56 protein-coding genes and 1 tRNA gene (2 of these 57 only partly in view) are annotated in these 57,671 nt (G+C 47.3%); 49 read left to right on the top strand and 8 right to left on the bottom strand.

All coding sequences use genetic code 11. The annotated features are described in order from the left end of the window. The 12 genes from pnpS to N179_RS08175 form a co-directional block, all read left to right on the top strand. On the top strand, nucleotides 1–184 hold the end of the coding sequence (pnpS, locus tag N179_RS08230; protein ID WP_023469029.1) for a two-component system histidine kinase PnpS. It extends 1,550 nt beyond the left edge of the window; 184 of the gene's 1,734 nt are visible here — the last part of the coding sequence; the start codon falls outside the window, past its left edge; it ends in the stop codon at nucleotides 182–184. Between the two features lie 212 nt (nucleotides 185–396). Further along, a complete protein-coding gene (gene polA, locus N179_RS08225; protein ID WP_075642609.1) occupies nucleotides 397–2,994 on the top strand; it encodes a DNA polymerase I in 2,598 nt (865 codons plus the stop codon). A gap of 16 nt (nucleotides 2,995–3,010) precedes the next feature. Beyond that, on the top strand, nucleotides 3,011–3,841 hold the full coding sequence (mutM, locus tag N179_RS08220; RefSeq protein ID WP_035396555.1) for a DNA-formamidopyrimidine glycosylase: 831 nt from the start codon (nucleotides 3,011–3,013) through the stop codon (nucleotides 3,839–3,841). Further along, a complete protein-coding gene (gene coaE / locus N179_RS08215; RefSeq protein ID WP_075642608.1) occupies nucleotides 3,838–4,443 on the top strand; it encodes a dephospho-CoA kinase in 606 nt (201 codons plus the stop codon). The genes mutM and coaE overlap by 4 nt, the downstream gene beginning before the upstream one ends. A 132-nt stretch (nucleotides 4,444–4,575) precedes the next feature. Then, nucleotides 4,576–5,619 carry a glyceraldehyde-3-phosphate dehydrogenase gene (locus tag N179_RS08210; RefSeq protein WP_023469025.1) on the top strand — a complete coding sequence of 348 codons (1,044 nt, stop codon included), beginning with the start codon at nucleotides 4,576–4,578 and terminating at the stop codon, nucleotides 5,617–5,619. A gap of 258 nt (nucleotides 5,620–5,877) precedes the next feature. Beyond that, nucleotides 5,878–6,264 carry an adenosylmethionine decarboxylase gene (gene speD, locus N179_RS08205; RefSeq protein ID WP_023469024.1) on the top strand — a complete coding sequence of 129 codons (387 nt, stop codon included), beginning with the start codon at nucleotides 5,878–5,880 and terminating at the stop codon, nucleotides 6,262–6,264. A gap of 107 nt (nucleotides 6,265–6,371) precedes the next feature. Continuing rightward, nucleotides 6,372–6,740 (top strand): hypothetical protein, encoded by a 369-nt coding sequence (locus N179_RS08200; RefSeq protein WP_023469023.1) that lies wholly within the window; start codon nucleotides 6,372–6,374, stop codon nucleotides 6,738–6,740. A gap of 13 nt (nucleotides 6,741–6,753) precedes the next feature. Beyond that, nucleotides 6,754–7,236 (top strand): transcriptional regulator NrdR, encoded by a 483-nt coding sequence (gene nrdR / locus N179_RS08195; protein WP_053454023.1) that lies wholly within the window; start codon nucleotides 6,754–6,756, stop codon nucleotides 7,234–7,236. A gap of 66 nt (nucleotides 7,237–7,302) precedes the next feature. Beyond that, a complete protein-coding gene (locus N179_RS08190; protein ID WP_023469021.1) occupies nucleotides 7,303–8,664 on the top strand; it encodes a replication initiation and membrane attachment family protein in 1,362 nt (453 codons plus the stop codon). Between the two features lie 12 nt (nucleotides 8,665–8,676). After that, the gene (gene dnaI, locus N179_RS08185) at nucleotides 8,677–9,594 is read left to right on the top strand and encodes a primosomal protein DnaI (protein WP_075642607.1); all 918 of its coding nucleotides are present in this window, start codon (nucleotides 8,677–8,679) and stop codon (nucleotides 9,592–9,594) included. 311 nt (nucleotides 9,595–9,905) lie between these two features. Then, complete coding sequence (thrS, locus tag N179_RS08180) at nucleotides 9,906–11,846, top strand: threonine--tRNA ligase (protein WP_035396562.1); 1,941 nt, start codon at nucleotides 9,906–9,908, stop codon at nucleotides 11,844–11,846. 192 nt (nucleotides 11,847–12,038) lie between these two features. Continuing rightward, entirely contained in the window at nucleotides 12,039–13,250 is a 1,212-nt protein-coding gene (locus N179_RS08175) for a glycoside hydrolase family protein (RefSeq protein WP_075642606.1), read from the top strand. A gap of 47 nt (nucleotides 13,251–13,297) precedes the next feature. Here the strand turns inward: N179_RS08175 and N179_RS08170 are convergent, their stop codons facing one another. Then, nucleotides 13,298–14,767 (bottom strand): catalase, encoded by a 1,470-nt coding sequence (locus tag N179_RS08170; RefSeq protein ID WP_023469017.1) that lies wholly within the window; start codon nucleotides 14,765–14,767, stop codon nucleotides 13,298–13,300. Nucleotides 14,768–15,200: 433 nt separating this feature from the next. Here N179_RS08170 and infC point away from each other — a divergent pair, with 433 nt between their 5' ends. The 8 genes from infC to pheT all read left to right on the top strand — a co-directional run bounded on the left by infC (nucleotide 15,201) and on the right by pheT (nucleotide 22,546). Next, complete coding sequence (gene infC / locus N179_RS08165; protein ID WP_029342318.1) at nucleotides 15,201–15,731, top strand: translation initiation factor IF-3; 531 nt, start codon at nucleotides 15,201–15,203, stop codon at nucleotides 15,729–15,731. A gap of 27 nt (nucleotides 15,732–15,758) precedes the next feature. Continuing rightward, nucleotides 15,759–15,953 (top strand): 50S ribosomal protein L35, encoded by a 195-nt coding sequence (rpmI, locus tag N179_RS08160; RefSeq protein ID WP_023469015.1) that lies wholly within the window; start codon nucleotides 15,759–15,761, stop codon nucleotides 15,951–15,953. 37 nt (nucleotides 15,954–15,990) lie between these two features. Then, nucleotides 15,991–16,350 carry a 50S ribosomal protein L20 gene (gene rplT, locus N179_RS08155; protein ID WP_012371057.1) on the top strand — a complete coding sequence of 120 codons (360 nt, stop codon included), beginning with the start codon at nucleotides 15,991–15,993 and terminating at the stop codon, nucleotides 16,348–16,350. A gap of 118 nt (nucleotides 16,351–16,468) precedes the next feature. Then, nucleotides 16,469–16,951 (top strand): dUTP diphosphatase, encoded by a 483-nt coding sequence (locus N179_RS08150; protein WP_023469014.1) that lies wholly within the window; start codon nucleotides 16,469–16,471, stop codon nucleotides 16,949–16,951. Nucleotides 16,952–16,963: 12 nt separating this feature from the next. Next, nucleotides 16,964–18,046 (top strand): M42 family metallopeptidase, encoded by a 1,083-nt coding sequence (locus tag N179_RS08145; protein WP_029342316.1) that lies wholly within the window; start codon nucleotides 16,964–16,966, stop codon nucleotides 18,044–18,046. Beyond that, nucleotides 18,021–18,806 (top strand): TrmH family RNA methyltransferase, encoded by a 786-nt coding sequence (locus N179_RS08140; protein WP_371811222.1) that lies wholly within the window; start codon nucleotides 18,021–18,023, stop codon nucleotides 18,804–18,806. The genes N179_RS08145 and N179_RS08140 overlap by 26 nt, the downstream gene beginning before the upstream one ends. Before the next feature lie 308 nt (nucleotides 18,807–19,114). After that, nucleotides 19,115–20,137 (top strand): phenylalanine--tRNA ligase subunit alpha, encoded by a 1,023-nt coding sequence (pheS, locus tag N179_RS08135; RefSeq protein ID WP_035396564.1) that lies wholly within the window; start codon nucleotides 19,115–19,117, stop codon nucleotides 20,135–20,137. Between the two features lie 12 nt (nucleotides 20,138–20,149). After that, nucleotides 20,150–22,546 carry a phenylalanine--tRNA ligase subunit beta gene (gene pheT, locus N179_RS08130; RefSeq protein ID WP_075642605.1) on the top strand — a complete coding sequence of 799 codons (2,397 nt, stop codon included), beginning with the start codon at nucleotides 20,150–20,152 and terminating at the stop codon, nucleotides 22,544–22,546. 64 nt (nucleotides 22,547–22,610) lie between these two features. Here pheT and N179_RS08125 read toward each other — a convergent pair whose 3' ends face one another. Next, nucleotides 22,611–23,798 (bottom strand): MFS transporter, encoded by a 1,188-nt coding sequence (locus tag N179_RS08125; protein WP_075642604.1) that lies wholly within the window; start codon nucleotides 23,796–23,798, stop codon nucleotides 22,611–22,613. Then, complete coding sequence (locus N179_RS08120) at nucleotides 23,795–24,223, bottom strand: MarR family winged helix-turn-helix transcriptional regulator (RefSeq protein ID WP_023469008.1); 429 nt, start codon at nucleotides 24,221–24,223, stop codon at nucleotides 23,795–23,797. The genes N179_RS08125 and N179_RS08120 overlap by 4 nt, the downstream gene beginning before the upstream one ends. Nucleotides 24,224–24,480: 257 nt before the next feature. Here N179_RS08120 and N179_RS08115 point away from each other — a divergent pair, with 257 nt between their 5' ends. Continuing rightward, the gene (locus N179_RS08115) at nucleotides 24,481–25,947 is read left to right on the top strand and encodes a UDP-N-acetylmuramoyl-L-alanyl-D-glutamate--2,6-diaminopimelate ligase (protein ID WP_075642603.1); all 1,467 of its coding nucleotides are present in this window, start codon (nucleotides 24,481–24,483) and stop codon (nucleotides 25,945–25,947) included. Nucleotides 25,948–25,969: 22 nt separating this feature from the next. On the opposite strand, the gene rnhC is transcribed toward N179_RS08115, so the two are convergent. Continuing rightward, the gene (gene rnhC, locus N179_RS08110; RefSeq protein WP_023469006.1) at nucleotides 25,970–26,890 is read right to left on the bottom strand and encodes a ribonuclease HIII; all 921 of its coding nucleotides are present in this window, start codon (nucleotides 26,888–26,890) and stop codon (nucleotides 25,970–25,972) included. A 120-nt stretch (nucleotides 26,891–27,010) separates the two neighbouring features. On the opposite strand from rnhC, the gene zapA reads away from it, so the two are divergent. The 11 genes from zapA to trxA all read left to right on the top strand — a co-directional run bounded on the left by zapA (nucleotide 27,011) and on the right by trxA (nucleotide 38,246). Further along, nucleotides 27,011–27,247, top strand: coding sequence for a cell division protein ZapA (gene zapA / locus N179_RS08105; RefSeq protein ID WP_029342308.1), 237 nt, complete (start codon nucleotides 27,011–27,013; stop codon nucleotides 27,245–27,247). 3 nt (nucleotides 27,248–27,250) lie between these two features. Continuing rightward, a complete protein-coding gene (locus tag N179_RS08100; RefSeq protein ID WP_075642602.1) occupies nucleotides 27,251–27,799 on the top strand; it encodes a CvpA family protein in 549 nt (182 codons plus the stop codon). Nucleotides 27,800–27,845: 46 nt separating this feature from the next. Continuing rightward, nucleotides 27,846–29,561 carry a DNA polymerase/3'-5' exonuclease PolX gene (gene polX / locus N179_RS08095; protein ID WP_075642601.1) on the top strand — a complete coding sequence of 572 codons (1,716 nt, stop codon included), beginning with the start codon at nucleotides 27,846–27,848 and terminating at the stop codon, nucleotides 29,559–29,561. Continuing rightward, nucleotides 29,562–31,928: an endonuclease MutS2 gene (locus tag N179_RS08090; RefSeq protein ID WP_075642600.1), complete on the top strand. Its 2,367-nt coding sequence runs from the start codon at nucleotides 29,562–29,564 to the stop codon at nucleotides 31,926–31,928. Nucleotides 31,929–31,938: 10 nt separating this feature from the next. Beyond that, the gene (locus N179_RS08085; RefSeq protein WP_023469001.1) at nucleotides 31,939–32,346 is read left to right on the top strand and encodes a DUF350 domain-containing protein; all 408 of its coding nucleotides are present in this window, start codon (nucleotides 31,939–31,941) and stop codon (nucleotides 32,344–32,346) included. Nucleotides 32,347–32,531: 185 nt separating this feature from the next. Next, a complete protein-coding gene (locus N179_RS08080; protein ID WP_023469000.1) occupies nucleotides 32,532–33,425 on the top strand; it encodes a YitT family protein in 894 nt (297 codons plus the stop codon). Between the two features lie 197 nt (nucleotides 33,426–33,622). After that, complete coding sequence (locus N179_RS08075; RefSeq protein ID WP_075642599.1) at nucleotides 33,623–35,296, top strand: AMP-binding protein; 1,674 nt, start codon at nucleotides 33,623–33,625, stop codon at nucleotides 35,294–35,296. A 71-nt stretch (nucleotides 35,297–35,367) separates the two neighbouring features. After that, entirely contained in the window at nucleotides 35,368–35,946 is a 579-nt protein-coding gene (locus N179_RS08070; protein WP_023468997.1) for a TetR/AcrR family transcriptional regulator, read from the top strand. Nucleotides 35,947–36,020: 74 nt separating this feature from the next. Then, nucleotides 36,021–36,794: an electron transfer flavoprotein subunit beta/FixA family protein gene (locus N179_RS08065; protein ID WP_023468996.1), complete on the top strand. Its 774-nt coding sequence runs from the start codon at nucleotides 36,021–36,023 to the stop codon at nucleotides 36,792–36,794. 13 nt (nucleotides 36,795–36,807) lie between these two features. Continuing rightward, the gene (locus N179_RS08060; protein ID WP_035396582.1) at nucleotides 36,808–37,773 is read left to right on the top strand and encodes an electron transfer flavoprotein subunit alpha/FixB family protein; all 966 of its coding nucleotides are present in this window, start codon (nucleotides 36,808–36,810) and stop codon (nucleotides 37,771–37,773) included. 161 nt (nucleotides 37,774–37,934) lie between these two features. Next, entirely contained in the window at nucleotides 37,935–38,246 is a 312-nt protein-coding gene (gene trxA / locus N179_RS08055) for a thioredoxin (protein WP_023468994.1), read from the top strand. Between the two features lie 60 nt (nucleotides 38,247–38,306). Here trxA and N179_RS08050 read toward each other — a convergent pair whose 3' ends face one another. Continuing rightward, complete coding sequence (locus tag N179_RS08050) at nucleotides 38,307–38,684, bottom strand: VOC family protein (RefSeq protein ID WP_075642598.1); 378 nt, start codon at nucleotides 38,682–38,684, stop codon at nucleotides 38,307–38,309. A 14-nt stretch (nucleotides 38,685–38,698) separates the two neighbouring features. Continuing rightward, nucleotides 38,699–40,021, bottom strand: coding sequence for a dihydrolipoyl dehydrogenase family protein (locus N179_RS08045; RefSeq protein WP_075642597.1), 1,323 nt, complete (start codon nucleotides 40,019–40,021; stop codon nucleotides 38,699–38,701). Between the two features lie 82 nt (nucleotides 40,022–40,103). Between N179_RS08045 and uvrC the strand changes: the two genes are divergently transcribed. Continuing rightward, nucleotides 40,104–41,888, top strand: coding sequence for an excinuclease ABC subunit UvrC (uvrC, locus tag N179_RS08040; RefSeq protein WP_023468991.1), 1,785 nt, complete (start codon nucleotides 40,104–40,106; stop codon nucleotides 41,886–41,888). A gap of 39 nt (nucleotides 41,889–41,927) precedes the next feature. Here uvrC and N179_RS08035 read toward each other — a convergent pair whose 3' ends face one another. Further along, nucleotides 41,928–42,542 carry a PH domain-containing protein gene (locus tag N179_RS08035; protein ID WP_023468990.1) on the bottom strand — a complete coding sequence of 205 codons (615 nt, stop codon included), beginning with the start codon at nucleotides 42,540–42,542 and terminating at the stop codon, nucleotides 41,928–41,930. Between the two features lie 117 nt (nucleotides 42,543–42,659). Beyond that, the gene (locus tag N179_RS08030; protein WP_235147587.1) at nucleotides 42,660–43,082 is read right to left on the bottom strand and encodes a YslB family protein; all 423 of its coding nucleotides are present in this window, start codon (nucleotides 43,080–43,082) and stop codon (nucleotides 42,660–42,662) included. Nucleotides 43,083–43,292: 210 nt separating this feature from the next. On the opposite strand from N179_RS08030, the gene N179_RS08025 reads away from it, so the two are divergent. The 16 genes from N179_RS08025 to yihA form a co-directional block, all read left to right on the top strand. Then, entirely contained in the window at nucleotides 43,293–43,910 is a 618-nt protein-coding gene (locus N179_RS08025; protein ID WP_029342294.1) for a succinate dehydrogenase cytochrome b558 subunit, read from the top strand. A gap of 19 nt (nucleotides 43,911–43,929) precedes the next feature. After that, nucleotides 43,930–45,693: a succinate dehydrogenase flavoprotein subunit gene (gene sdhA / locus N179_RS08020; protein ID WP_023468987.1), complete on the top strand. Its 1,764-nt coding sequence runs from the start codon at nucleotides 43,930–43,932 to the stop codon at nucleotides 45,691–45,693. Further along, a complete protein-coding gene (gene sdhB, locus N179_RS08015; protein ID WP_023468986.1) occupies nucleotides 45,693–46,499 on the top strand; it encodes a succinate dehydrogenase iron-sulfur subunit in 807 nt (268 codons plus the stop codon). The genes sdhA and sdhB overlap by 1 nt, the downstream gene beginning before the upstream one ends. A gap of 56 nt (nucleotides 46,500–46,555) precedes the next feature. Continuing rightward, nucleotides 46,556–47,011 carry an acyl-CoA thioesterase gene (locus N179_RS08010; protein WP_023468985.1) on the top strand — a complete coding sequence of 152 codons (456 nt, stop codon included), beginning with the start codon at nucleotides 46,556–46,558 and terminating at the stop codon, nucleotides 47,009–47,011. Nucleotides 47,012–47,076: 65 nt separating this feature from the next. Then, nucleotides 47,077–47,340 carry a phosphocarrier protein HPr gene (locus N179_RS08005; RefSeq protein ID WP_012371023.1) on the top strand — a complete coding sequence of 88 codons (264 nt, stop codon included), beginning with the start codon at nucleotides 47,077–47,079 and terminating at the stop codon, nucleotides 47,338–47,340. Between the two features lie 86 nt (nucleotides 47,341–47,426). Next, nucleotides 47,427–48,233 (top strand): glutamate racemase, encoded by an 807-nt coding sequence (gene racE / locus N179_RS08000; protein WP_023468984.1) that lies wholly within the window; start codon nucleotides 47,427–47,429, stop codon nucleotides 48,231–48,233. Continuing rightward, the gene (gene rph, locus N179_RS07995) at nucleotides 48,234–48,989 is read left to right on the top strand and encodes a ribonuclease PH (protein WP_023468983.1); all 756 of its coding nucleotides are present in this window, start codon (nucleotides 48,234–48,236) and stop codon (nucleotides 48,987–48,989) included. Beyond that, on the top strand, nucleotides 48,986–49,579 hold the full coding sequence (locus N179_RS07990; RefSeq protein ID WP_075642596.1) for an XTP/dITP diphosphatase: 594 nt from the start codon (nucleotides 48,986–48,988) through the stop codon (nucleotides 49,577–49,579). The genes rph and N179_RS07990 overlap by 4 nt, the downstream gene beginning before the upstream one ends. 5 nt (nucleotides 49,580–49,584) lie before the next feature. Continuing rightward, nucleotides 49,585–50,094: a metallophosphoesterase family protein gene (locus N179_RS07985; protein WP_075642595.1), complete on the top strand. Its 510-nt coding sequence runs from the start codon at nucleotides 49,585–49,587 to the stop codon at nucleotides 50,092–50,094. 73 nt (nucleotides 50,095–50,167) lie between these two features. Next, nucleotides 50,168–50,241: transfer RNA gene (locus N179_RS07980), tRNA-Arg, on the top strand. Nucleotides 50,242–50,342: 101 nt separating this feature from the next. After that, nucleotides 50,343–50,867, top strand: coding sequence for a hypothetical protein (locus N179_RS07975; protein WP_244150217.1), 525 nt, complete (start codon nucleotides 50,343–50,345; stop codon nucleotides 50,865–50,867). 28 nt (nucleotides 50,868–50,895) lie between these two features. Continuing rightward, nucleotides 50,896–51,879, top strand: coding sequence for a hypothetical protein (locus tag N179_RS07970; protein ID WP_075642593.1), 984 nt, complete (start codon nucleotides 50,896–50,898; stop codon nucleotides 51,877–51,879). Between the two features lie 110 nt (nucleotides 51,880–51,989). Continuing rightward, nucleotides 51,990–53,282 carry a trigger factor gene (gene tig / locus N179_RS07965; protein ID WP_023468978.1) on the top strand — a complete coding sequence of 431 codons (1,293 nt, stop codon included), beginning with the start codon at nucleotides 51,990–51,992 and terminating at the stop codon, nucleotides 53,280–53,282. Between the two features lie 234 nt (nucleotides 53,283–53,516). Then, nucleotides 53,517–54,782, top strand: coding sequence for an ATP-dependent protease ATP-binding subunit ClpX (clpX, locus tag N179_RS07960; protein ID WP_023468977.1), 1,266 nt, complete (start codon nucleotides 53,517–53,519; stop codon nucleotides 54,780–54,782). Nucleotides 54,783–54,851: 69 nt separating this feature from the next. Then, nucleotides 54,852–57,161 (top strand): endopeptidase La, encoded by a 2,310-nt coding sequence (gene lon, locus N179_RS07955; protein WP_023468976.1) that lies wholly within the window; start codon nucleotides 54,852–54,854, stop codon nucleotides 57,159–57,161. Nucleotide 57,162: 1 nt separating this feature from the next. Beyond that, nucleotides 57,163–57,671, top strand: the 5' portion of a protein-coding gene (gene yihA, locus N179_RS07950; protein WP_023468975.1) for a ribosome biogenesis GTP-binding protein YihA/YsxC. 73 nt of this gene lie beyond the right edge of the window; the window shows 509 of its 582 coding nt (coding positions 1–509); it begins with the start codon at nucleotides 57,163–57,165; its stop codon lies off the right edge, out of view.

The following is a 57,671-nucleotide window of genomic DNA, read 5'->3' as shown; positions in this document are numbered from 1 at the left end:
AACCCAACGAATCTTCGAACGTTTCTATCGTGTCGATAAGGCACGAAGCCGTAATTCTGGGGGAACGGGTCTTGGACTAGCCATCGTCAAACACATTGTCGACCTCCATCACGGTGAGATCGAAATCGCATCGGAAGAGCACAAAGGCACGACATTTACGATTCGTTTACCAAAACATGGCTGAATTTCACAGTGGATTCACATTTCCTTAATAGATGTATCTTATGATGAAAGTACCTTCTTCATCATCTGTATGGCGACTGGATCAGCTCCCATGTCGTCATGCCCTTGGCGGTTGACTCTCCGTGAGTCAATCGTCTTTTTTTGGTCATTTTTAGCGAACAAATGTGTGTAGAGTGATACAATAGGAACAGAAAATCGATTAAAGGGGCGTAGATGATGGAAAATAAATTGCTATTGATTGATGGGAACTCGTTGACCTATCGGGCGTTTTTCGCCTTACCACCAATGACGGATGCGCAAGGACGAAATACGAACGCAGCTTATGGCTTTACGATGATGTTATTGAAGTTGCTCGAGGAAGAACAACCGACACATATGCTCGTTGCCTTCGATGCTTCGAGTGAAACGTTCCGTCATGATGTATATCAGGAGTATAAGGGAAGTCGGGAAAAGACACCGTCCGAACTACGTGAGCAATTCCCGATCGTCCGGGATATCTGTGAAGCGCTCGGTATTCAAATGATGGAACTCCATCGCTATGAGGCAGATGATTTGATTGGTACGCTCGCACGAACGATGTCGACGGATCGGACGCGGATCGTCACAGGTGATAAAGATTTACTTCAACTTGTCACAGATAAGATCGAAGTCTTGATCACGAAGCGTGGGATCACGGACGTCCAGTGCATGACGGAGGAACTGTTCGCTGAGACGTATGGTGGTCTAAAGCCGATTCAAATGATTGACCTGAAGGGGTTAATGGGGGATAAGTCGGATAACATTCCAGGGATTCCTGGGATTGGTGAAAAGACGGCGGTAAAATTGATTTCGGCATACGGTTCTGTCGAAGGACTGTATGAACATGTTGAAGACTTAAAAGGGAAGCAGAAGGAAAAAGTCATCGCGAACGAAGAACTCGCACGACTATCGAAAGAACTTGCGACGATTAAAGTTGATGTCCCGCTCGAGACGACGCTAGAGGATTTGCAAATTCGCGACGTTGATACCCAAGTGCCGTATTCGTTGTTCCAGTCGCTTGGCTTCAAGTCGTTGACGAATCGATTTGCTCCTGTCGTCAAAGAAGAGGATAAAGAGCAGTTGAACGTCGTGACGATCACTTCACTTCCTGAAGACGTCACCGATGCGGTGTTGCTTGCTGAACAGCTACGAGAGGATTACATGGAAGAAGACATCATCGGGTTTGCGATCGCGACGCCTGACACGATCTATGTTGCTGCCCCAACGCTCGTCGAGGATCCGGCATTCCGCCAATGGATCGAGTCGGAACATCGGAAGATTTGTCTCGATGCCAAACAAGTCGCATTCGCGTTGCGTAAGCACGGCTTAACCTTAAACGGTTATGAGGATTTGTTATTAGCGGGTTACTTATTGAATTTAAGTGGCGGCACGACGCTCGCTTCAATTGCTGGTCATTATGCATTGATGGCACCGAACGAAGAAGCAGTCCTCGGTAAGGGAGCCAAACGTCTAGCTCCAGCGGATGACGTATTACACCCTTATCTTGCAGAGAAAGCACGGATGATCGAATTATTGTTCCCGAAAGTCCGGGAAGAGTTGAAGGCGAATCAGCAATATGAGCTGTATGAAACACTAGAGCGTCCATTGTCAGGTGTCCTCGCTGAGATGGAGTGGACCGGGATTCGTGTTGACGTCGCGACGCTCCAATCGATGCAAGCAGATCTTGCCGGACGTTTAACGGAACTTGAGACGTTGGTCTTTGAAGCGGCAGGTGAGTCGTTCAATATCAATTCACCGAAACAACTTGGTGTGATTCTGTTTGAAAAACTCGAACTGCCCGCCTTCAAGAAAACAAAGACCGGCTATTCGACTGCCGCGGACGTCCTTGAAAAACTGCGTCCGTTGCATCCGGTCATCGATCACATCATGTTATACCGGGAGCTCCAAAAATTACAGTCGACGTATGTCGAAGGCTTACAAAAAGTCATCAAGGAAGACGGAAAGATTCATACCCGTTTTGCTCAGACGATTGCCCAGACAGGCCGTTTAAGTTCGGTCAATCCGAACCTTCAGAATATCCCGATTCGGATTGAAGAAGGACGGAAGATTCGAAAAGCCTTCGTTCCAAGTGAAGCAGGCTGGTCACTGTACGCTGCCGATTATTCACAAATCGAATTACGTGTCATGGCCGATATGTCGCAGGATCAGACGCTTGTCGATGCGTTCTTACATGATGAGGATATCCATACTCAAACGGCAAGTAGTGTCTTTGGTGTTGAACCGGAGGATGTCACAGGAAATATGCGGCGTCAGGCGAAAGCTGTCAACTTCGGCATCATTTATGGAATCAGCGATTATGGACTGTCACAAAACTTGAACATCACGCGGAAGGAAGCACAATCGTTCATCGATCGTTATTTCGAGCTGTTCCCGCAAATCAAACAGTTCATGGACACGGCAATCGAGACGGCACGAGCGAATGGATTCGTCGAAACGTTGATGAACCGGCGCCGTAACATCCCGGATATCAATTCGAAAAACTTCAACTTACGTGGTTTTGCGGAACGTACGGCAATCAATACGCCGATTCAAGGTTCCGCTGCGGATATCATAAAAAAAGCGATGCTTGATGTCCATGCTGCTTTACAGGCATCTGATCTGAAAGCGCGTTTGTTATTACAAGTACACGATGAGTTGATTTTTGAAGCACCAGACGAGGAACTCGACGCTTTACAAGCGCTTGTCAAACAAGCGATGGAGCAGACCGTCGAATTATCCGTACCGCTACGCGTTGATGGGGGCGCAGGACATACGTGGTACGAAACGAAGTAAGCAAGGAGGAATAGACGTGCCTGAATTACCTGAAGTCGAGACCGTTCGTCGCAGTTTAGAACGTTCGGTCTCTGGAAAAACAGTCTCTTCCGTCAAAGTCTACCACCCGAAAATGATTCGGGGGATGGAAGTGGCACCATTTGCAGATGCCTTACATCAAGAACGGATCGAACGCGTCGAACGTCGCGGTAAGTTCCTACTCTTTGATTTTGATCGTTTTTATCTCGTCAGCCATTTGCGGATGGAAGGGAAGTACTTCCCGTATCCGCAACCGGTCGAGCGGGATAAACATACTCATGTCGTCTTCCGTTTCACGGATGGTTCGGAGCTGCATTACAATGACGTTCGGAAGTTCGGAACGATGGAATTACGTGATAAGGAAACAGCGATGCAAACTGCTCCACTGGCACAGCTGGAGCGTGAACCATTTGATCCAGAGTTCACAGCAGAAGTGTTAGCGGAGAATTTAATTCGTAAAAAAAGAAGTCCAATCAAAACGGCATTGCTCGACCAATCGATCTTCCTTGGTCTCGGTAACATCTATGTCGATGAGACCCTTCATGCGGCACGTGTCCATCCGTTGACGAAGGCTGGTGCCTTGACGCTTGATGATATCTCACGCATCCATCAAGCCGGTGTCGACGTCTTACGACAAGCGGTAGAAGCAGGGGGAAGTACGATCCGAAGTTATGTCTCACCTTCCGGAAAAGGTGAGTTCCAGCTTCAACTCGCGGTATACGGTCAAAAGGGCGAACCATGTCCCCGTTGCGGCACTGCCATTGAAAAAATCAAAGTCGGTGGACGAGGAACGCACTTCTGTCCGACGTGCCAACAGGTCGCCTTATGAGGGTTGGTCTGACGGGCAGTATCGCCACCGGTAAAAGTACGGTCTCTAGCTATCTGAAGCAAAAAGGAATAGCGGTCATCGATGCGGATCTTGTTGCGCGAGAAGTCATTGAACCAGGAGGGCGAGCCTATGATGGGGTCAAGATGGCTTTCCCGGAAGCATTCGAGGAAGGACGTCTCGTTCGTCCAAAACTTGGACAAATCATTTTTCAGGATAGCGAAAAACGACAACAGCTGAATCAGTTGATGCACCCAAGTATTCGACGACAGATGCTTGATGAAGCAGATGCCTATGAACGTTCAGGACATTCGCTCGTCGTATTTGATATTCCGTTGTTACTTGAAGGCGATTGGCGGACGCTGTTCGACCGTGTCGTAGTCGTGTATTGTCCGGAAAACATGCAGTTAAGACGATTGATGCAACGTAATGACCTATCGGAAGAAGAAGCATATGCACGTATTCATTCGCAACTTAGCATTGAACAGAAAAAAGAGCTTGCGGATGATGTGTTCTTCAATGATGGGAGTCTTGATTCGTTATATCAACAAATCGATAAATGGTTAGTATTATATGACACCGGTAAGCATGAGAGTGGTACATGAAAAGTGCGAAGTGAGAGAAGTTTCCATCTTCTCTCACTTTTTTTAGAGAACATAATGAAATCGCTTACATTTCATGATATAGTTCTATCTGTAAACGGAGCTACATCCGTCACATTGAAGGGGGATCCGCACATGGGAGTCAAGGTGGCAGTCAATGGTTTTGGTCGAATTGGTCGAATGGTCTTTCGACGTCTGATCGCTGAGGGGAAAAGCGAAGTCGTAGCAATCAATGCAAGCTATCCAGTCGAAACACTCGCACATTTAATCAAGTACGACACGGTACATGGGAAATTCAATTATCCGGTCGACATCATCGATGGGGCGTTGATGGTTGACGGAAGACAAATTCAAATTGTCAGTGAACGCAATCCTGAACTATTGCCGTGGGGGGAACTCGGCATCGATATCGTCGTCGAAGCGACAGGAAAGTTCAACTCAGATACGGGTGCTGCGAAGCATTTAGTGGCAGGCGCAAAAAAGGTCGTCATCACGGCACCTGCTAAAGGGGATGTCCGGACGATCGTCATGGGTGTCAATGACGACATGTATGATCATGAAACAGATGCTATCGTCTCGAACGCATCGTGTACGACGAACTGTCTCGCACCTGTCGTGCAAGTCATCGACCGGGCATTCGGAATCGAATCGGGTCTCGTGACGACGGTTCACGCGTTTACGAACGATCAAAATAATATTGATAATCCACATAAGGATTTACGACGCGCCCGTGCATGTGGCTCATCCATCATTCCAACATCGACAGGTGCGGCAAAAGCGATTTCTCTAGTCTTGCCACACTTGGAAGGAAAATTGAATGGACTCGCGCTTCGTGTTCCGACACCAAACGTCTCACTCGTCGATCTTGTCGTTGAGGTCAGTCGTGATACGACAGTTGCCGAAGTGAACGAAGCGTTCACGAAAGCAGCGGATGGTGCGCTCGAAGGCATTCTCGGAATGACGATGGAACCGCTCGTCTCAATCGACTTTAACGGAGAAGAACGTTCGACGGTCGTCGACGGACTCTCGACGATGGTCATGGGTGGTCGTCAGGTCAAGGTCCTCGCTTGGTACGATAATGAGTGGGGTTACTCCTGCCGCGTCGTCGACCTCGTACACCTCGTATCTGCACACTTAGAGGCGATGGGAACGGTTGAAAAAGAACTTGAATTGAATTAATGACAACGGGCAAATCCCAGCAATGACGGGATTTGTCCCGTTTTTTTTCTAGAAATGTATTAATTTTTGAAATTTATCCTTGTGTATCTTTTTGATACTCGCTATAATTCAAATCGTGAACTTCAATCGGTCTGGCAATCGCAGCTTAAAGGGTTAGGACCTCTCTGGACTAACTTTCCCCCGTGGGTGCGAACGACTCAGGCGCAAAGTAAGTGATCAACTACTTTGAAGACCATTGAATGTAGGGGGGATCCACAAATGGATACTATGGGAAGACACATTATTGCAGAACTTTGGGATTGTAATCCTGAAAAATTGAACGACATGGAATTCGTTGAACGACTTTTCGTTGATGCAGCACTTCAAGCAGGTGCAGAAGTACGAGAAGTAGCATTCCACAAGTTTGCACCACACGGCGTCAGTGGCGTCGTCATTATCTCTGAATCGCACTTGACGATTCATAGTTTCCCAGAGCACGGGTATGCATCGGTTGATGTCTTTACTTGTGGGGATCGGATCGATCCAGCCATCGCAGCGAACTACATTGCTGAAAAGCTCGATGCGAAAATCCGTGAAAATGTCGAAATTCCACGTGGTATGGGACCTGTTCAAGTTCCAGCGGCTACTGTCCAGCACGTCAACTGACAACACACACGAATTCGTCAAGCTCTCGTCGTTCAGACGAGGGCTTTTTAATATGTCTGACGTCTGTTATTCTTAATAGTAGAAGAAACAAAGAAAAGAGGATGACCATGGGACTGAAGGAACGCTTGCAAAAACAGCTAGAGACATCCGATACACATAAAAACGAAAATTTACGCACACACTACTATGCGGCAACGGTTGAAATGTTGTTTGCTGGTTTAGAAAATATCTTAAAGCAAGAGGGTGGAACGGTGCGTCGTGTTGACGCGGAACGTGGAGAACTCGCTTTTACATTAAAAGAAGTCGACGGACTCGCGACCGTCATCATGGTGGCGGGCGGACGTACGGCCGTCGATCTATTCTTACATCGCGAAAGTCTTCTCGGACCTGATCTCGAAAAACACATTGAGCGCATCTATGCATCACTTGATGCGGGATACCGATTAAAAATGATTGGAACAAAAGAAATCACGTGAACGGAGGTACGGCATGCGCTGTCCAGCCTGTAATTTTAACGGAACAAAAGTACTGGACTCAAGACCAGTCCAGGATTTCGGTTCGATTCGGAGGAGACGTGAATGTGAGTCTTGCGGCTATCGCTTTACGACTTTCGAAATGGTCGAACAGACCCCTTTAATCATCGTAAAGAAAGACGGAACGCGCGACGAGTTCAATCGCGAGAAAATTCTACGCGGACTAGTGCGTGCCTGTGAAAAGCGTCCGATTTCGATTGAACAGTTGGAAACAGTCGTCAGTCGGGTCGAAAAGGCATTACGGGCGACGGCTCAGCATGAGATTCCAAGTGAGCAGGTCGGGCGTCTCGTGTTAAATGAACTAGCATCCGTCGACGAAGTGGCATACGTCCGCTTTGCGAGTGTCTATAAACAATTCAAGGACATCAATGTCTTTTTCCAAGAGCTCTCTGAACTGATGGAGCGACATCAGGAAAATGACCGTGAGAATTTAACGTGATATAAGAGAGGTCGTCTGTCCGGTCAGCGCACCTCTCTTTTTCTCCCTAAGGAAAGGACGAGTCAGATGGTAGAACGTGAACTTTCCGGTACCGATCTTTGCTTAGTCATGAGCAATGGTGTCGTCGACCGTGAAGCCTATCAATCTTTATATTATCTATACCAACCGATCATCGGTGTCAAAGCGCTTGGACTCTATCAAACGTTTTGGAGTGAGATGATTCCAGGGAAAACAAAATCCCAATATATCTCCCATGCGGAACTTGGAACGTTACTCGGTTTTTCCGTCGATGAGTTCAAGGAAGAGTTATTCAAGTTAGAAGGCATCGGGTTGATCCGGACGTTCGAAGCGCGCCAAGCCGCCTATCGCTATATTTATCAAATCCGGGTTCCGCTCGCACCGAACACTTTCTTGAATGATGGAGTGTTATCGAGTCTGCTATTCTACCGTGTCGGTGAAATCCGATTCCGGTCGTTGCAGCATCGTTTCCGGACAGAACCGCTTCCGAAGAATATCGTTGATCGGACGGTCAGGTTTGATCAAGTGTTCGATGTGAAAGCTGGTCTTGCTTCCGCGCATCAGCCGAAGGCCTATGCGAAACAGGAACGAGCGGTATATGAATTCGATTATTCGTTTGATTTAGAAGAGATGAAACGTCAAACCGATCGCTTTTTGCCACGAACATTTTATTCGAAGGCGATCGATCATCTGCTCGTAAAGCTTGCGTATGTCACGCAGTCGAACGAAGCATTGATGGCGGAACTGTTGAATGCCCGTTTCCGTCACGAAGCATATTTGCCGATGACCGATGCTGAGAAACAAGAACGTTGTAAACAAATGATGTTGTCAGCGAAACAAAAACTCAGCCGCGAGAAAAAAGCAAAGGTCGCCTCACTCGACACGATCGAGGTCGGAGACGTCGAAGCGACGGAGACGATGGAAAGCACCCATCCGAAGCACTACGTCGCAAAGTTGCGGAAGGTCAAAGCATTGTCTGAACGAGATGAAGAGTTGATTCAGCAATTGATCATCGATTATGAAATGTCATCCGGGATCGTCAATGCTGCCTACTACTATGCGCTCGTCGTCAAAAAAGACAACCGCTTCAGTAAAAACTTCCTCTTATCCATCGTCGATGATTGGAAACAGAAAGGGTACGTGACAGCATCCGAGGCACTGGCGAAGACGCAGGAGCAGGATGATTTGATCGCGAAGAAGCAGGAGCAAAAACAAGAACGCGCGCGTCAGACCGTTGGTGGACGTCGGGGACGGACAAGCAATACGAACGGTGGTCCGAATCCGAAGTGGTTGCAAGAAGAGAAGGCGAAACAGCAACAGTACGAAGCCTCTAAAAAAGCGAGTTTCGAAGCAGATGTTCCGGACGATGAAGAGATGGAACGGATCTTACGGGAACTGAAGGGGAATTAAAGGAGTCGGGACATGGAACATATCCAATCATCTATCGAAAAAATATTAAGTCGACCGGACGTCGCTGAATCGGTTCGAGCGATTCAGCAACGGGTCTTGTCTCATCCAGGAGTCGTCATGTTCTTGCGGACACATCCCGAGATTGATCAACGGATGATCGAACGGGGCATGCTCAAACTGAATGAATACGCGGAACAGATGGACGGCAATCGACTGATTGAAAATAAAGCCGTCATCGAAGGCTATCAGCCAATCCTGCACGTCGAAAAAGGACAAATCGTCGTCTCGTATGAGAAGTCGCAAGCGTTAAAGGACCGAGAGGATGAACGCGCGCTTGAGAAGAAATTCAAGAGCTTGTTCCTGCCGGACGAAGTGCGTGATGCGAACTTCAGTGATTTTGATTTATCGACGACGGACCGGAAGCTTGCCTTGCGTGCGGCGTCTCAGTTCCTAAATCATTTGCGCTCGAAGGAGACCGTAAAGGGATTGTATCTCCACGGTAGCTTTGGTGTCGGGAAAACATATCTATTGGCTGCGATCGGGAATGCCTTGAAAAAAGAACGGATTGCTACGATTCTTGTCCATGCTCCGGGATTCGTCGCTGAAGCAAAACGTCGGATCCGGTCGGACTCGTTTGATACGTTCCTCGAAGGATTCCAAACGATTCCGGTCTTGTTAATTGACGATATTGGTGCGGAATCGATTAGTCCGTGGGTACGGGATGAATTGTTCGGGATCATTTTGCAGTATCGGATGATGCATCGTCTGCCGACATTATTCAGCTCGAACTTATCCTATGATGAACTCGAGCTCCATTTTGGGATTACGAACGATCAAGGTGATAAGTTAAAGGCCGCACGACTGATGGAGCGGATCCGGACGACGACACAACCGATTGAGTTCCTCGGCGAAAATCGACGTCGCTACTAATTTTCCTTGTCAAGGAAGCGGCGAATTCGTTATACTAATGACACGTCAATAGACGATGCAACGATTGAGGATATGAAGTATGAAATGAACCAAACTAGCGAGAGAAGAACGGTGGAAGCTTCTCATGGAATCATTCATGTCTTTACTCCCTCATAGCACGAACGGGGCTAATCCGTTTGCGCCTCACGCCCGTTAACGCGTGTTCGAGCCGAACCAGTACATGGTCCGGGAACGAGGGTGGTACCACGAGATTAAGACTCGTCCCTTTTTAGGGATGAGTCTTTTTTATTTTGTTAAAGGGGGAAACAGTCATGTCAAACATCGCACTTACATTTCCAGATGGCGCTGTAAAGGAATTCGCAGCCGGCACGACAGCTGAAGAGGTTGCGGCTTCAATCAGCCCAGGACTTCGTAAAAAAGCATTTGCTGCAAAACTAAACGGACACGCAATCGATTACCGTCGTCCAATCGAAGAGGATGGCACAATCGAATTGATCATGCCGGATTCAGAAGAAGGTCTCGACTTGATTCGTCACTCATCGGCTCACTTGATGGCACAAGCGATCAAACGCCTGTACCCAGATGAAACGATTCATCTCGGGATCGGACCGACAATCGAGAATGGTTTCTACTACGATATCGATATGGAACGTCGTCTGACAGAAGAGGACCTTCCGGAAATCGAGAAGATGATGAACAAAATCGCCGGTGAGAACTTGCCGATCGAACGAGAAGTCGTCTCGCGTGACGAAGCACTCGCGATTTATAAAGAACTCAATGATCCGTTGAAAGTTGAATTGATCGAATCGATTCCTGCTGATCAGGATTTGACGATTTACCGTCAAGGCGAATTCTTCGATCTCTGCCGTGGACCACACGTTCCAGCTACAGCGAAGCTACAAGTCTTTAAATTGATGAGCATTGCTGGTGCTTACTGGCGTGGCGATTCAAAAAATAAGATGTTGCAACGGATTTACGGTACAGCATGGGCGACAAAAGATCAGTTGAAACAACATCTCCACTTCCTTGCTGAAGCGAAAGAGCGGGATCACCGTAAACTCGGGAAGGAACTTGGCTTGTTCTTCACTTCTCAAGAAGTCGGTCAAGGACTCCCGATGTGGCTACCAAAAGGAGCAGCGATCCGTCGGACGGTCGAACGTTATATCGTCGATAAAGAACTCGAACTTGGATATGAGCACGTCTATACACCGGTTCTCGGTTCAGTCGATCTATACAAGACATCGGGTCACTGGGATCACTATCAAGATGACATGTTCCCGAAAATGGAGATGGACAATGAAGAACTCGTTCTTCGTCCGATGAACTGTCCACACCACATGATGGTCTACAAGAACGAACCGCGTTCATACCGTGATTTACCGCTTCGTGTCGCGGAGCTTGGTGGCATGCACCGTTACGAGATGTCTGGTGCCTTAACTGGTCTTCAGCGCGTTCGTTACATGGTCCTCAACGATGGGCATACGTTCGTTCGTCCTGACCAAATGAAAGATGAATTTAAGGCTATCGTTCACCTCATTCAAGAAGTCTATGCTGACTTCGGGATCACAGATTACAAATTCCGTCTTTCATACCGTGACCCAGCGGATAAAGAGAAGTACTTCGATAACGATGCGATTTGGGAAATGGCGCAACGTGAGTTGAAAGAAACAATGGATGAGCTCGAACTTGAATACTTCGAAGCAGAAGGCGAAGCTGCCTTCTACGGACCGAAGCTTGACGTGCAAGTTCGGACAGCACTTGGTAAAGATGAGACGCTTTCGACAGTCCAACTCGACTTCCTCTTACCAGAGCGATTCGAATTGACGTACAAAGGAAATGACGGACAAGATCACCGTCCGGTCGTCTTACACCGAGGTGTCGTTTCGACGATGGAACGATTCGTTGCATACTTGATCGAAGAATACAAAGGTGCGTTCCCAACATGGCTTGCACCGGTTCAGGTGAAATTGATTCCGGTTTCTAAAGTGCATGAAGACTATGCTCGTGAAATCAAAGCGATCTTGCTGAAAAAAGGAATTCGTGTCGAAACAGATTTCCGTGACGAAAAACTCGGATACCGGATTCGTGAAGCACAAGTCAACAAAGTACCAGTCATGCTCGTTTTAGGTGATAAAGAAGTCGAATCACGCGAAGTCAACATTCGTCGCTACGGCTCAAAAGACTCAAGCAATGCATCACTTGAACAATTCGTATCCGATTTAGAAACAGAAATCGCGAACCGTTCAAAATAATGGCGTATTACCGATTGTTCCGTTTTACGGGATGATCGGTTTTTTTGTATATCCTTTAAAACAAATGAAGTAGATCCGATAAACAAGAGAGTTGGTTTTGAAAAAATAAGCTGGAAATATTTATTTTTATTTGGAAAAGGATTAGAATGTAATGGGAAATGGATAAAATTGTTTTATGAGTAGAAAGGACGTATGACATTGAAACGAACACTGACAGTAACGCTTGCTGCCTCCCTCTTGTTCATAGGAACTTCAGCTGAACAGCCAAAAGCAGCGACAACTAAAAAGACATATCACATCACACCAAAAACAGAAGCAATCGATCCCTTGATTCGAAAATATACGACCTACAATGCGAAAACACGAAATCATTATACGATGCGTTCTTATTTAGAAAGACTTGAAAAAGAGGGTGGGGGTACACTAGTTTTAACAAAAGGAACATATTTATCTCCACTGCGTGTCGGAATTCCATCGAACACGACGGTCATTTTAGAAGACGGAGTCATCATCAAAAAGACATCTGAAACAGGGACGTCGAAAATCAGTGCGACGACGAGTGTCTTTGATTTAGTAGCACCGTCTGTGTTACGTCTGAATAAAAAAATGTCGAAATACAACGGTACGAAAAACGCACGGATCATCGGAAAAGGAAACGCACAAATCGACTTAAACGGCTTTTCGCGAGGATCTGCCTTTGCGATTGCACACAACCAAAATTTATATATCGGTGGCATCACAGTGCGTAATCAAAAAGGATCACATGCGATGGAGTTAGACGCGACGAAAAACGCGACGATTGAAAATATGAAGTTCGTGGATGCGACAATGATAGCGAATACAGGACCAAACGAATCGATTAACTTAGATACACCGGATCCAATCACGAAAGGTTTTCCGTGGAAGTGGTCTGCTCAAGATGGTACACCAAATTCGGATATCACGATTCGAAACAACGTCTTTTCTAACATCAACGTTGCTATTGGCACACATCAATATACAGAGAATCGTTTACACACGAATATCCGGATTGAAAATAACTTGATCGATAAGACGAAGGACTATGCCATTTCGATGATGAACTGGAAAAATCCGACCGTCATCAACAATACGATTCGGAATGTACACCGGGCAGACGGAAAAGCAATGACGATTTTAGGGCGAGGCATCATCGGTGGGACGATTCGCCATAATACATTCGAAAACGCCGATCGTGCGATTCAAATGCAACCGTTTCAAAGCGATGGATATGCACCAATTTATAACTCATTTACGGAAACAGAAAAACAGTACATGCAACAAAATACTGCCAAAGATGTTCAATTAAATAGAATCGTCTTATTTACGAAACTAAACGAATATACGTATGCAACAGCTGAACGATATGATTTTGTTCCGTACTAAACCAAGCAAAAGCACCCAAGACTAGCGTCGAGGGTGCTTGTTTTACGTTATGAACGCATTTGTTGCAAGAACGGTTCGATATCGACTTGAAGCGCTTCTGATAGTTTCTGACCGAGTGAAGCATCAGCACGGTAGAAGTTACAGATTGCGAGCAAGACCGTGTTCTCATGACGAACCTGCTCGAGATCATTGACAAGGTTTTTCAGAAGAGCTGCTTGCTCGTCTTCTGTCAGACGACGGTATACTTCGCCGGCTTGACCGAAGTTGTTCGTCTTCTCGATTTCGAGACGGCCGTGTTTATCATCAAGCAACGGTTGGTTTTCTTCCGTATACTCTGGTGTTTCTTTTGGTTCTTCTTGATAACGGTTTGGTTCGTAGTTCACCGGACTCGTTTGCTGACCGACTGGCATTGCACCATCACGCTGGTAGTTGTTCACTTGTGCGAACGGACAGTTGATCGGAAGTTGTTGGTAGTTCGTTCCGATACGGTAACGTTGTGTGTCCGAGTAAGAGAACAAGCGACCTTGTAACAGCTTATCTTCAGATGGTAACATCCCCGGAATCAAGACACCTGGGTTGAACCCGACTGATTCTGTTTCAGCAAAATAGTTGTCGACGTTTTTGTTCAGTGTCATCGTACCAACGTGTTGGAACGGGATGACATCTTCAAACCAATCCTTTGTTGCGTCGAGAGGATCGAAATCGAACTGATCGACGTCAGCCGGATCGAGCACCTGTACGAACAGATCCCATTCCGGATAATCTCCGTCTTCAATCGCTTGGAACGTATCGTTTGAAGCGTGGTTGAAGTCTTTTCCTTGAATCTCTGTCGCTTCTTCTGCTGAGAGATTATGAATGCCAGCTTTCGGTACCCAGCGTAGTTTGACGTAAACCGTATTGCCATGAGCGTTCACCCATTTGAATGAATGGACGGAAGAACCACGCATTTTACGGTAACTTGCAGGAATCCCTTCATCCGTAAAGAGATGCATGAGCATGTTCGTCGATTCCGGACGAAGTGTCATGAAGTCCCAGTAACGGTCGGGATCTTGAATATTCGTGCGTGGATCTGGTTTAAGTGAATGGACCATATCCGGGAACTTCATAGCGTCACGAATGAAGAAGACAGGAAGGTTGTTCCCGACGAAATCCCAGTTTCCTTCTTCTGTATAGAACTTGACAGAGAATCCACGTGGATCGCGGAGTGTCTCTGGAGAATGCGTGCCGTGAATAACAGTCGAGAAACGGGCGAAAACAGGAACTTCTGTCCCTTCTTCTTGTAAAAACGCAGCTTTCGTGTACTTTTTCATTGAGTTTTTGACAGTGAAGACACCGTGAGCACCGAATCCGCGAGCGTGTACGACACGCTCAGGTACACGTTCCCGGTCGAAATGGGCCATCTTTTCAATTAATTGATAGTCTTCTAATAACGTTGGTCCGCGACGTCCAGCCGTACGTGAATTCTGGTTGTCTCCGATTGGTACACCTTGATTGGTCGTTAATCGTTTTTCAGTCATCTGTTATTCTCCCCCTTATGTAAGATTAAATTGATTATAAAACAATAATCATTCTAAATAAACAATTTTGCTTGCGAATGTTCTGAATCTTTTTTCCATGTTGAGAGTGTACCCGTGAAAAACAGGTTAGAAACTTCTTGCTTATCCGTCAAAGGATTGCTATTATAATCAAGTATGTGAGCAACGTTCTGTAAGAACATAGAAAGCGGCTTGACATCACGGGAAAACAAGTGCTATGATAGCAAAGTGAAATGACAACAAAGCAGAAGCATCCCGCTTCTCACCATGTATGACGACTCGTACTGGTTCATCATGAAGATACGCAATGTGTAGCGACTGCTATGCTTTGACGTTCCTTATGAGTGTGGGCGGGAAGAACTGCCGACGCTTTTTTTATAGCGTTTTCTATCATTCATTTTTCGTGCATTGCACGATGGAGGTGCTAACCATTAGCAAAGATCTGTTAATCAATGAAAGCATCCGTGCCCGGGAAGTTCGTCTTATCGGAGCGGATGGTGCTCAACTAGGTGTCCAATCACGCAACGAAGCGCTACGTCTCGCAGAGGAAGCGGAACTTGACCTCGTCATGGTCGCTCCACAAGCGACGCCGCCAGTTTGTAAGATCATGGACTACGGTAAATACCGTTTCGAGATGCAAAAGAAGGACAAAGAAACTCGGAAGAATCAAAAAGTGATTCAGATGAAAGAAGTTCGTCTTAGCCCGACGATCGAGGAGAACGACTTCCAAACGAAATTCCGTAATGCGAAGAAATTCTTGGAGAATGGTAACAAAGTGAAAGCGAGCATTCGTTTCCGCGGTCGTGCCATCACTCACTCGGAAATCGGTAAACGCGTTCTCGAACGCCTCGCAACGGATTTAAGTGAGTTCGGTGTTGTGGAACAGAGACCGAAGATGGAAGGACGCAGCATGTTCCTCGTGCTTGCTCCTAAGAAAGAAGACTAATCGAATCGAAGTAGGAGGGAATCTCTCATGCCTAAAATGAAATCGCACCGCGGTGCTTCTAAACGTTTCAAACGTACTGCTTCTGGCAAATTGAAACGTGGTCGTGCTTACACAAGCCACTTGTTCGGTAACAAATCAACAAAAGCGAAACGTAAATTACGTAAAGCTAGCATGGTATCTACGGGTGACTTCAAACGCATCCGTCACATGATCGCGAAGTAATTTATCCAATCGTATACAGATTTAGGAGGGAATTTATATGCCACGCGTAAAAGGCGGATATACGACTCGTCAACGTCGTAAAAAACAACTCAAATTAGCTAAGGGCTACTACGGCTCGAAACATACACTCTTCAAGGTTGCGAAACAGCAAGTCATGAAATCTCTCATGTACGCTTATCGTGACCGTCGTCAAAAGAAACGTGACTTCCGTCGCCTCTGGATCACTCGGATCAATGCGGCAGCACGTATCAACGGTCTTTCTTACAGCCGCATGATGCATGGTCTTAAATTAGCAGGTATCGACGTTAACCGTAAGATGCTCGCTGACCTCGCAGTTACAGATGCAACTGCATTTGCTTCACTTGCTGATACAGCAAAAGCAAAATTGAACGCTTAAGTTCTACAATTCGTCGGGGAATTTAATTCTCCGACGTTTTTTTCGATTTAATGATAAAATAAGAAGGCACGTCGATGAGACGGTCATATGATTTTTTTAGATAGAAGGAGAATTAAAGATGGATTGGTTGACACTTTTTGAGATGCAAGAACAGTTGGATAAACGGATTCAGTCAGAACATCAATTGACAGGCAATCAATTCGACGAGCGTCTGCTCGCCTTATTGGTCGAACTCGGTGAACTTGCGAACGAGACACGTTGCTTTAAGTTCTGGTCGAAGAAGGGACCATCCGCTCAAGTCACAATTCTTGAGGAATATGTCGATGGCGTCCATTTTCTACTCTCACTAGGTTTAGCACTTGATTACAAGAAAAGTCATTTTACAGAAGGTGACTTCTATTTGACAGCAACAGATGCTTTTTTAGACGTCTATAACAAAACGAACGTCTTTGCGATTTCGCGGACGGAACAAAGTTATGATGTTCTAATTGGTGCATACCTTGCATTAGGTGCTACACTAGGCTTTACACAGGATATGATTTTCAAGGCTTACATTTCTAAAAATGAAGCAAACCATGTGCGACAAGACAACGGTTACTAAGGAGGAAATCAGATGAACGAACAATTACATATGCTAAAACGTCTCACGGACGCAACAGGTGTACCGGGAAACGAAAAAGAAGTCCGGAGCCTCATGCGTGAATATCTAGAACCTCATGCAGAAGCATTCCACCAGGATGGTCTCGGTAGTCTCTTTGCTGAACATAAAGGCGCAGGCGAAGATGCACCACGTGTATTGATTGCGGGTCACATGGATGAAGTCGGATTCATGGTCACGAAGATTGATGAAAAAGGATTCCTCCGTTTCCAACCACTCGGCGGTTGGTGGGGTCAGGTCCTCTTGGCACAGCGTATGAATATTGTGACGTCATCTGGTGAAGTCATTCCAGGTGTAATCGGTGCAAAACCACCTCATGTTTTACCACCGGAAGCGCGCAATAAGCCGGTCGACATTAAAGACATGTTCATCGATATCGGTGCTTCATCAAAAGAAGAAGTCGACGGCTGGGGAATTCGTCCGGGTGATACGGTCGTTCCACATTGCGAATTTACTGTGATGAAAAATGAGAACTTCTTGATGGCAAAAGCGTGGGACAACCGGATTGGTTGTGCCATCGCAATCGAAGCAATCAAACGCTTAAAAGCAGACGGTCATCCGAACACGATTTTCGCAGGAGCGACTGTTCAAGAAGAAGTCGGATTACGTGGGGCTCAAACTGTCGCACACCTGCTGAAACCATCAATCGCCTTTGCTGTCGATACAGGTATCCCGGGTGACACGCCAGGAATGACCGATCGTGAAGCATTGTCGAAATTAGGTGAAGGCGTTCAAGTCATCATGTTCGATGCAACGATGATCGCACATCGTGGATTGATCGATTTCGTGACGAAAGTCGCAACAGAAGAAAATATCAAGTATCAACTGGACTTAACACCAGGTGGCGGAACGGATGCAGCGAAATTCCATTTGTCTAATACAGGTGTTCCATCACTTGCATTGACTGTACCGATCCGTTACCTGCATACGAACGTCTCAATCATGCATAAAGCCGATTTCGAAGCAGCCGTCGATTTAGTCGTTGCTGTCACAAAACGTCTTGATGCGGAGACTGTCCAAGCGATCTACGAGGGGTAATAAAATAATGAAGCACATCGCATCAGCAAAGAACGAAATCGTTAAACAATGGAAAAAACTCTTAACGAAAAAAGGACGTCTGCAGACGAACCGTTTCTTGATCGAAGGAGAACATCTGATTGAAGAAGCTGTTCGCGCTGGAATCGTCAAGGAATTGATCGTGCGTGAATCGTACCAAGTACCAGGTTCTTGGAAACGAAATGCCGATGTCTTTACGATCGATGAAGCCGTCATCAAAGTACTGGCTGAGACGGAAACGTCGCAAGGTATCTTCGCTGTCTGTGAGATGAAACAAGCTTCGGCACAATTAGAACGAGGACGCTATTTGTTACTCGATCGTCTACAAGATCCAGGGAACGTCGGGACAATGATTCGGACAGCTGACGCAGCTGGATTCGATGGTGTCGTCGTCGGACCGGGAACAGTTGACGTCTATAACGGAAAAGTCATCCGTGCGACGCAAGGATCGCTGTTCCATCTACCTGTCATCTCCATGCCGCTCGAAGAGGCAGTCAATGCCCTGCACGAGCAAGGAATTGCGGTAATCGGCACGGCGTTAGAAGGAGCGACGTCTTATCAAACGATCGCACCGATGGATGCACTCGGTTTAATCATCGGGAACGAAGCACAAGGCGTTGCGCCAGAATTGCTCTCTTATTGTGATGAGCGTGCCTACATCCCGATCCGCGGTAAAGCGGAGTCGTTGAATGCGGCAGTAGCGGCTGGTATTTTACTCTATCATTTTGCAAGCGTGGATTGAAACCGACAAGCGTTCATGCTAAAGTGAACATCAGGAATACATCATGGACGTTGATGGAACAGAGTACGTTAGGGAACGATTCAATCAGGGAGAAGCGGTCGTAGACTGAAAACTGCTTCATGAATCTGCTAACCGAATTCACTCCGGAGTCGCACGAGAGATCGTGACGGGATGCGCCCGTTATCGCGCAATTGGAGGACTTTTCGATTGAAAAGTCAAACAAGGGTGGTACCACGGTGTTTACATCGTCCCTTCGGCATTTGCCGGAGGGACGTTTTTTTATATCTTCAACTAAAGGAGTGGGAAAGATGCGCGAGCAATTAGAAGCATTACGCGATGAAGCGTTGACATTAGTCGATCAGGCAACAACACAAAAAGATCTCAATGACGTCCGAGTCAAGTATCTCGGGAAAAAGGGACCAATCACAGAAGTATTACGAGGAATGGGAAAGTTATCAGCGGAAGAACGACCAGTTGTCGGTGAGATCGCAAATACGGTTCGTCAAGCGATCCAGGAGCAATTGGAACAACGTCTGACAGCTGTCAAACAACAAGAAATGGATGCAAAACTGGCAGCGGAAGCAATTGACGTCACGTTACCAGGACGTCCGAAAAAGGTCGGTCATGCGCATCTCTTGCAACAGGTGACGGATGAGATCGAAGACATCTTCGTCGGACTCGGTTATACGATTGCGGAAGGTCCCGAAGTCGAGCAAGATCTGTTCAACTTCGAGATGTTGAATTTACCGAAGGATCACCCGGCACGTGATATGCAAGACTCGTTCTACATCACGGAAGAAATTTTGATGCGAACGCATACGTCACCGGTCCAAGCACGGACGATGCTCGCTTCTAAAGGTGAACCGATCCGCATTCTCTGCCCGGGTAAAGTCTATCGTCGAGACGAAGATGATGCGACACATTCGCACCAATTCATGCAAGTCGAAGGACTCGTCGTCGGAGAATCGATTTCGATGGCAGACTTAAAAGGAACGCTTGAAGCCTTCGCGAAGCAGATGTTCGGTGAAGCACGTGAAGTCCGCTTACGTCCAAGTTTCTTCCCGTTCACGGAGCCGTCCGTCGAAGTCGACGTCTCGTGCTTCAAATGTGGCGGTAAAGGATGTAACATCTGTAAACAGACGGGATGGATTGAAATTCTGGGCGCTGGAATGGTTCACCCTCACGTGCTCGAAATGGCCGAATATGATAGCACGAAAATGTCAGGTTTCGCATTCGGGATGGGTATCGAACGGATTGCCATGTTGAAATACGGTGTCGATGATATTCGCCACTTCTATACGAATGACGTTCGCTTCAGCGAACAGTTTTAAGGGGGAACGCAGATGTTAGTCTCAAAACAATGGTTGAACGAATATGTGGATGTTAGTCACACATCAGGACAAGATTTGGCTGATTTGATTACAAAGAGCGGAATCGAAGTCGAAGGCGTAGATGTCCGGGATGAAGCGTTGAACAACATCGTCGTCGGACGTGTATTAACGAAAGAAAAACATCCAGAAGCAGATAAATTGAATGTCACGACGGTCGACATCGGGCAAGACGAACCGGTCCAAATCGTGTGTGGTGCACCGAACGTCGAAGTCGGACAAGATGTCATCGTCGCACGCGTCGGAGCTCGCCTGCCAGGTATTAAAATCAAACGTGCTAAATTACGAGGTGTCGTCTCGGAAGGGATGATCTGTTCACTCGAAGAACTCGGATTCGAAAAGAAATATATCCGAGAAGATGAGCAGGACGGAATCCATACGTTCCGTGAACCAGTCACACCAGGACAAGACGTTTTGGAGTTACTCGGTCTACGTGATGAAATCCTCGAACTTGGATTAACGCCGAACCGGTCGGACTGCCTCAGCATGTATGGTGTCGCATACGAAGTGGCGGCGCTTTACGATACGACACCGACTTTCCCGGTCGTTGAAGTCAACGAAGCAGAAACTGCGACGGCAGTCGACGTGACGCTTGATTCAGAGGACTGCCCGTTCTACGCGGCACGAGAAATTCAAGGCGTCACGATTCAAGAATCACCGACTTGGTTAAAAAACCGCTTGATCGCGAACGGCATTCGTCCGATCAACAACGTCGTCGACGTTACGAACTTCGTCTTACTCGAGACAGGTCAACCGCTTCATTCATTTGATGCTGAAAAACTCGGAAAACGGATCGTCGTGCGTCAAGCGCACGCAGGAGAGTCGTTTACGACGCTCGACGAAGTAGAGCGGACGCTCGATTCTTCGATGCTCGTCATCACTGACGGTGAACACCCGGTCGCGCTTGCTGGTGTCATGGGTGGAGCGAATACCGAAGTCGATGAAAATACGACATCGATCATTTTAGAATCAGCTTACTTCGCACCGATTTCCGTCCGGAAGACGAGCCGTGTTCTTGGACTTCGCTCGGACTCGAGTGCTCGTTTCGAAAAGGGCGTTGATCCACGTCGTGTCTTGTTAGCACTCGATCGGGCTGCAACTTTGATTGCTGAACTCTCGGGTGGAACGGTTCAGGCTGGTGTCGCTCAAGCAGGAACGCTCGAGCTTAACGATCACTTGATTGAAGCGAGTGTCTCGTACATCAATCACCGTCTTGGTATGGAGATTGAAGGAACGGTCATGCAAACGTTACTCGAACGTCTTGGTCTCGGTGTTGAATTATCGGGTGATGCCTTGACAGTTAGCGTACCAACTCGCCGCCAAGACTTGAAAATTCCAGCTGATTTAGCGGAAGAAGTCGCTCGTCTCTACGGATATGATGCACTGACTTCAAGCTTACCGTCTGAAGCGAGCCGTGGTTTCTTACCAAAACGGAACATCCATCGTCGTCATTTACGCCGGACATTGCAGGGAGCGGGTCTTTCGCAAGCCATTACGTATTCATTGACGAGTGAACAACGCGCGATGCAATTCAATGAACGGGAAGATTTGCATCCGGTCAAACTGGCGATGCCAATCAGTGAAGCACGTTCGACACTGCGGACGTCCCTCATTCCAGGACTTCTTGAAGTCGCGCAGCATAACGTCGCACGACAGCATGCCGATGTCGCGTTTTATGAACTCGGCAGTGTTTATCTGCAACGGGATGCGTCACTTGAGACACTTCCGATCGAACAAGAAATGATCGGTGGAGTCGCAGTCGGTGTGTCAGAACAACACCGTGCGCACGGAACGCTCGTCAAAACAGATTTCTTCGTCATGAAAGGAATCGTCGAGACACTCGCTTCTGCAGTTGGTGTTACGTTGACGTTCGAGGCAGCGAGCATTCCATCGATGCACCCAGGACGGACGGCGCGCATTTTGCTTGACGGAGAAGCGATCGGATTCGTCGGTCAAGTGCATCCTGGTCTGTCAAAAGAACAGTATGGTCTAAAAGAAGTGTATGTCTTTGAATTAGAGGCGATGGCACTACGTTCGAAAGAAGAGCAGGTCTACTCGGAAATCTCACGTTTCCCATCAATGACACGCGATTTAGCAATCGTCGTCGAGCGATCAGTGACGGCGCAATCCATCGTCGATGTCATGACGGAAGCAGCCGGTCCACTTCTTCAGACGATCGAATTGTTCGATGTCTACACGGGTGAGAACGTTGGAGAGAATGAAAAATCATTCGCTTTCTCCCTCCGTTATCAAAACAAAGAACGCACGTTAGTCGATGAAGAAATCACGACAGCACAACAGCGAGTCGTAGATGCAGTGAAAGAAACGTTCAATGCGGAACTTCGCGCATAATCAGGATAAACAAACAGCCGCTTTCCTTTCAGAGGAAGGCGGCTGTTTTCGTTTGACGACAGATTCAAGAAGCAAGTTCTTCTGTTTCAGATGACACAGCTTGTCGTTTCGTAAAGGTGAAATACAGTAGACCACTTACGAGAACGATCAGACTACAGGACAAGAACATATTGGAATAGCCGATACCGCTTGCGACAGAAGCAAGAATCAAGGCACCGATTCCAAAACCTGTGTCGTAAGCAAGGAAAAAGGTCGAAATGGCTTTCCCTTTCTGTGCAAGCGGCGCGAAGTTCAAAAGGACAGTTTGAAGTCCCGGGAAGATGGAAGCAGAACCGACTCCAATAATGACGGCTGCAAGCAATAAACCAACCAATGAAGGATACATGCCGAGAATGACAAAGCCTATCATATAAAGAACATACGATGGCAACAACACGAATGCAGCTCCTCGCTGATCAAACAATTTTCCGGCAATCGGTCGAATCCCGACCATCCCGAGAGCGACTAATGCATAAAAATAAGAAGCATATGCGACATGTCCGATCGAGTCCGTATACAGTGAGATAAACGCTGATGTACTAGAAATCGCAACGCCTGCCAACAGAGTTGCTATCAACAAAAGCGGACGTGATAAGAAGAGGGACTGACTTAAACGAAACGCGGAAGTACTTGGAATATGTTGACTCGTCAGCGGTAGACGCATCATTAACAACAAGGCGATGACTGCTAGGGCAGCAACTGTCACGAAGTACAGGACGAATGCTTTTTCTTGAATAAAGGCAAGACCAATGACAGGACCAAGGACGGATGCCAAGTTCATCGATAGGACGAAATAGCCCATCCCTTCGCCTTGACGTGTTTTTGGAATCAATGTCGTGACGGCGAGGCTGATTGAAGAAGATAACATCCCGAAACTAAATCCGTGGATGATACGGATGATGATTAGATAAAAAAATGATTCCAAAGGTAGGACGAGCATGTAGCAGATACTCATGACTGTAAAGAGACTTGCAGAGATCATCAAGACGCGCTTTAAGTCGTAACGATCTAACCAGTGACCAATCAATGGACGAGAACAGACGGTTGCCAGGATGAAACTCGTCACGATCCACCCGAGTGCTGAAGCGGAGACTGGAAACTGTTTAGCAGCGAGTAAAGGAAGTGAGGCATTGAGTAGATAAAACGTGATGAAGAGCAATAGGTTAATGATCAGCGTCATGATGTAATGACGCGAGAATAACCGAGCGGTCATGAAGATTCCTCCTGTCGATGTAGAGTAAGTAGGTGCGTCATCCATTCACCAAGCTGTTGCTGATCGGTGAGGGAGAAGGAGGCGAGTAAGCGTTGGTGGGTCTCTTGGACCGCAGCATCGATTTGGTCGAACCGTTCGATGGCTAAAGGTGTCAACGAGACAAAGTGTGTTCGTCCTTCTTTTATCCGAGTGATGAAACCAAGCGTCTCAAGACGTGAGACGGTTTTCGTCACAGCTGGTTTTTCAATGATTAAATAATCGGCCAGTTGGACTTGTGAAACAGGTTGTAGTAATGCGACTGCTTTTATTAGTGCCCATTGACCCGTATGTAACGAGTAGGGAAGCAAGGTAGCATCAATTTCTCGTTTAACGAGACGTGAGACTTTTGATAGTTGTCCGAGTACATCTTCTTGTGTGTAGAGCATCCTATTTCTCCTTTTAGTTAACTAGTTAACTTTAAGAGTGTATCAAAGCTGATTAAGAGGTGCAAGGGAAGAAACGCTCATTTCGAGCATTGAAGAGAATAATTTTCTAGCATGATAAAAGATTAAGCAGGTCTTAAAGCGGGTATGTTCCGTAAAAGAGTATTTGATTTACTTGAAACAATGGATACGACTGTTTATGTGATTGGTTCACTAATTCATCTTGACATAGAGAAGAGACAAGAAGGGAAGAGTACATCATGAATCGACTAGCGAAGCTTCTGAATGAACTATTACCACTCACTATAAAGGAAGCAATCAATCCACTCATTACGAATATCGCAACCGATTCGCGACAAATCACACCTGGCGGATTATTCATCTGTATCAACGGCTACACGGTTGATGGTCACGATTATATCAATCAGGCAATCGAGAACGGGGCTGTGGCGATTTTAGCTGAACGATCGTTTCCGGATTGCCCGATTCCCGTCGTTACCGTGCCGGATACGAAACGACTTGCGGGTCAAGTCGCGAATCGCTTTTACGATCAACCGAGTCAAAAGATGCGTGTCTACGGTGTAACCGGAACAAACGGAAAAACGACGACGACGAAATTGGCGTATGATCTCTTTCGAGCAACAGGTGTGAAAGCCGGCATGATCAGCACGGTCGGTGCACGAATTGACGAGGAACTCATTGAGACGCCGAATACGACGCCTGAAGCCATCATCTTACATCGACTGTTGTATGAAATGGTTGAAAAAGGCGTGACGGATTGCATCATTGAAGTGTCTTCTCACGCATTAGCCGAAGGTCGAGTCGAGGGAGTCTCCTTCCACTCGGCAGCATTTACGAACCTGACGCATGATCATCTGGATTATCATCATTCAATGGAGGATTACGCCAAGACGAAAGCTTTGTTGTTTCAACAAGTCGCTGCGTCAAATGGTCGGACCATCGTCTTGAATCGAGAAGATGGTTGGAGTCGCGTCATGCGAGAAGCTGCGCCTCTACAACCCGTCATCTGGTATACGACGCAACCACACCGGACGTCACAGATCGCGGTCGAGTGGTTGACGGACACCGTCAATGTGCGGATCGACGAGACGACGACACGTGTGCCGACAGCTTTACTAGGTGAGTTCAATGCAGCGAATTTAGCGGCGGCGATGGGATTGTTGCGGGCAGGCGATGCCAACCTCTATACGTTGATTCGTCATATTCCAGAACTGGAATTGCCGAAAGGACGACTCGAACGACTGGACTGGGCACCTTGTGAGATTTATATCGATTATGCCCATACACCGGATGGTCTAGAAAAATGTTTGCAGGCACTCACTTCTTCCGGAGAGTCGCTATCGGTCGTCTTAAGTGCAGCTGGAGAGCGTGATCGAACGAAACGAGCGGAGATGGGGCGAATCGCAAGTAAATATTGTGAACACATCATCGCAACGGTCCATGATGCGAGGACAGAGAATCCGGATCGAATCATCGAAGAGTTAATCGTCGATATTCCACGTGAACATTTAGTAGGGTGTCATACATCCCGTCACGAAGCGCTCGTACAAGCAGCGCATCTGGCGCACGAAGGGAAACGCATCGTCATCGTCGGGAAAGGTCATGACGAGGTAGAACGAATCGGTACAAAAACGATTCCTTTTAATGAAAAACACATACTGCTTGCGGAATTAGAACGACTGTCTGAAGGGAAGTCCGTCATTTAAAAAACCGACCATTCCGTTAAGGTCATGGTCGGTTTCGTTTCGCAGCTAGTTGTTGTGCCTTTTTCGTATTCGCAAAATGGGCTTTCGTCCAGTCACGAAGTTTGTCAGCTCCATAACGTAAAATCAGTGAGGCAGCGACTTGATCCACTTTAGCACCAGCACCTTTCGGAATGACGACACCTGTTGTTTCACTCAACTTGTCCATCTCCTTCAAAAAGATGGCGCGAGCAATGATCGAGGAGGCAGCGACGGCGACATGGAGTTGTTCCGCCTTGGTCGAGAAGTAGACATTTTCTCGAACGGGATTGATGACACCAGACAAGTGTTTATAGTAAACGGTCTTTTCAGCAAACTGATCTATCAAGATCGCTTCTGGTTTCGTCTCCAGTTTGTCAAGAAGTCGCTGCAGGACATCATTATGCATCAGGGCAGTCATCTTTCCTTGTGTCATCGTGCGTTGCATTTGATTGTATTCTGGATTGTGTAGGATACGATATGTGTACGGAATGACGGCATGAAGATCACGGGCGATCTTTCGAATCTCCGTGTCATTCAAGTGCTTGGAGTCACGTACACCCAGTTCTCGAAGGAGTGCAATCTGCTTTCGATCAACGAAGGAAGCGACGACGACGAGTGGACCGAAGAAATCGCCTTTTCCAACTTCGTCACTGCCAGCGACGGACCATTCTGCAAAACCATTTGGTAACGTTGAAACAAGTGGTTCCTTCGATTTAGTCGGTGTAGCCGTGCCGAAGCGTGAAGCGATCGTTTCGGCTTCGGTTCCTTGAAACATCACTTTTCCAGAATTGTAAATCGTGATGACACATCCGGGTACTTTAGCGGCGAAACGAGCATACGGTGGACTCTTCGTCTGTCCTTGTTTAAACTCTTGTATGACGAGATCTTGCTTTTCTTTAGATAAGCGTAAAACGATAGTTCCCACGAGATAACCTCCCTTTCCGGGATTAAGCATACCATCCTTAAGACCGATGGGGGACTTCTTTTCCTAAAACGAAAATGATGGTACTATATGAAAGAAGCAAAGTATGAGGAGGACAGAAAAATGGCTGATTCAGAAGGGTTGAACCGGACGACGATTCATATCGCAGGCAATGATTATACGATTGTCGGAACGGAGTCGCCAGAACACGTACGCGAAGTGGGTCTCCTCGTCGATACGAAAATTCGAGAAATCCGAGAACAAGCACCACAACTCGACGTTCGTCAAATCGCCGTCCTAGCGGCGCTTAATATTGGTAGTGATTACGTAAAAATAAAAAAGAATTTGGGTGAACTATAAACTATGATTTCTTTCGTTATCTTATTACTTCTCGCCTTAGGCATCATGACAGGTGTCCGACGGGGAGTCGTATTGCAGGCCGGGCATTTGCTCAGCCTGATCATTTCCTTCATCGTCGCCTTGTCGTTCTATGAGGAACTGGCGACGAAATTCCGTTTGTGGGTTCCATATCCGTCGACGCTGGATGATGCGGGAATCGATTTGACGATGTTCGCAATTCCAAGTTCAGCACGACTCGATGAAGTGTTCTATAAAGCCTTTTGGTTCGTCGTCCTGTTCTTCGGTACAAAAATCATCTTAGCGATCTTATTGTCGATGTTTGATTCGTTGACGAATGTCCCGATCTTAAAACAAGTCAAAGGATTATTAGGTGGCGTCTTCGGCTTCATCGAGATGTATATCTTCATCTTCTTGCTCTTGTTCTTAGCGGCATTCGTTCCGATTCAGTCGATACAGGATGCGATCGCAGACTCGAGTTTGGCAAGCTTCATCATCCAACATACACCGCTCCTTGCGAATTGGCTGATGGATCAAGTTGGATTGATAAAATAAACATGCTCCCGTTAAATGGGAGCTTTTTTTGAGGGGAGAATTGCACATGCGTACAATTCAAGATGCAATGCGTCACTTGGAACGAATCTCAGTCTATCTAGAGGTGAAAGGGGAAAATCCGTTTAAGATCAATGCTTTCCGAAAAGCAGCAAGTATCCTCGAGGCATCGGATGCTGACTTCATGGCAATCGAGGATTTCACGGCGATGAAGGGGATTGGTAAAGGAACGGCTGCTGTTCTTGAGGAGTACCGGGAAACAGGAACGAGTACGACACTTACGGAACTCGAACAAGAAGTACCAGAAGGCCTGATTGCTTTACTGAAGATCCCGGGTCTTGGTGGGAAGAAACTTGCTAAATTACATGAAGTCGGCGTCATTGATGCGGATTCCTTTGCAGAGAAATTAGCGGATGGTACAGTCGAAGCGATGCCTGGATTCGGTAAGAAGACGGTCGAAAAGTACGTCAAAGCGCTCGAAACGTTTGAAACACGACCGGAACGATTACCGTATGGTGTCATGCGGAAGGTCGTTGCGGAATTAAATCAGACCCTTGCGTCGTTCGATGAAATCATTCGCTTCGAAGTTGGTGGAAGCTTCCGCCGAGCAGAAGAGACGTGCAAGGATCTTGATTTCATCCTCTCGACGAACGAACCGGAACGGATCAAGGAGCAACTCTTGGAACTGTCGCTCATCGATGAAGTCATCGCTGCCGGCAGCACGAAAGTATCACTCGTCTTAAAACGAGACGTCCATTATATCGCGGTTGATTTCCGAATCGTCGATGACGCTTCGTACGCATCCACATTACATCACTTCACGGGTTCGAAGGATCACAATGTGCGGATGCGTCAGCTCGCCAAAGAACGAGGAGAGAGCATTTCTGAATATGGCGTTGAGACCGAGCAAGGATTAGTGCAGCCGAAGACGGAAGAAGAATTGTTTGCGCGGTACGACTTACCGTTCATCGCACCTGAATTACGAGCAGGTCGTCAAGAGTTCGAACAGGATTTGTCACGCCTTTTGACGGAACAGGATATTCAAGCAGATGTACACATGCATACGACATGGTCAGATGGCACGTTATCTGTTGAAGAACTGGTCGATGCGTGTGCTGCACGAGGGTATACATGGATGGCGATCACCGACCATAGTAAGTATATGAAGTTCGTCAATGGATTGACGGAAGAACGTCTACGTGCGCAACGGGTCGAAATCGAAGCAGCACGCAAGAAACATCCCGAGATGACGATTTTATGTGGCGTCGAGATGGATATCTTGCCTGATGGGTCGCTCGATTATGCAGATGATTTCTTAAAAGAGATGGATTACGTCATTGCCTCGATTCACTCGAAATTCGATCAGACGGAAGAAGAAATCATGCAACGGCTTGAGAATGCGTGTCGTAATCCTTACGTTTCTCTGATTGCCCATCCGACAGGACGAATCATCGGTAGACGAGAGGGCTATGCCGTTAACGTCGATCGCTTGATCGAACTAGCAGCCGAGACAGGAACAGCGCTTGAGATGAATGCAAACCCGGCACGATTCGATTTGACGGCAAGTTCCCTAGCAAAAGCGAAGGCTGCTGGTGTGAAAATTTTGATCAATACGGATACACACCGACCAGAAATGTTAGAAGATATGAAACTTGGAGTCCTCCATGCACGTAAAGCCTATTTGGAGGCGTCTGATGTCATCAATACGTGGAGCGCTGAAGCAGCACTTGCCTTCTTCGGTCGAAAACGTTTAGGAGTGGATTAAATGAATGCCAACGCATTACGCGTCTTAGAATATGAGAAGTTAAAAGAAAACATGTTATCGTTCACGGCAAGCTCACTTGGAGCACAGTTCGTTCGAGCGATGCGTCCAGCGGAAGAGTTCGAGCAGGTCAAGGAGTTGTTAGCCGTCACGACGGAAGCAACGACGGTTTACCGTTTGCGTGACCGTTACCCGTTCGGTGGATTGACAGATGTCCGCAGTGAGGTCAAACGGGCAGAAATTGGTTCGGTCCTTTCAACGAGTGAACTCTTATCCGTTGCAGACGTCGTCTATTCAGGACGTCAAGTGAAGGCGTTCCAAGAACGATTGCACGAAGATCATCCGGATCTACGATTACCACGACTCGACAGTCGAATCGAACAGATCACGAAGCTCGTTGAGATCGAACAGGGGATTCGCCATGCCATTGACGACCAAGGAACTGTTCAAGATTCGGCAAGTGATAAATTACGAGCGTTACGTAGTCAGTTGCGTTCGCTCGAAGGACAAGTTCGTTCAAAAATCGATAGTGTCTTACGTAGTAAAGCGAAGATGCTGTCTGACGCCATCGTGACGATGCGAAATGATCGCTACTGTGTCCCGGTCAAACAAGAATATCGTCAAGCGTTTGGCGGGATCGTTCATGATCAGTCGGCGTCCGGTGCAACGTTGTTCATCGAACCACAAGCCGTCGTCTCTGCGAACAACGAGATTCAAGAAGCACGTTTGAAAGAACGGGCGGAAATCGAACGAATCCTTGCACAATTATCAGCACTTGTCGGGAGTGTCGGCGACTCGCTGCGCATCAACCTCGATGTATTAGCAGAACTTGATTTCATCATGGCGAAAGCATTGTACGGTCATCAGATCGGAGCGGTCGAACCACGCTTGAATGAAAATCGCCATATCATTCTGAAGGAAGCACGACATCCCTTCATTCCAAAAGAAGAGGTCGTACCGATCACTGTCTCGCTAGGTGGCGATTTTACATCACTCGTCATCACCGGTCCGAACACCGGTGGTAAGACAGTTACCTTAAAGACGATTGGTCTTTTGCAATTGATGGTGCAATCAGGACTATACGTACCGGCAGCAGATGAGACGGAGCTCAGTGTCTTCGATGCGATTTATGCCGATATCGGGGATGAACAGTCGATTGAACAAAACTTGTCGACGTTCAGCTCGCACATGACGAACATCGTCTCGATGATGGAGAAAATCGATTTCATGAGTTTGGTGCTGTTTGATGAATTAGGAGCGGGAACGGACCCGACAGAAGGGGCTGCCCTAGCGATTGCAATTCTTGATGAAGTAAAACGCCGCGGAGCACGCGTTGCAGCGACGACGCACTATTCGGAATTAAAAGCGTACGGCTATAACCGAGAAGGAGTCGTCAACGCGTCAATGGAATTCGATGTCGAATCCCTCAGTCCGACGTATCGCTTACTCATCGGTGTACCGGGACGCTCGAACGCGTTCGAGATTTCAAAACGTCTCGGACTCGAAGACCGGATCATCGACGCAGCACGTGGTCAAATCGGTAGTGACGCACAGTCTGTCGAAACGATGATTGAACGATTGGAAGAAGCGAAACAACGTGCTGAAACGTTAGAGGCTCAGTTGCTAGAAGAGAAGAAACGTCTCGTTGCAGAGCGTGAGCAGTTCGAGCAAGAACAAGCCGAGATCCAAGAAGAGAAGAATGAGATTTTAGCAAAAGCAGAAGAAAAAGCAGCGCGTGCTGTCGAACGTGCTCAAAAAGAAGCGGAAGGTGTCATTAAGCGCTTGAAGGAATTACGTGATGCTGGTGCCGTCAAAGAGCACGAATTGATCGAAGCACGTAAAAAACTGGAAGATGCGAAGCCGAGTCTGCAAGAGAAGCGGATCGCTAAAGTGAAAGCGAAATACGACCAAACGCCACGTTTTGATAAAGGGGAAGAAGTTAAGGTCACGACCTTTAATCAAAAAGGCTATATCATCAACCAACAGGCAAATGGGGAGTATACCGTTCAAGTCGGCATCATGAAGGTGAACGTCAAACCGGAAGATCTCGCGAAGATCGGCAGTACACCAAAACGTCCTCAAACAAAAGGGCGTTCTGGTGGAACAAGTGTGACGAAACAATCTGCACCTTCCGCTGAACTGGATTTACGTGGCGTCCGTGTCGAAGAAGGATTAACGAAGCTCGAACGCTTCATGGACCAAGCTTTGTTATCGAACTACGACCACATTCGTGTCATTCATGGTCTGGGTACGGGAGCGATGCGTCAAGGTGTCCAAGAATTCTTGAAAGGTCATCGTCACGTCAAAGGTCACCGCTTAGGTGGACAAGGTGAAGGCGGACACGGTGTGACGATCATCGAACTGAAATGAGGAAAGCAGGATGAACATTTTTGAGAACGTCTATGTCTATACGACAGCGCTCTATTCGGTCGCGGGATTACTGATCATTTTAGGACTTGCACTTTTTGAGTTGACAACCCGGTATAAAAACTGGGAACATATCAAGAGTGGCAACATCGCCGTTGCGTTAGCAACAGGTGGAAAAATCATCGGACTCGCCAATATCGTTCATTTCGCTGTGCAAGGGGAAGAACGGGTCGGGTCGATATTTCTTGAAAGTGCTTTTGGCTTCTTACTGTTGATATCGACATACTGGATCTTTGAATTCCTGACACCGAATTTGCCGGTAGACCGTGAAATCGAGAATGGCAACATTGCTGTCGGTATTATTTCATGTGCCTTATCGATCGGCATGTCCTACGTCATCGGATCAGCGTTAGTGGGGTGAATCCGTGTTAGAACGTTTAGCGAAAATCATGTTCGGGGTTTCGATCGCCTTTTTGGTCGTCGGTATCCTTTGGATTGTATTTAATTAAAAGAACCGGTCTTACCGTGTGATCATTCCGTACTGACATCGTTTCAGTACGGAATTTTTATTGGAAGCCACGCCTAATCAAAAAAGGAGGAACGCATATGAACGTACGAAAAACAACAACGGCAGAAACAAGACGCCGTGCTTTTGAAGCAATGCAATTAATTTCTTGGAAGGATATTTTTTGGGTCATCATTGGATCAGCCATTCTTGCCTTTGGCATCAATTACTTTACGATTCCAAACGATTTATCAGAAGGTGGATTGATCGGGATCACGGTCATCTTCTACTACCTCTATGGCTGGGATACGGGACTTGTTTCCCTGATTGCGAACGCTTTGCTGTTCGTCGTCGGTTATCGATTCCTTAGCCGGAAGACGATGCTTTACTCCGTCATCTCGGTCGCCGTCACATCGTTTGTCCTCTCTTCGACAGCAAATCTAGCGACATCATCGGATAGCCGTTTAATTGGTACGGTCTATGCGGGTATTCTGATTGGTGTCGGAATCGGACTTGTTATTCGTGCTGGAGGAACGACGGGTGGGGGTGTGATCATCGCTCGATTGATGAATAAGTATCTCAATCTCAGTATCGCGGTTTCGATGTTCATCATCGACGTCGCAGTCGTCGGCGCATCAGGGTTCCTATTCGGAGAAGAGACGATGCTGTATACGTTGATTGCGATCATCATCGGTTCGTACTTGATTGATCTCGTCAGCGAAGGATTGAATGTCCGCGAAGCGGTCACGATCATCAGTCATCGCCAAGAGGAAATCGCGACAATCCTGACAGAGACGCTCGGCCGTAGTGCAACGGTCATTCACAGTCACGGTCATTTCACGAAACAAAAAAATGATATGTTGTATATGATCGTCGATAAACGACAACTGGCACCGTTGAAACAGATCGTCGAAGCAGCGGATCCCCGCGCCTTCGTCGTCATTCATAAAGTGCGCGAAGTCATTGGAGAAGGATTCACGTATCCATCCCGGTGATGTCTATTAAAAAGCAGTGCTGCTTCTTTTTCGGAAACGAGAAAGGGAAGTACTGCTTTTTTGTATGATTCTCGATTGAAAGAATCGAAAAAAAAACAAGCAGATTCGATTTCTTTTTTTGGATTTTACTGGCATGTCGAATTGGAATCAACGTATAATAAAAATGAATAGTAATTCATTATCTGGGAGGGAAACGTATGGAATCCGTTTGGTTATCTGATTATCCCGAGCAAGTACCCGCATCGATTGATTATCGAGAATTACCTCTTTATCAGGCACTCGATGAGGCAGCGATCGATTTTCCAGAACAACGTGCCTTGAGTTTCTTAGGAAAACGTATGACGTTTCGTGAAGTACGTGACGAGGCCCGCGCACTTGGGAGCCTGTTACAAGAGCACGGACTAAAAAAAGGGGATCGCGTCGGACTGATGTTACCGAACTGTCCCCAGTATATGATCAGTTATTATGCGGTTCTCTATGCAGGTGGTATCGTCGTCCAAGTGAATCCACTCTATACAGACCGTGAACTTGAACAGATTCTCGTCGATTCGGGAGCACATCTACTCGTGACGCTTGATCTACTTTATCCGAAAGCGTCTCGTGTCAAAGCGGCGACGACACTTAAGACGGTCGTGACGACAAGTATCGCGGATTACCTTCCCTTCCCTAAAAATAAACTGTATCCGATTAAAGCACGGAAAGATAACAACATCATCATTGATACGACAGGTTCGATTCCGTTTTTATCTTTGCGGGGGTATGAGCCGATTACACCAGTCGCGATTCAACCGAAGGAGGACGTCGCGGTTCTCCAATATACGGGTGGAACGACAGGCGCACCCAAAGGTGTCATGTTGACACACTTCAATTTGAGTGCAAACGTCGAACAGATTGACAAGTGGTTCTATAAATATAATCGAGGAGATGGACGGAAGCTGTTAGCAGTCGTTCCTTATTTCCATGTCTATGGCATGACGTGTAACCTCAATTTCGGCATATTTAATGCCTATGAACAAATCATCGTTCCAAAATTCGATATTGAACAGGTACTCAAGACGATTCATAAGGAAAAACCGAATCTGTTCCCAGGTGCTCCGACGATGTATGTCGGTCTATTGAATCATCCGAAGCTGAAGAAGTATGATCTCTCTTCGATTGAAGCCTGTATTTCTGGTTCAGCTCCACTACCTGTCGAAGTGCAGGAAAAATTCGAAGCGCTGACGGGTGGGCGGATCGTTGAAGGATACGGTCTGTCTGAAACGAGTCCGGTGACGCATACGAACTGTATCTGGGATCGTCGGATTCCTGGAACGGTCGGTATTCCGGTGCCCGATACGCAAGCGAAAATCGTCCAAGCAGACGGAGAGACACCAGCTGCTCCAGGTGAGATTGGTGAGATCATCGTCACAGGTCCGCAAGTCATGAAAGGATACTGGAAACGACCAGAAGACACGCAAGCGGTTCTGCGAAACGGTTGGTTGCATACGGGAGACCTTGGATATATCGGTGAGGATCATTACTTCCGAATCGTCGATCGGAAAAAAGATTTAATCATTGCTTCTGGATTCAACATTTATCCACGTGAAGTCGAAGAAATCCTATATGAACACCCAGCCGTCAAAGAAGCGGTCGTCATCGGTGTTCCAGATGTCTACCGCGGAGAGACCGTCAAGGCGTTCATCGTCGTCAAGGATGAGATGACGGTCACGGAAGAAGAACTCGATCAATTCTGTCGTAAACAGTTAGCATCGTTCAAAGTACCGAAGCAGTACGAATTCCGGCAAGAGTTACCGAAGACGTTCGTTGGTAAGATTCTCCGCCGTGTTCTCGTTGAAGAAGAACGTGCCAAACAACTCGAAGAAAGCAGTTGACAGGATAAAATGGCATGATAGAATAAATATGAATGAACCATCATTCATTTTATGCGTTAGGAGATAGTGGAATGAAACGAACAATGTCAAAGAGTGACCGCATCATTGATGCCGCCGTAAAAGTCATCGCTAAGAACGGCTACCATGGAGCGAAAGTGACTGCCATTGCAAAGGAAGCCGGAGTTGCGGATGGAACGATTTATCTGTACTTCAAGAATAAAGAACATCTCTTGATTTCGCTCTTCCAAGCGAAAATGGGAAGTTTCATCGAATATTCCGAAGGACAAATCGCGAGCCATACGTCAGCGACGGAACAATTGGCAGCATTGATCGAGGCGCACCTCGAGCAATTATCCGTCGACTATGATTTAGCGGTCGTCACGCAGATCGAATTGCGTCAATCGAACCAAGACATGCGTCAAAACATCGCTGCCGTCTTGAAACCGTACTTGCATCTGATTGACCGAGTCGTCAAGCACGGGATGACGACAGGTGAGTTTTCAAACGAACTCGATTATCGATTAGCACGTCAGATGATTTTCGGAACGATCGATGAGGTCGTGACGAGCTGGATGGCAAGTGGATTCAAATATGAGTTGCTTGAGACACGTGACGGGATTCATCGGATGTTGATCAAAGGGCTGAGTTAAGCCCTTTTCATGACAACAATCATGTAAGCGGATACAAAGAATGATGGTGAATAGACGACAAGGGGGAGCATGAGATGGAAATCTATGTACTGTTGAAACGCACGTTTGATACGGAAGAAGCAATCCAACTCGAGAATGGTCAAATCGATGAGGATGGCGCTGAGTTCATCATTAACCCGTACGATGAGTATGCGGTAGAAGAAGCGATTCGTGTCCGTGATGCACAAGGGGGAACGGTGACGGTCGTGACGGTCGGACCGGAAGATGCGGACAAGGAATTACGAACAGCACTCGCAATGGGAGCGGACCAAGCAGTTCGCATCTCGATTGAAGATGATATCGAAGAGGCAGATCATTTCACGATTTCTGAAGTGCTCGCTGGTTATTTGAAGGAACAAACGGTTGATCTCGTCATCGCCGGAAACGTCGCAGTTGATGGCGGAAGTGGTCAAGTAGCACCACGCGTCGCAGAATTACTCGACATCCCTTATGTGACGACGATCACGAAACTAGAGCTCGACGGTACGAAAGCTGTCGTAACACGCGACGCTGAAGGGGATACGGAGACAATCGAAACAACACTTCCGTTACTCGTGACTGCGCAACAAGGGTTGAACGAACCACGTTACCCAAGTCTTCCGGGGATCATGAAAGCGAAGAAAAAGCCGCTAGAAGAACTCGAACTTGATGATCTCGAACTGGATGAAGACGAACTCACACCACGTCTAGAGACGATCGAGCGTTTCTTACCACCGAACAAAGCAGCCGGTAAGATCCTTGAAGGTGAACTAAACGAGCAAGTCGCACAGCTCGCATCATTATTACGCAACGAAGCAAAAGTGGTCTAAGGGGGAGAAACGAATGACAAAAGCATTAGTACTCGCAGAATCACGGGATGGCAGTTTACGGAATGTGTCGTTTGAGGCAATCGCAGCAGCGCGACGTGTCGCTGACGAAGTCATCGCAGTCCTGATTGGACACGATGTTGCAAAGGATGCGGATGCACTAGCATCACGCGGAGCGGACCAGGTGCTCGTCGTCGAGGATGAGCGTCTTCTACACTACACGCCAGACGGTTACGGACAAGTCTTCCTCGAGTTGATGAACCGGACGTCACCCGACGTGCTCGTCTTCGGACATACGTCGCTCGGCAAGGATCTATCACCGAAAATCGCGGCAAAATTGCAAGCCGGTTTGATCAGTGACGTGACGGCGATTGAAGGGGAAGGCGCGGATGCGTCATTCGTTCGCCCGATCTACTCGGGGAAAGCATTTGAAAAAGTCAAAGTCGCAGAAGGCAAGACGCTCTTTACGGTCCGCCCGAACAACATCGATCCACTCGAAGCAGGTAGTTCACAAGGGACGGTCGAGTCGGTCACAGTCGAACTGAAGGATTTACGGACGATCGTCGCAGACATCGTACGCAAAGCAACTGGCGGCGTTGACTTATCAGAGGCAAAAGTCATCGTCGCAGGTGGACGCGGTGTCAAGAGCTCGGACGGCTTCGCACCGTTACAAGAACTAGCAGATGTCCTCGGAGGAGCAGTCGGTGCTTCGCGTGGTGCTTGTGATGCGGATTACTGCGATTATGCCCTTCAAATCGGTCAGACGGGGAAAGTCGTTACACCGGACCTTTATATCGCGTGCGGGATCTCAGGTGCGATCCAACACTTAGCAGGGATGTCAAATGCGAAAGTCATCGTTGCGATCAATAAAGACCCGGAAGCGAACATCTTCTCTGTCGCGGACTATGGCATCGTCGGAGATTTGTTCGACGTCGTGCCATTATTGACAGCAGAATTCAAAAAAATGCTCGTTCACGGATAAGTTTGAAGGCCGGTACCATTATCATGGTGCCGGTTGTTTTTGCGGATTTTTCGCGTGAGCAGTTTCGTTTGTTGGAAGAGACTGCTATGATATACTCGAATCAATAAAGAGATCACCCATTTTTTTACCGGGTCGATCTACTCATTAGGAGGTTATGATCAATGGCAATCGTACACGCAACTAGCCAATCATTTAAAGAAGAAACACAAGAAGGACTCGTCCTTGTTGATTTTTGGGCAACATGGTGTGGACCATGTCGTATGCTCGCACCTGTTCTTGAAGAACTCGATGCTGACATGCAAGATGTAAAAATCGTCAAAGTCGACGTAGATGCAAACCCAGAAGTAGCTGGAGCATTCCAAGTTCAAAGTATTCCGACACTCGTTCTCTTCAAAGATGGACAACCTGTCAACAAAACAATGGGCTTCATGCCAAAAGACGCACTTAAAGAATTCGTTGAAACATCTAACTAATTCTTTCCTGCATATCAAAACAGACCGTTCTGCACAGGCAGAACGGTCTGTTTTTTTAGATTACATTGGCGTACAAAGTTCAATCAGGTGACCATCGGGGTCGAGGACATAGGCGACGACTTGCCCCCATGGTTTTTGAGTAGGAGCGAGGATGGTCTCATATCCTGCCTCCACCACCTTCTGAAAAAGAGTCGGGACGTCATCCGTGATGAAACCAATCTCTAACGTCTGTTGTGTTTTTCCACTTGGTATCGGGTAATCCGGAATCAACTGTTGCACGTCTTCACGCGTATTGAAGGCGAGTGTCGTCTGACCGGTCTCGAACTCGATGTAGCTCCCGTGCTCCGCCTTGACGGGTAGTCCAAGAACGTTTCGATAGAATGCCAGCGTCCGTGCCGTGTCTTCAACGTATAAAATCGTATAGCCGTATTGGATCATCCAAAAGCCTCCTGTCAATCCTCGAATAAAGAAGCGATGTCTGAAGCAGGTGTCGGGTAAGCGAATCCAGTCTGTTGCATCGAAGTACTTGGAATCCGGTGCTGCATCGCAAACGAGAAATAGTTTGCTAGTTCCGCTGCATTGACACCGATGAAGTGTGCGCCAAGGACTTGATCATCTTCCCCGACGAGCACTTTCGCCCGAGCGAAACTGTCCTTGATCCGTGCGTTCGTTTGCCAAGCGGACGTATCAATCAAGCGACCACGATAAGGAATACCTGCTTTTTTCAAAGCAGCTTCCGTCTCACCAACGAGGGCGAGGTTCGGCGCGGTGAATACGACGCTAGGTACAGGAAGCAGCTCTAGTTTCCGATTGTTCCCTTCGAGCATGTTATCAGCAGCGAGTCGTCCTTCGGTTCCAGCGAACGGTGTCAAGGCAGGATTCCCGCTGACAGCGACGTCTCCTGCAGCATAGATATGTTCCACAGAAGACTGGAGATATTCATTGACGTGAATTCCTTTTTCATTATGTGCAACGCCGATAGTTTCAAGTCCGAGCTGATCGATACTCGCGACACGTCCAGTCGCGTTCAAGACGACGTCGGTCTTCAACACGTCACCGTTCGATAAACGAAGTGAGTCCTCTTCGTAAGCGACGACTTCTGCTTCTTTGATGATCGAGATACCAAGTGCCCGTGTGGCTTCTAACAGCACATCGACCAATTCACTTTCGAATTGTTTTAAGGCGTTAGAACGTAAGACGATCGTGACGTCTGCGCCAGCAATACGAGCGAGATGGGCGAACTCGAACGAGATATAACCGCCACCGATGCAGACGAGTCGGCGTGGAAGTTCTTTCAGTTCAAGAAACTCATTACTTGTTATGAAACGCTCACTACCGGGTACAGATAATTCGCGAGGTCGTAAACCTGTTGCGATTAAAAACTGTTTCCCTTCGATTTCTTCTTCACCAATTCGAAGACGATGTGAAGACACGAAATGCGGTTCTCCATGGAAATAGTCGATGTCCGTTTCCGCGTACCGTTTTCGTGTTTGCTCAGGAATAGCACGTGTATATTCATTCTTACGCTCCATCAATTGGCGCCAATCAATCGAAATTAATCCTTTGACGCCGTATCCGAGTAAACGTTCGACAGCATCTTTCGTCTCACTACCCGTCAATAAGATTTTTTTGGCGTCACATCCACGCTGTGCGCATGTACCTCCTGGAGTGAAATTCTCAACGATGGCAACACGTAGTCCTTTTTCGATGAATTTATAAGCCGCTTGATTTCCAGCAGAACCCGTTCCAATCACAATGCAATCATATGTACGCATTTTTCATCCTCCGTATGTCATAATCAATGTATGGTATTTACCCGAACGAGTAAAACTAAAAACGGTGAAAGGAGACATTTATTTGGGACATCAAGAACATATCAAAGCGAAACTATCCCTTTTGCCGGATGAGCCGGGATGTTATCTACACAAAAACGAATTCGGCGAAGTCATCTATGTCGGAAAAGCAAAAAATCTCAAAAACCGAGTCCGCTCTTATTTCACGGGAGCACATGATATTAAGACGGAACGTCTCGTCGCGGAAGTCCGTGATTTCGAATACATCATCACAGCCAGTGAACTCGAAGCGTTGCTGCTTGAGATGACACTAATTAAGAAACATGATCCGAAATACAATATCATGCTGAAGGATGATAAATCTTACCCGTACTTGAAAATTACGAATGAGACCTATCCTCGCTTGATTACGACACGTAAGTTAAAAAAGGACGGCGGTCATTACTTCGGTCCGTATCCGAATGCGTATGCAGCGAACGAAACAAAACGTCTGTTAGATCGTTTATATCCGTTACGTAAATGTCAGCCGATGCCGAAGAAACTCTGTCTGTATTATCATATTGGACAATGTCTCGGCCCATGTGAAATCCCGAATCTTGAATCGGAACAAAAAGCACTCGTATCGGAAATCCGACGGTTCTTGTCGGGCGACACGAAGGAACTCGTTGAAAGCTTGAAGCACAAGATGGCGGAAGCAGCCGAGACGATGGAATTCGAACGTGCCGGAGAATTGCGCGACCAAGTGCGAGCGATTGAATCGATCATGAACAAACAGAATATGATTACAGCAGATTTGACGTCGCGTGATGTATTCGGGATTCATGTCGATAAAGGCTGGATGTGTGTCCAAGTGTTCTTCCTCCGTGGAGGAAAGATGATCGAGCGCGATGTCTCGCTCTTCCCGATCTATGGTACGCCGGCAGAAGAGCTCGAGAGCTTCATCGTCCAGTTCTACGAAAAGAACATCAAGCCAAGTGAAGTCTATGTACCGCCACTCGTCAATCAGTTGTTACTCAAAGAGGCGCTATCGATTAAAATTCACGTTCCGGTCCGAGGATCAAAACGGAAATTACTTGATTTAGCGACGAAGAATGCTGAAAATGCGATCTCGGAACGCTTCGAGTTGTTAGCGAAAGACGAGAAACGGACCGTTCAAGCAGTCGAAGAACTCGCCGATGCGATTGACGTTCATCCATTGTCCCGGATCGAGATCATCGATAATGCGAACATTCAAGGAGCAGACGCCGTTTCGGCACTCGTCGTCTTTGAAGACGGTAAGCCACTTAAAAAGGAATACCGAAAATTCAAGATTCGAACAGTCCAAGGACCGGACGACTATGAATCGATGCGAGAAATCGTGCGTCGGCGTTATCGACGATTGTTACTTGAAGGAGCGCGCCTTCCGGACCTCGTCCTGATTGACGGAGGAGTTGGACAGTTGAATGCTGCTTTAGAAGTCATTCAAGATGAACTCGGCTTATCCCTTCCAGTCGGGTCATTAAAAAAGGATGACAAACACCGAACAAGTCAATTGTTGTTTGGAGAAGGTGCACAGTTAATTGAACTAAGTCCGCGTTCGAGTGCGTTTTATTTGCTCCAACGCATGCAAGATGAAGTCCACCGGTTTGCAATCACATTCCACCGCTCGCTCCGCTCGAAAGGGATGACCCGTTCCTTGCTCGACGAGATTCCAGGAGTTGGACCGAAACGACGCCAGCAGTTGATTCGTCATTTCGGATCGATGCGCAGCTTGCGACGCGCAACGATCGAACAGTTGGCGGAAGCAGGATTACCTGTCAAGTTAGCGGAAACCGTCGCTGAATATTTAAGTCAAGCGAATGAAGAATGAAAAAAGCCGTCCTCTTGAAGAGGGCGGCTTTTTTAGTGATTAGTTGTTGATGTACTTTTCGTAGTATGAACCAAAGTCACGCTGGTTCCACTGATGGTAGTGACCTTGTAGCCACTCGAAGGATTGTTCAGACAACTCCTTGAATGTTTGCGGTACGTTCATATCACCTTGACGAAGTCCGCCGAGAATCGTGACCGAATGATTCAATGAGCTGTTCGCGAACTCGAGCATCTTTTGTCCTTCATACTGTTTTTCAGCGATGGCAAGAAGTGTTTTGTAAAGATCTTTCACATGTTCGAGTTGTTTTTTATCGACGTCGATCGAATAATGTTTGCCACCGATCTCGAATTTGATCTCGACATCAAGATCGACCGTTCCCGCCGTTTCGAACATGACGTGGCGAATCGGATAATGTGCATACGGATAGCGGTAGAGTACACGTTTTGAACTGACGGCACTTTCTCCATCGAGGTGAATCAAAGCCAGATTCGTAAAGCAATACTCGTCAGATTTAGATTTGATCAAGAAGTAGATTTTCTCGCCGTCTTCATGTAAGACATAATCGTCAGCGGCTGCTTTGTCGAAATCATCAGGATGAATGACTTGTCCGATATCACTGAATCCCGTTAAATCTGCTGCTAGTTTTTTGAACATGTGAAGTTCCTCCTCGCTATTTGTGTACGAATGACTTTACGAGCACTTACTGCAAAAAGTTTCATGAATCTACTTCGATGTTGAAAATCAAGATTCCTGTCACGTTTTATGTAAATTTCACTTGAGCGGTTCAAGTGGATCTTTAGGATCGATTTGGACCGTGATTTGAACGAGCTCTTTAGTTAACTCGGCATATCCTTCCGCGACACATCCGTTAAAACGGGAGAACTGTTCAGCGAGGAAACCGGCTTCGAGTTGGAAGTATCCATGTGGTCGTTCATCTCTCGTCGTATCAGGAGGAGACAGCACGAACAAGACGACCGTGCCTTTACGTTTCTTGATTTCGAGCGTTCCCCAACCTGCTTGTTCAAAAAATGAGGCTAATTCAGATTCATCTACGACAGGGAATTGACGCGCTAGACGTTTACCTGCCCAGTAGATGACTTGCCGATAATCCGATCCGAGAAGATCGGTCAGCACATAATCTCGGATCAATTCGATACCGAAAAGTGGTGTTTGTTTTGGTGTAGCATCCATCATGATTCACTCCTATCTGTGAACCATTATACCGAGATGATTCTTGTCGGTCATTGTTTTCCTAAAAAAATTTGCAGTTAAATGCAACGGCTCGGGTTGTCTTCTAAAAAGGACAGGAGTAGAATAAGTGATGAAAAGACGAATTTCCTTATGAAAGCGCTTTTCTACCAAAATGCGCCAACGGTTGATTGGCAAACAAAAGGGGGGATTTGGATGGCGAATCATCGTGATTTCGTGAGTCGTAAAATACACTCACTGCTCGGCGTCATTCCAATCGGGTTATTTTTACTTTCGCACTTAACGACGAACTACTTCATCGTACGTGGTGAGGAAGACTTCAATAAGGCCGCGGAATTCGTGGGGAACGTTCCGTATCGATTGTTCTTAGAGATCTTTGTCATCTTCATTCCAATCATCTTGCATGGCGTCTACGGTGTGTACATCGCATTCACCGGATCTGCGAACACAGGGCGTTATACATACTTCCGGAACTGGATGTATGTACTGCAACGGTTCAGCGGTGTATTCCTTGTCGTGTTCATCACGTGGCACGTTTGGGAAACACGGATTGCCGCTGCGATGGGAACACCAGTCGATGCAAGCATGATGCAGAACATCGTCGATAACGGATTCATGCTCGCGTTCTATATCGTCGGGATCTTGGCGACGACATTCCACCTTGCGAACGGACTTTGGACGTTCTGCATCACATGGGGAATCACGCAGTCACCAGCATCTCAACGGGCGATGTCTTACGTGGCAGCACTCGTATTCATCGGTTTATCGTTTGTAGGCGTACGCTCGATCTTAACGTTTGCAGGCGTGTTGTAAGGAAAGGGGAACTGACAACATGGCGAACAAGAATCTTGTCATCATCGGCGGAGGGCTTGCCGGTCTGATGGCTACGATAAAAGCAGCGGAGCAAGGCGTACCAGTTAAGTTATTCTCACTCGTACCCGTCAAACGCTCACACTCTGTTTGTGCACAAGGTGGCATCAACGGAGCGGTCAATACAAAAGGGGAAGGCGATTCACCATACCAGCATTTCGATGACACGGTATACGGTGGGGACTTCCTCGCAAATCAACCACCTGTTCAAAAAATGGCGGAAGCAGCGCCGAAAATCATTCATATGTTCGACCGGATGGGCGTCATGTTCAACCGGACACCGGAAGGCTTACTCGACTTCCGACGTTTCGGCGGAACGTTGCATCACCGGACGGCATACGCTGGAGCGACGACAGGACAACAACTGTTGTACGCATTAGATGAACAGGTTCGTAAGTTCGAAGCGCAAGGTTTGGTAGAAAAATATGAAGGATGGGAATTCCTTCGTGCCATCATCGATGACAATGGCATCTGTCGTGGAGCAGTTTGTCAAAACCTCCGGACGATGGAAATCGAGGCATTTGCCGCGGATTCTGTCATCCTCGCGACGGGTGGTCCTGGGGTCATCTTCGGAAAATCGACGAACTCGGTCATCAACACAGGACAAGCTGCAGCTGCTGTCTATCGTCAAGGTGCGATCTATGCGAACGGTGAATTCATCCAAATTCACCCGACAGCGATTCCTGGAGACGATAAGTTACGTCTCATGAGTGAATCAGCACGAGGTGAGGGTGGTCGCGTCTGGACGTATAAAGACGGTAAGCCTTGGTATTTCCTCGAAGAGAAATATCCGGCATACGGAAACCTTGTTCCACGGGATATCGCGACACGTGAGATTTTCGACGTCTGTGTCAATCAAAAACTCGGCGTCAACGGGGAGAACATGGTCTATCTGGATCTATCGCATAAAGACGCAAAAGAACTTGACGTCAAACTCGGTGGGATCCTTGAAATCTACGAGAAGTTCGTCGGTGACGATCCACGAAAAGTACCAATGAAGATATTCCCTGCTGTTCACTACTCAATGGGTGGACTATGGGTCGACTACGATCAAATGACGAACATCCCTGGATTGTTCGCAGCTGGTGAATGTGATTATTCGATGCATGGTGGTAACCGTCTCGGAGCGAACTCACTTCTCTCTGCGGTATACGGCGGAATGGTCGCTGGACCATCAGCCATCGCTTATATGAATGAACTCGAGACATCGGTTCATGAGATGAGTGAGGACGTCGTCGAAGCGCATAAGATCGAAGAAATCAACCGCTTCAACGATATCCTATCAATGGAAGGTACGGAAAACGCGTATCAAATCCACCGTGAGCTTGGAGAAATCATGACGGATAACGTCACGGTCGTCCGGTACAACGATAAGCTCGAAGAGACACTGACAAAAATCAAGGAACTCCGCGATCGCTTCACGCGCATCTCGGCAACGGATACAGCACGTTGGAGTAACCAAGGGGCATCGTTCATCCGTCAGCTCGATCACATGCTCGACCTAGCTGAAGCAATCACGCTTGGTGCCTTAAAACGTGACGAAAGTCGCGGAGCGCACTATAAACCGGACTTCCCGGAACGTAATGATGAACAGTTCTTGAAGACGACGATGGCACGTTACACGAACGGTCATCCAGAAATCTTCTATGAAGACGTCGACACGTCGTTGATTCCACCACGGAAACGCGATTACAGCAAGAAGTCGAAGAAAGAGGTGAAAGCATAATGGCGACACCACTCGAATCATCTACTACGCAAAAATCGGTTCAATTCATCGTTCAACGTCAAGATGGACCTGATGGTAAACCGTATGATGAAGCGTTTGAAATTCCGTACCGTCCGAACATGAACGTCATCTCTGCTTTAATGGAGATTCGCCGGAATCCTGTGAATGCAGCCGGTGAAAAAACGACACCGATCAACTGGGACATGGGTTGTCTAGAAGAAGTCTGTGGCGCTTGTTCGATGGTCATCAACGGTACACCACGTCAGTCTTGTACGGCACTCGTTGATAAACTCGAACAACCGATCCGTCTTCAACCGATGCAGACGTTCCCGATCGTTCGTGACCTTCAAGTCGACCGTCAACGCATGTTCGATGCGTTGAAAAAGGTTAAAGCATGGGTCCCAATCGATGGAACGTACGATTTAGGACCAGGACCGCGTATGCCAGAGAACAAACGTCAATGGGCATATGAGTTATCGAAATGTATGACATGTGGTGTGTGTCTCGAGGCATGTCCGAACGTCAACGATCGTTCGACATTCATCGGACCAGCATCGATCTCACAAGTTCGTCTATTCAACTCGCATCCAACAGGTGCCTTCCACAAGGAAGAACGCCTTGAAGCGTTGATGGAAGATGGCGGAATCATGCAGTGCGGTAATGCTCAAAACTGTGTCGAGGTTTGTCCGAAAGGGATTCCACTGACGACTTCAATCGCAGCGATGAATCGTCAGACGACACTTCATTCATTCAAGAAGTTCTTCGGTAGTGACGAAGGACGGACAGGTGAAGCAGTTAGTTCATGATTTATCAAAGAAGGAGCTTGCTCCTTCTTTTTTCATTCAGACAGGAGGAACTCATTGTGCGCGTACCAGCTTATATTCCAGAACTTGAATCATGGCTTGAACAGATGAAACATGGCACACGACTCGATGTCGCCGTTCGTTTTGCGGAGACGGATGCCTATGGTCATATGAATAACCGGGTACCGTTCGTCTATTTTGAGGACGTTCGGACATTGATGTTAGAGGAAACAGGATATTCGCTTGCAGAAGACGGCATTATCGTCGTCGCCGATGCTCAGTGTAACTATATTCGCCAAGTCTATCCACGGGCGCGTCTCGCTGTCTATGCGTATCCGGTACATGTCGGTAGTGCATCGTGTGACGTCCACTATGCGGCATTTGATGAGCAAGGTGAATTGATGTTCACGGGACGGACATCTATGGTACAAATCGATCGTTCGGGGAAAGCATTCCCATGGAGTGAAGCGTATAAAAATTCCTTGCAGAATCGATTCGAATCCGTTATCATTTGATAATGAGTTCACATATTCGAAAACGACTCACTAGTACGTTATTAGTGAAGGGAGATTTCTTAATCATGGAAAAAACATTCAAAGTCATCGCGGATTCAGGCATTCACGCTCGTCCGGCTACTCAGCTCGTCAACACAGCTTCTAAATTCCAATCAGACATCAACTTGGAATACAACGGGAAGACTGTCAACTTGAAGTCAATCATGGGTGTTCTTTCACTCGGAATCGCGAAAGATTCAGATATCAAAATCGTTGCAAACGGTGACGATGCTTCTGAAGCAATCACGACTCTTTCAGATATGCTGACTAGCGAAGGTCTTGCTCAGTAATCCTGTAATCGTACATTCTCGGACGCCGGTCTTGCACCGTCGTCCTTTTTTGTTACCATAGGAAAGAGAGAAAGAGGTGGAGAAGAGTGAATCGAGCGATTGGAGTACTGGATTCCGGAGTCGGTGGGTTGACGGTCGCACGTGAATTGATGCGACAGTTGCCCCATGAGCGAATCATCTATGTCGGGGATACATTGCGGTGTCCGTATGGTCCTCGTCCAGAAGAAGAGATTCGTGAGTTTACGTGGGAGATGATTGATTATCTCGTGCAACAAGACGTGAAATTGATCGTGATCGCCTGTAACACAGCCACGGCTGTCGTCTTAAAAGAAGCGCGAGAACGTTTAAATATACCTGTCATCGGTGTCATTGATCCGGGAGCCCGCGCGGCAGTTAAGGTGACGCGTACGAAACGAATCGGTGTCATTGGAACGAAGATGACGATTACAAGTAATTCCTACGAGAAGGCGTTACGCCACGTCGAAGGGCAAGTCGTCGTCGAATCGTTAGCGTGCCCGCCATTCGTTCCGCTCGTCGAGTCGATGCAGACAGATGGTGCGTACGTCGAACGTGTCGTTGCCAATACATTACGACCATTGATGAATTACGATATGGATACATTGATCCTCGGGTGCACCCATTATCCGCTTCTAGCAGATGTGATTGGACGGGTCATCGGACCAGGCGTCCAGCTAATCTCTTCAGGAGACGAGACAGCGCTCGAGGTAGCAGCACTACTTGATTACAATACGATTTCAGCAGATGTGACACAAATTCCGGAACATCGTTATTACGCGACAGGCGATATCCGCTCATTTGATCAGATTGCGACGGACTGGCTCGATCAGACCATCCATGCGGAGCGCATCGTGCTTGGAACGGAGGAAGATTAAATGCGGATAGACCAACGAACGGCGGATGATCTCCGTCCTATTCAATTATCGATTGATGTCAATAAACACGCAGAAGGTTCTGTCTTGATTGAACTGGGAGATACGAAAGTCCTCTGTACGGCGACCGTCGAGGAGAAGGTGCCACCGTTCCTTCGCGGTAAACGCCAGGGCTGGATCAATGCGGAATATTCGATGTTGCCGCGTGCGACGGCTCAGCGGACCGCACGAGAAGCCGTCCGCGGCAAACAGACGGGACGGACGATGGAAATCCAACGTCTGATCAGCCGCTCGCTTCGGGCCGTCGTTGATTTAGAGAAGCTCGGGGAACGAACGATCTGGATCGATTGTGACGTTATTCAGGCAGATGGCGGTACACGAACGGCATCGATCACTGGTGGTTTTTTGGCACTCGTCCGAGCAGTCGATCAATTGATTCAAGCGGGAAAACTGACAGATACACCGATCAAAGAGGGCATCGCAGCCATCTCGGTTGGAATCGTCGAGTCGAATGTCTTGCTCGATCTATGCTATGAAGAGGACGCTGCGGCGGAAGTCGACTTCAATCTCGTCATGACCTCATCGGGTAAAATCGTCGAGATGCAAGCAACAGGAGAAGAGTCGACATTTTCCCGTCAAGAGATGCTCGAAATGCTCGAACTTGGGGAAAAAGGAATTAAGGAACTGATTGAGGCTGGCCGTGAGGCACTCGGTGTCTCTTGGTGGTATGTAGGAGAAGAAGTGGGGGAACATAGATGAAGGTCATCGTCGCAACACACAATGCAGGTAAAGTGAAGGAACTTGAAAGCATGCTGGGTCGTCTCGGTTATACGGTCGAGTCGTTACTCGATCACGCCGATGCTCCGGAAACGGATGAAACAGGTGAGACATTCGAGGAGAATGCACTTTTAAAAGCAACAGAGGCAGCAGCCTACTTTGGCCACGCGGTACTTGCTGATGATTCAGGTCTTGAAGTCGATGCTTTAGATGGCGCTCCCGGTGTCTACTCGGCACGCTTTGCGGGTCTTGAAAAGTCCGATGCGGCGAACAATTCTCTACTACTTGAAAAGTTAGAAGGTGTTCCGGAGGAAGAGCGGACGGCGCGCTTCGTTTGTGTACTCGCGCTAGCGAAACCAACGGGTGAGACATTGACGGTTCGTGGAACGATGGAAGGGCGAATCGGTTTTGAGGCGTCGGGTTCGAACGGTTTCGGTTATGATCCATTGTTCGTCACAGAAAGCGGACAGACGGCTGCTGAATTGACGAAAGAAGAAAAAGCGATGATTAGTCATCGTGGCAATGCATTGCGCAAGCTCGAACAGGACTTAACTACTTTCTTAGGAGTGTGATGAAGATGAGAGCGTTGATCGTTAGTGATAGCCATGGACTAGAACAAGAACTGCTTACGATATTCGAACGTCACCAAGACGTAGATGCGGCATTTCATTGTGGGGACTCCCAATTGACGCGCGACATCGAATCATTATATCCATATCGTGTTGTGCGAGGGAATTGCGATTACGGACACGATTTTCCGGAAGAAGTCATATCGGAAATGGATGGTCATACCATCCTTTGTGTCCACGGACATCGGCAGGACGTCAAATACAGTCTAGATGTCTTACAGCATCATGCGAAGGAAAAGCAGGCGGACATTGTCTTATATGGTCATTCCCATGTGGCGAAGGCTGAATATCGGGACGGTGTGTTATTCATCAATCCCGGTTCAATCCGGATGCCACGTCATCGACCAGACAAGACGTATGCGATTCTTGAAGTGGATCAAAACCGTTATTCTGTCGATTTTCTTGATGTGAACGGTGATCCGGTAAATGCCCTGCATCTGGACGGAACATTTTTGTAATAAAATAAATGCAATGTTTGTAATGTGATTGACACGAAAGAATTGTTCTAGTATAGTTTATTCGTGTTGACACGTCCCAATAGCTCAGCAGGATAGAGCAACGGCCTTCTAAGCCGTCGGTCGGGGGTTCGAATCCCTCTTGGGACGCTATAATTAAAATAGAGACTGCCCTTACGAGGGTGGTCTCTTTTTTTATTCCGATTTTCGATTATAATTAAGGTATCATGAACTCGAAAGGGATGAATGCGATGTGGAAGAAAGTTGGAGCAGTCCTTATGCTAAGTACGTTTCTTGCTGGATGTAGTGAGATTTCAAATACAGTCGACGATGCAAAACAACAAGTCAACGATGTAAAAAATAGTGTCGATTACGCTGGAGAACTTCAAGGCATTGCGAAAGATACGGCCCAAGTCACGTCAGAGTTGTCGGCTTCCTTGAATGAGGCGGCTACGACAGCGCGTGAATCTGCGAACCCTGAACAGGCACTCGATCAACAAATCGAAAAGTTGAAGGAAAACGGAACGATTGATCAGTTCAATCAAGAATTGGATCAAATCGATCAACGATTAGCGGGACTTGAAAATCCGCCGCAAGAATTGCAGAATTTAAGTGCAAAACTCGAGCAGTACGTGAATCAATCGGAAGATATCGCTCGATTACTTGAAGCTGACATCTCATTAGATACGTTGAATCGATTAGGAATCGAGCAGGCGGGACAACTTCAAGAAGCGATCACGAACTGGACGTCTTTACTCGATCCATTTACGAAATAAGAAGTTGAATATGAAGGAGTGCCGGAATATGGGGATATCGCGCTGGATGGAACATGAACTAGAAGTAGAACGAGCGCGGATTCTTCGTTTGCCCGCTTCTAAACAAGAACAATTGATTATGGAATTAGAGACTGACCAATTGACAGGAGAAGATGTCTTACACCGGCTCTATGTCATTCAACCACTCTTAATGCATGACCGTGAGCGATTTGAAACAGTGGCAGAACGATTTCTTGAAGTCGAGGGTGTCGAGCAAGTGCTCGCACTCTTTCTTTATGAACTCGGAGAGCGTTATCCGATGAAACTCGCTTTGCGCTCGGCGTCACCGTATCTGCCGTATGGGCTCGCGCTTCGATTAGATGAAATCAAACAACAGATGCGTGTTCGCGAACAAAAGCCGGCAGTTCAAAACAACCCTGTTGCGCAGCGTGAGGTAACAGCAGCAACGGAATTGATGCATGTGTTGCGACACGGCAGTTGGGTCGAACAAATGCGCCATTTGACTGGTATGGAATTCGAACGGACCTCTGAGCTCATTGCATACATCACACAAAAATACCTTCAGGCGCAAGAGACCGCACATCAAAGTCTACTCGTCATTGATCAGTTATTAGGAAGCGTGCTTGATCACGTGCCATATCCGGTAAGCATTCATGTGCCACACGTAGATGTAGACTGGACGATTTCGTCACGCGAAGAGTTAGAAGAAATCCTGCTGGTACATCAACAGGAGCAACAAGCGTTACTGGCATCGATGCATACGTTAGAGCGAATGGATCCGTTCCGAGCGTTGCTCGTCTTGCGATCGGATCAACTGATTCATCTTGAAGAACGAGAACGAATCGAATCAGACATGGAGAAGTGGCTCGCAGCATGCGAAGAACTCGCAGGTCTGACATTTAAACGTGAAGAACCGGAACGTAGCCTCAGTCCGCTGGCGAAGCGATTATATCGAGCGGCACATATCCTTTATCCAGAAGTCATCGCATTCGAGCAGATTTACTTCGATTGAGACATCTGGAAACGATTCGTTCAACAGTGGTAATCGTCAGAACGATTGTGCTATAATGTGACTTGTTGTACACACATGTACGCTAATTGACAATTTTGGAGGGACTCAGCATGACTGCAAAATGGGAAAAACAATCAGGTAGCCTCGGCGTCCTCACGTATGAAGCGCCTGCTGAAGCATTTGATAAAGCGGTAGACCAAGCGTTCAAGAAAGTCGTTAAGACTTTGAACACACCTGGTTTCCGTAAAGGAAAAATGCCACGCGCAATGTTCAACAAAATGTACGGTGAAGAAGCACTGTACCAAGATGCACTCGATATCCTTTACAAGGACACAATCGAAGGTGCAGTCGTCGAATCAGGAATCGAGCCAATCGCGCTTGAAAACATCGACGTTGAAACACTCGAAAAAGGCAAGCCAGTCGAATTCAAAATCACGTTCGTCATCGAGCCAGAAGCTACACTCGGTGAGTACAAAGGTCTTGAGTACACAGCTGTTGAAACGAACGTTACTGACGAAGACGTCGACGCTGAACTCAAAACATTACAAGAACGCGGTGCAGAACTCGTCGTTAAAGAAGATGGCGTCATCGAGAATGGCGATACAGTCGTATTCGACTTCGCAGGTTTCGATGGGGAAAACCAATTCGACGGCGGAACTGCTGAGAACTACTCACTCGTCATCGGTTCTGGAAACTTCATTCCTGGATTCGAAGAGCAAATGGTCGGTTTAAAAACTGGCGAGCAAAAAGATCTTGAAGTGACATTCCCAGAGGAATACCACGAAGCATCACTCGCTGGAAAACCAGTTACATTCAAAGTAACGATTCATGAAGTTAAAGCACAAGAGCTCCCTGAATTGACAGATGAGTTCGCAAAAGAAATGGATGAAGAAGTTTCTTCACTCGACGAGTTGAAAACAAAAATCCGTACGCGTCTCGAAAACACACGCAAACAAGAAGCTGATGCTTCAATGCGCGATGAGTTAGTCGAAGCGGCTACGAAAAACGCGACAGTTGATCTTCCAGAAGTCATGGTCGAAAACGAAGTCGAGCGTATGGTTCAAGAGTTCACACAACGTATTCAATCACAAGGCATCGACCTCAACATGTACTTCCAGTTGACTGGAACGACAGAAGAGGCAATGCGTTCTGAAATGAAAGAGCAAGCGGAAGAGCGCGTTAAAGCACGTCTCGTCCTCAAGCAAATCGTTGCTGACGAAAAAATCGAAGTAACAGATGAGGAAACTCAAACTGAACTTCAATCAATGTCAGAACTCTACAACATCCCTGCAGATCAACTTGAAACGATGCTTGCACCACAAGGTGGTCTTGAAACGCTTAAAGGCGATCTTCAATTCCGTAAAGCTATCGATGTTCTCGTCGACAACGCAAAAGCAAAATAAGCCATTTCATGGTTTTCGATCGACTTCAAGCCCAATTTCTGGTCTTGGAGTCGATTTTTTTGTACGATAGGTCAAACAAGGACAAACAATCCTTCGTTCAGAACATCAAACTGTAAATCGTTCGTCCAGGATTTGAAAGACTTTCCTTGTTCATGCTACAATCATAAATAGTAAAACGTGAGACGGGATGCTACAGGCATCCATACAATTTCCACGTTAAAGGGGTGGACCTTTATGTTTAAATTTAACGAAGAAAAAGGTCAGCTAAAATGTTCTTTCTGTGGAAAGACACAAGAACAAGTACGCAAACTTGTTGCTGGACCTGGCGTTTACATTTGCGACGAGTGTATCGAACTCTGCAATGAAATCGTAGAGGAAGAACTCGGTACTGAAGAAGAAGTCGAGCTGAAAAATGTTCCAAAACCGCATGAAATTCGTACGACACTTGACGATTATGTCATCGGTCAGGAGAAAGCGAAGAAATCGTTGTCTGTAGCGATGTACAATCACTATAAACGAATCAATGCTGGTGGTCGCGCAGATGATGTCGAGCTCTCAAAATCGAACATCGTCATGATTGGACCAACAGGTAGCGGTAAAACACTTCTTGCCCAAACGATGGCACGTATCTTGAACGTACCGTTTGCGATTGCAGATGCAACAAGTTTGACGGAAGCCGGTTATGTCGGTGAAGACGTCGAGAACATCCTGTTGAAACTCATCCAAGCAGCGGACTACGATGTTGAGAAGGCTGAAAAAGGCATCATCTACATTGATGAGATCGATAAGATTGCTCGTAAATCAGAAAACCCGTCGATTACACGTGACGTATCTGGTGAGGGTGTCCAACAAGCCTTGCTGAAGATTTTGGAAGGAACGGTTGCGAGTGTACCGCCACAAGGTGGACGGAAACACCCACATCAAGAATTCATCCAAATCGATACGACGAACATCTTGTTCATCGTCGGTGGCGCATTCGATGGTATCGATCAGTCGATCAAACGTCGTCTTGGTAAAAAAGTCATCGGATTCGGAAACGATTCAGAGAACCGTAACCTTACACAAAAAGAAATTCTAGCAGCTGCATTACCAGAAGATCTTCAAAAGTTCGGTTTGATTCCGGAGTTCATCGGTCGTTTGCCGGTCATGGCGACGCTCGAGCCACTTGATGAAGAGGCACTCGTTCAAATCTTGACGAAACCGAAAAACGCCCTCGTAAAACAATATAAGAAAATGCTTCAACTCGATGATGTCGAACTCGACTTCACGGAAGATGCACTTCTTGAGATTGCAAAACTTGCAATCGAACGTAAAACAGGTGCGCGTGGTCTTCGTTCGATCATCGAAGAAACTATGCTTGATATCATGTTCGAAATCCCATCGCGTGAAGACATCGCGAAAGTCATCATTACAGCAGAAACGTTGACTGGTAAACGCGGTCCAACGCTTGAGTTGAAAGATGGTACAATTGAACATGGGAAAGAAAAAGAAACGGCGTAACACCGTGACAAATCGGCTCGGAGGCTACTTGTACGCCTTTCCGAGTCTTTTTGTTTAGGAGGAATTCGAATGAAGAAAAAACAATATCCACTTTTACCGTTACGCGGTGTTGTCGCGTATCCATTGATCGGATTGACGATCGATGTCGGGCGTCCGGTATCCTTAAAAGCCTTACTTGCATCAAAGGAACACGAAATCGATCTCGTCGTCGTCACGCAACGTGATCCAGAAGCAGAGCCGTCTGTCGACGGGTTGCATCAGGTTGGGACGCTCGTTCAAATTGCGAAGATGAGTGAACTCGGGAATGATACGGTCCGTGTCCGCGTCATCGGGAAGGAACGCGTCCGGATTGAAAACGTCGAGGAGACGGACGAGGGTTATCAAGCTGTCATCGAACCAATCGAGAAGATGGACATCAAAGGAGCGAAACAAGAAGCGCTCGTTCGTCTCATCAAAGAACAGTTTGGTCAACTCGTCTCCCGGATTAAAGGAATCGGAACCGATGAACGTCGCCGGTTCGAGACATACGAACGCCTCGATTCATTGACGGACTATATCACGTCGAAGCTACCAATCGATATTTCGAAGAAGCAGGAGTTTCTCGAACAACAGGATCCGGTCGAACGAGGATTGATGTTGCTTGATGTCATGAAACACGAATATGAAGTCGTCGAACTCGAACGTGAGATGCGTGAACGGACGAAGAAGACGATTGAACAATCGCAACGCGAGTATTACTTGCGGGAACAATTGAAGACGATTCAACAAGAACTCGGTGGCGAGTCGGCTTCTGTTGAAAGCGATGCGACGAAATACCGGGAGCAGCTTGCGATGCTTGATTTACCAGAAACGACGGTTGCGAACGTCGAGAAGGAAATCAGTCGTTTAGCGGTCGTACCGGCGACGAGTCCCGAACATGGCGTCATTCGTAACTATCTTGAATGGTTCTTCTCGTTGCCATGGAATGAAGCAACCGATGATTTCTTGAACGTCTCCGCTGCTTCGGAACAGCTTGAAAAGGACCATTACGGTCTAGAGAAGGTCAAAGAACGGATCCTTGAATATCTTGCCGTTCGTCAATTGACGGACTCATTACGTGGACCGATTCTCTGTCTATCTGGTCCTCCGGGAGTCGGGAAAACGTCGCTTGCCCGTTCGATTGCTACAGCACTTGAGCGGAAGTTCGTCCGTGTCTCGCTTGGTGGCGTGCGCGACGAAGCGGAAATCCGTGGACATCGCCGGACGTATATCGGTGCGATGCCAGGACGGATCATTCGCGGTTTAAAACAAGCAGGAACGAACAACCCGGTCTTCCTGCTCGATGAGATCGATAAGATGTCAAATGACTTCCGTGGTGATCCGTCGTCCGCGATGCTCGAAGTTCTTGATCCAGAACAAAACAACAGCTTCTCCGATCACTATATCGAAGAACCGTTCGATTTATCGAATGTCCTGTTCATCGCGACAGCGAACGATGTCTCGAACATCCCCGGACCGTTGCTTGACCGGATGGAACTGATTCAAATCGGTGGCTATACGGAACAAGAGAAGACGGAGATCGCTGTTCGTCATCTCTTATCGAAGCAACTGGCTGAACACGGTCTGAAAAAGAGTCAATTGACGGTCAAAGCAGACGCGCTAGAAGAAGTCGTCCGTCGTTATACGCGAGAAGCCGGTGTTCGGAATCTCGAACGTGTCCTCGGCTCACTTTGCCGGAAAGCAGCGAAACAAATCGCGATGGGGGAGAAGAAACGGGTGACGGTGACGAAGCGTAATCTGGACGATTTCCTAGGCAAACCGATTTACCGCTATGGTCAAGGCGAGCTCGAAGATATGATTGGCGCGGTGACTGGTTTAGCGTATACTGCTTTTGGGGGCGATACGTTGACGATCGAAGTCAGCCTTGCTCCGGGTAAAGGGAAATTGCAGTTAACCGGGAAACTCGGTGATGTCATGCAAGAGTCGGCTCAGACCGCCTACAGCTTCGTCCGAGCGAATGCGACGTCGCTTGGCATCGAACCGAACTTCTACGAAACGCAAGACATCCACATCCACGTTCCTGAGGGTGCCGTACCAAAAGATGGTCCATCTGCTGGGATCACACTCGCGACAGCATTGATTTCCGCTTTAACAAAACGTCCGGTTCGCCGAGACGTCGGAATGACGGGTGAAATCACGTTGCGTGGACGTGTCTTACCAATCGGTGGACTAAAGGAGAAGTCACTCGCAGCACACCGTGCGGGCTTGACGACCGTTCTGCTGCCGCAAGACAATACGCGGGACATCGATGATATCCCGGAAAGCGTCCGCGCAGGAATGGAATTCATTCCGGTCGCGACGATGGAGCAAGTGCTCGAACATGCATTAAAAGGAGAGTAACATGAAAATTTATAAAGCTGATTTTATTACGAGTGGCGTCAATCCGGAACATTATCCGGAGCCATTGTTGCCAGAAGTGGCACTCGCAGGGCGATCGAACGTCGGAAAGTCCTCTTTCATCAATAAACTGGTCCAGCGTAAAGCACTCGCGCGGACATCTTCGAAACCAGGTAAAACGCAAACCTTGAACTTCTTCAACATCAATGATGAAGTCATGTTCGTCGATGTACCGGGTTACGGATATGCGAAAGTTTCGAAGACGGAGCGTGAAGCGTGGGGCAAGATGATGGAGAAGTACTTCACACAACGTGAAATCCTTAAAGGTGTCGTACAGCTCGTTGACATCCGACACGATCCGTCTGCGGATGATGTGACGATGTATGATTTCTTGAAGTATTACGATCTACCGGTCATCGTCGTTGCGACAAAACTCGATAAAATCAAGAAGAGTCAACGTGATAAACATATCGCGGCGATTAAACGTAAGTTGCAATTTGATGGTCAAGATAC

The organism is Exiguobacterium indicum HHS 31 (genome assembly GCF_001939065.1).
GTDB classification, from domain to species: domain Bacteria; phylum Bacillota; class Bacilli; order Exiguobacteriales; family Exiguobacteriaceae; genus Exiguobacterium_A; species Exiguobacterium_A indicum.
Note: the sequence above shows the minus strand (reverse complement) of the source record. Positions and strands in the feature narration are given on the sequence as shown.

Coding starts and splice junctions, on each gene's coding strand:
- polA (WP_075642609.1), top strand. CDS start 397: ATGATGGAAAATAAATTGCTATTGATTGATGGGAACTCGTTGACCTAT.
- coaE (WP_075642608.1), top strand. CDS start 3,838: ATGAGGGTTGGTCTGACGGGCAGTATCGCCACCGGTAAAAGTACGGTC.
- N179_RS08210 (WP_023469025.1), top strand. CDS start 4,576: ATGGGAGTCAAGGTGGCAGTCAATGGTTTTGGTCGAATTGGTCGAATG.
- speD (WP_023469024.1), top strand. CDS start 5,878: ATGGATACTATGGGAAGACACATTATTGCAGAACTTTGGGATTGTAAT.
- N179_RS08200 (WP_023469023.1), top strand. CDS start 6,372: ATGGGACTGAAGGAACGCTTGCAAAAACAGCTAGAGACATCCGATACA.
- nrdR (WP_053454023.1), top strand. CDS start 6,754: ATGCGCTGTCCAGCCTGTAATTTTAACGGAACAAAAGTACTGGACTCA.
- N179_RS08190 (WP_023469021.1), top strand. CDS start 7,303: ATGGTAGAACGTGAACTTTCCGGTACCGATCTTTGCTTAGTCATGAGC.
- dnaI (WP_075642607.1), top strand. CDS start 8,677: ATGGAACATATCCAATCATCTATCGAAAAAATATTAAGTCGACCGGAC.
- thrS (WP_035396562.1), top strand. CDS start 9,906: ATGTCAAACATCGCACTTACATTTCCAGATGGCGCTGTAAAGGAATTC.
- N179_RS08175 (WP_075642606.1), top strand. CDS start 12,039: ATGACATTGAAACGAACACTGACAGTAACGCTTGCTGCCTCCCTCTTG.
- N179_RS08170 (WP_023469017.1), bottom strand. CDS start 14,767: ATGACTGAAAAACGATTAACGACCAATCAAGGTGTACCAATCGGAGAC.
- infC (WP_029342318.1), top strand. CDS start 15,201: ATGGAGGTGCTAACCATTAGCAAAGATCTGTTAATCAATGAAAGCATC.
- rpmI (WP_023469015.1), top strand. CDS start 15,759: ATGCCTAAAATGAAATCGCACCGCGGTGCTTCTAAACGTTTCAAACGT.
- rplT (WP_012371057.1), top strand. CDS start 15,991: ATGCCACGCGTAAAAGGCGGATATACGACTCGTCAACGTCGTAAAAAA.
- N179_RS08150 (WP_023469014.1), top strand. CDS start 16,469: ATGGATTGGTTGACACTTTTTGAGATGCAAGAACAGTTGGATAAACGG.
- N179_RS08145 (WP_029342316.1), top strand. CDS start 16,964: ATGAACGAACAATTACATATGCTAAAACGTCTCACGGACGCAACAGGT.
- pheS (WP_035396564.1), top strand. CDS start 19,115: ATGCGCGAGCAATTAGAAGCATTACGCGATGAAGCGTTGACATTAGTC.
- pheT (WP_075642605.1), top strand. CDS start 20,150: ATGTTAGTCTCAAAACAATGGTTGAACGAATATGTGGATGTTAGTCAC.
- N179_RS08125 (WP_075642604.1), bottom strand. CDS start 23,798: ATGACCGCTCGGTTATTCTCGCGTCATTACATCATGACGCTGATCATT.
- N179_RS08120 (WP_023469008.1), bottom strand. CDS start 24,223: ATGCTCTACACACAAGAAGATGTACTCGGACAACTATCAAAAGTCTCA.
- N179_RS08115 (WP_075642603.1), top strand. CDS start 24,481: ATGAATCGACTAGCGAAGCTTCTGAATGAACTATTACCACTCACTATA.
- zapA (WP_029342308.1), top strand. CDS start 27,011: ATGGCTGATTCAGAAGGGTTGAACCGGACGACGATTCATATCGCAGGC.
- N179_RS08100 (WP_075642602.1), top strand. CDS start 27,251: ATGATTTCTTTCGTTATCTTATTACTTCTCGCCTTAGGCATCATGACA.
- polX (WP_075642601.1), top strand. CDS start 27,846: ATGCGTACAATTCAAGATGCAATGCGTCACTTGGAACGAATCTCAGTC.
- N179_RS08090 (WP_075642600.1), top strand. CDS start 29,562: ATGAATGCCAACGCATTACGCGTCTTAGAATATGAGAAGTTAAAAGAA.
- N179_RS08085 (WP_023469001.1), top strand. CDS start 31,939: ATGAACATTTTTGAGAACGTCTATGTCTATACGACAGCGCTCTATTCG.
- N179_RS08080 (WP_023469000.1), top strand. CDS start 32,532: ATGAACGTACGAAAAACAACAACGGCAGAAACAAGACGCCGTGCTTTT.
- N179_RS08075 (WP_075642599.1), top strand. CDS start 33,623: ATGGAATCCGTTTGGTTATCTGATTATCCCGAGCAAGTACCCGCATCG.
- N179_RS08070 (WP_023468997.1), top strand. CDS start 35,368: ATGAAACGAACAATGTCAAAGAGTGACCGCATCATTGATGCCGCCGTA.
- N179_RS08065 (WP_023468996.1), top strand. CDS start 36,021: ATGGAAATCTATGTACTGTTGAAACGCACGTTTGATACGGAAGAAGCA.
- N179_RS08060 (WP_035396582.1), top strand. CDS start 36,808: ATGACAAAAGCATTAGTACTCGCAGAATCACGGGATGGCAGTTTACGG.
- trxA (WP_023468994.1), top strand. CDS start 37,935: ATGGCAATCGTACACGCAACTAGCCAATCATTTAAAGAAGAAACACAA.
- N179_RS08050 (WP_075642598.1), bottom strand. CDS start 38,684: ATGATCCAATACGGCTATACGATTTTATACGTTGAAGACACGGCACGG.
- N179_RS08045 (WP_075642597.1), bottom strand. CDS start 40,021: ATGCGTACATATGATTGCATTGTGATTGGAACGGGTTCTGCTGGAAAT.
- N179_RS08035 (WP_023468990.1), bottom strand. CDS start 42,542: ATGTTCAAAAAACTAGCAGCAGATTTAACGGGATTCAGTGATATCGGA.
- N179_RS08030 (WP_235147587.1), bottom strand. CDS start 43,082: ATGATGGATGCTACACCAAAACAAACACCACTTTTCGGTATCGAATTG.
- N179_RS08025 (WP_029342294.1), top strand. CDS start 43,293: ATGGCGAATCATCGTGATTTCGTGAGTCGTAAAATACACTCACTGCTC.
- sdhA (WP_023468987.1), top strand. CDS start 43,930: ATGGCGAACAAGAATCTTGTCATCATCGGCGGAGGGCTTGCCGGTCTG.
- sdhB (WP_023468986.1), top strand. CDS start 45,693: ATGGCGACACCACTCGAATCATCTACTACGCAAAAATCGGTTCAATTC.
- N179_RS08005 (WP_012371023.1), top strand. CDS start 47,077: ATGGAAAAAACATTCAAAGTCATCGCGGATTCAGGCATTCACGCTCGT.
- rph (WP_023468983.1), top strand. CDS start 48,234: ATGCGGATAGACCAACGAACGGCGGATGATCTCCGTCCTATTCAATTA.
- N179_RS07990 (WP_075642596.1), top strand. CDS start 48,986: ATGAAGGTCATCGTCGCAACACACAATGCAGGTAAAGTGAAGGAACTT.
- N179_RS07985 (WP_075642595.1), top strand. CDS start 49,585: ATGAGAGCGTTGATCGTTAGTGATAGCCATGGACTAGAACAAGAACTG.
- N179_RS07975 (WP_244150217.1), top strand. CDS start 50,343: ATGTGGAAGAAAGTTGGAGCAGTCCTTATGCTAAGTACGTTTCTTGCT.
- N179_RS07970 (WP_075642593.1), top strand. CDS start 50,896: ATGGGGATATCGCGCTGGATGGAACATGAACTAGAAGTAGAACGAGCG.
- tig (WP_023468978.1), top strand. CDS start 51,990: ATGACTGCAAAATGGGAAAAACAATCAGGTAGCCTCGGCGTCCTCACG.
- clpX (WP_023468977.1), top strand. CDS start 53,517: ATGTTTAAATTTAACGAAGAAAAAGGTCAGCTAAAATGTTCTTTCTGT.
- lon (WP_023468976.1), top strand. CDS start 54,852: ATGAAGAAAAAACAATATCCACTTTTACCGTTACGCGGTGTTGTCGCG.